Below are 54,504 nucleotides of genomic sequence, written 5' to 3' on the forward strand. Positions count from 1 at the left end.
TAGGAGCTGCTGCTTTCTTCGCCACTGGCTTTGCTGCCTTAGCTACTGGCTTCTTGGCGGCGACTGCCTTCTTCGGAGCTGCTGCCTTCTTGGCTGCAACTGGCTTCTTAGCGGCGGCCGCTGGTTTCTTTGCAGCAGGCTTCTTCGCTGCTGGTTTCTTTGCTGCTGTTGCCATTTTGTTTCTCCTTCTTCACGTGATGGAAAAAATCAAGCTTGATTTAAGAAACCCGTCTGTACCATCGCGATGATGCAGGCGGATTATTCATCGGCACAAGCAAGCTTCTGCTTGCGCTAATGAATTCGGCACCAGCTGAACTGCTGCATCCCCTCACCTATGCAGCGCTTCAGCTATCTTGGCTGGGCCTCCGCCCCGCTTGTGCAGGGGCTCGGAGCTACGGTCCGCGCCTTCGCGAACGCCACAACCAAAAAAAACGCTAGCGGATTACACGCTAGCGTCAGGAATACGATTCCCGAAAAACCTTCAGGTTTTTCAAAGGAAAAGCCGCCTGACCCGACTTGATCGAGTTAAGCGGCAATAACAGAGAAGATCGATTCGGTCTTTTACTGTTCATTAAATTTGGTGAAAGCCTTCCATTTTTGGCAGCCGGATATCTTGCAAGCTATCCGACCGCTGTGTGCCTCGCAAATCTCGCTGAAGAGCATTGACGAGATGGGCACATCATTCCCAGTTAAGCGCGCCTCCGGTTTGGTACTCGATGACTCGGGTTTCAAAGAAGTTGCGCTCCTTCTTCAAATCGATCATCTCGCTCATCCACGGAAACGGATTTTCTTCTTGCGCGAACAGCGGGTCGAGTCCGATTTGCTGTGCGCGACGATTAGCGATGAATCGTAAGTAGCCTTTGAACATCGGCGCATTCAAACCTAGCACGCCTCGCGGCATTGTATCCTCTGCGTAACGATATTCCAACTCTACTGCGCTTAAAAACAACGATTTAATTTCGTTTCTGAATTCCGGCGTCCACAAATGCGGGTTCTCCATCTTCACCGTGTTGATCAGATCGATCCCGAAATTGCAGTGCATCGATTCGTCGCGCAGGATGTACTGATACTGTTCGGCGGCGCCCATCATCTTGTTCTGACGGCCCAGCGCGAGGATCTGCGTGAAGCCGACGTAGAAGAACAGACCTTCCATGATGCAGGCGAAAACGATCAGCGACTTCAGCAGCTTCTGGTCGTTCTCGGTGGTGCCGGTCTTGAACTCGGGATCGGTCAGCGTGTTGATGAACGGGATCAGGAACTCGTCCTTGTCGCGGATCGACTTCACCTCGTGATAGGCATTGAAGATTTCGGCTTCGTCCAGGCCCAGCGACTCGACGATGTACTGGTAGGCGTGGGTGTGGATCGCCTCTTCGAATGCCTGGCGCAGCAGGTACTGGCGGCATTCCGGCGCGGTGATGTGGCGATAGGTGCCGAGCACGATATTGTTGGCGGCGAGCGAATCGGCGGTGACGAAGAAGCCGAGGTTGCGCTTGACCAGACGGCGTTCGTCTTCGGTCAGGCCGTTCGGGTTCTTCCACAGCTCGATGTCGCGCTGCATGTTGATTTCCTGCGGCATCCAGTGGTTGGCGCAGCCGGCCAGGTACTTGTCCCAGGCCCATTTGTACTTGAACGGCACCAGCTGATTGACGTCGGTGTGGCCGTTGATGATGCGCTTGTCGGCTGCGTTGACGCGACTGGTCACGTCCACCGGCGCTTCGTCTTTGGTAACCAGGGCAGGATTCAACGCGACGTCGGAGAATTGCGGACGTGCGTTCGGACGTCCATCGTTCACAGCGGCCGATTGCAATTGAGGCTGAGGCATTTGCGAGGCGTGCGGCACGGATGGTGCCGGCGTCGCCTTCACTTCATCATCCCAAGAGAGCATGTTCAATCCTTTACTTAATTTACTTTTTGACGTCCCGACGCGGCCGGGATGTGACTTATGACATTGATTCAGGCGGCGCGTTCATCTTCCGGAGAAGACTGCCGCCGGACTTGCCGGCGGCTGCTGCCTGTTTTTACTGCGTTTTGATTACTGGCAAGCTTCGCACTCTTCAAAACCGGCATCGCCCGGACGCAGATAGCATGCCGCGCCGTCGGCTTCGACTGCTGCCGCCGCCACGGTTGCCGTGCTGGCCGCAGACGCCGTCATCGATGCCGGAGCAGAAGCAGCCGCTGCGCTGTGGCCGACGCCGCCGTCCACCGCCACCGCGTTCAGGGCGCCGGTCTTGGAAGTCGACTTCTCGGTGTGGGTCGCGCCGATGGTGCGGAGGTAATACGTGGTCTTCAGACCGCGCAACCATGCCAGCTTGTAAGTCTCGTCCAGACGCTTGCCCGATGCGCCGGCCATGTAGATGTTCAGCGACTGTGCCTGATCGATCCACTTCTGACGGCGCGATGCCGCTTCCACCAGCCAGGAAGGCTCGACTTCGAAGGCGGTGGCGTAGATGTCGCGCAGGTCTTGCGGAATGCGGTCGATCTTGGCCAGGCTGCCGTCAAAATATTTCAGGTCGGAAATCATGACTTCGTCCCACAGGCCGCGCGCCTTCAGGTCGCGCACCAAGTACTCGTTGATTTCGGTGAATTCGCCGGACAGGTTCGACTTCACATACAGGTTCTGGTAAGTCGGTTCGATGCAAGCCGACACGCCGATGATGTTGGAAATCGTTGCCGTCGGGGCAATCGCCACGCAGTTCGAGTTGCGCATGCCGAACTCGGAAATGCGCGAACGCAGCGCCGGCCAGTCCAGGGTTTCCGACATGTCCGCTTCCAGGTAGCCGCCGCGTTCCTGCGCCAGCAGCTTCAGGGAGTCTTGCGGCAGGATGCCGCGATCCCACAGCGAGCCGCGGTAGGAGCTGTAACGGCCGCGCTCTTCCGCCAGTTCGGTCGATGCCCAGTAAGCGTAGTAGCAGACGGCTTCCATCGAACGATCGGCGAATTCGACGGCATCCATCGAAGCGTAAGGCACGCGCTTCATGTGCAGGCAGTCCTGGAAGCCCATGATGCCCAGGCCGACCGGACGATGGCGCAGGTTGGAATCACGCGCCTTCTTGACGGCGTAGTAGTTGATGTCGATCACGTTGTCGAGCATGCGCATGGCGGTGCGGATGGTCTTTTGCAGCTTGGCGTGGTCGATTTCGCCATTGACCAGGTGGGCCGGCATGTTGACCGAACCCAGGTTGCAGACGGCGATTTCGGACTCGTTGGTGTTCAGGGTGATCTCGGTGCACAGGTTCGAGCTGTGGACCACGCCGACGTGTTGCTGCGGCGAACGGATGTTGCATGGGTCCTTGAAGGTGATCCATGGGTGGCCGGTTTCGAACAGCATCGACAGCATCTTGCGCCACAGGTCCAGCGCTTGCACCTTCTTGAACAGCTTCAGCTCGCCGCGGGCGGCCTTGGCTTCATAGCCGGTGTAGGCTTCTTCGAAGGCCTTGCCGAACTTGTCGTGCAGGTCGGGCGCATCGGATGGCGAGAACAGTGTCCACTCGCCCTTTTCCATGACGCGCTTCATGAACAGGTCGGGAATCCAGTTGGCGGTGTTCATGTCATGCGTGCGGCGGCGATCGTCGCCGGTGTTTTTACGCAGGTCGAGGAATTCCTCGATGTCCATGTGCCAGGTTTCCAGGTAGGCGCAGACCGCGCCCTTGCGCTTGCCGCCCTGGTTGACCGCCACGGCGGTGTCGTTGACCACTTTCAGGAACGGCACCACGCCTTGCGACTTGCCATTGGTGCCCTTGATGTGCGCGCCCAGCGAACGGACCGGCGTCCAGTCGTTGCCCAGACCGCCGGCGTATTTGGCCAGCAGCGCGTTTTCCTTGATGGCTTCGTAGATGCCGTCCAGATCGTCGGCGACCGTCGTCAGGTAGCACGACGACAGCTGCGAACGCAAGGTGCCGGAGTTGAACAGGGTCGGCGTCGAGCTCATGAAGTCAAACGACGACAGCAGGTTGTAGAACTCGATGGTGCGCGCTTCGCGGTCGATTTCGTTGAGCGACAGGCCCATCGCGACGCGCATGTAGAACGCCTGCGGCATTTCGATGCGGGTGCCCTGGATGTGCAGGAAGTAGCGGTCGTACAGCGTTTGCAGGCCGAGGTAACCGAATTGCAGGTCGCGCTCAGGCTTGATGGCTTCGGCCAGCTTCTTCAGGTCGAACTGAGCCAGCTTGGAGTCCAGCAGTTCGGCTTCGATGCCCTTCTTGATGTACTTGGCGAAGTATTCCAGGTATTCGGCCGGCGCGTCGGCTTGCGCGACTTCCTTGCCGAACACTTCCTTACGGATGGTGTGCATCAGCAGACGCGCAGTGACCTGGCTGTAGGCCGGGTCTTTTTCCATCAGCGCACGGGCGGCCAGGATGGCCGACTTGTGCAACTCTTCCACCGGCACGCCGTCGTACAGGTTCTTGACGGTTTCGGCCAGGATCGCATCGGCATCAACGTGTTTTTCCAGGCCGACGCAGGCTGCGGTGATCAGGGTGCGCACTTCGCCCAGATCCAGCAGGCGGCTTTGGCCGTCTTCCACCACGTGCAGTTGCGGCGCAGCGAAATCGGTCTTGGTGCCGGCGCCTTGCTGTGCGCGTTCTTCCATGCGCTTGGCGCGGTACAGCACGTAGGCGCGGGCGACATCGTGTTCACCGGAACGCATCAGGGCCAGTTCAACCTGGTCCTGGATGTCTTCAATATGGAAAGTGCCGCCGGTCGGCTGGCGACGCACCAGGGCCGAAACGACGTTGGTGGTCAATTGCTCGACCATTTCGCGCACGCGCGCCGAAGCCGCACCCTGACCGCCGTTGACGGCGAGGAATGCCTTGGTCACGGCAATCGAAATCTTCGATGGTTCAAAACCGACCACCGCACCATTGCGGCGGATGATTCTGTATTCACCCAAACCGGAAGCAGGTCGAACCGATTGCGAAGGCGTTGCTTCGTCCTGGCTGCCTGCCGTGGGAATGACGCCAAAATCTGCCGGGGATTTAGCGGAAATTTCTTGTGTAGAGCGCACTGAGCCTCCTAAAACTGTGATTGACGGACAGCCGAGCCGTCCGCGTTGCCAATAGAACCCTTCATATATATAAGGTGCAAAAATATGAAGAGGTTCACGAATACCAGAAACAGGACGACGCCGGCACTGCCGCGATCGCGACCGCATGTAAGTACGACCTGTTCCGAACTGATTAAATAACGCCTGAAATTAAAGCCTGAAATGGGAGTGCCACCGAGACATCGTTTGAATTGTTGCTTGCCTCAAGACTCGCCGCCCTATGAATCCCAACCTGAAGCCCAACCCTGCAGAAGCTGCTCCGACTCTTGTTGAGAGCCTTGATCCGGCGTCGAAAAAGTGACCCGAGGGACCGCGAACTGCCTCTTCCAACTCAAAGAACGATCAAAGAATTACTTACCAAAAACACTACATCTAGTTCCAAAGGAATGATTGAGACTAATTCTAGTGTCTGAAATCGAGAGATGCAACCGCTATTTCTGGATATTTTTATATGTTTTACGCTTGACTTTCACCGACCCCAGAAGGGAAGCGCAATTGCGCTGATTCAACATCGCGATAGAAATCTTCCCGAAATCTCGACCAGTCAAAAAACGGCCCCGGATCGGTCTTCCTGCCCGGCGCGATGTGCTCGTGACCGGCGACATCGGCGAGCGGATAACGTCGCCGCAACGCGATCGCGAGGGTCGCCAGCACCCGATACTGGAGATCGGTGAAGGGCTCGAAGTCGGTGCCTTCCAATTCTATGCCGATGGAAAAATCGTTGCAGCGCTCGCGCCCCTTGAAGGACGACACGCCGGCGTGCCAGGCACGGTCGTTGGCCGAGACGAACTGCAGCAGCCGGCCGTCGCGCTGGATGACGAAGTGCGCCGACACCCGCAAAGGACGCAACTGGTCGAAATACGGGTGGGCGTCGCAATCGAGCTGATTGCAGAACAGATCGCCGATGAAGGGACCACCGAACTGCCCGGGCGGCAGGCTGATGTTATGGATCACCAGCAAGTCGGTCACCGTGCCTTCGGCGCGAGCGTCGAAGTTCGGCGACGGCTGCCGGTGGGCGTGATCGCACCAGCCGTCGGCGGCGATCGTCAATCGTGCTGGGATCGGGGGGACTGCGGGGGGGACTGCGGTGGCCAGCTCCGGGCTGACCATCGATGCTGCCTGCTGGTCGCTGGAATCGGCCTTCATGTCAGGAAGACGCCAGCCTCAGGTGCTCTTCGCTGCAGTAAACAATACCCGCAGCGTTCGACACCGATTCGGATGCCGGGAAATGGATGCGGCAGTGGGCGCATTGCACCATGGTCTCGGCCTCTTCCTTGCGTTTTTTACGCGCGAAGGGGTTGCGGCTGGCGCCGGCAGGACCCTGCGGCGAACCGGCGTTTGCCGCGATGGATTTCTTGGCGCGTTGGAGCCAGACCACGACCGCCAGGGCGATCACCAGCCAAATAAGATATTTCATACCAGTATCCGATGCAGCACGACTTCGAGCACGAAGCGGCTGCCGACATAGGCGAGCAGCAAAATGGCAAACCCGGTCAAGGTGAAACTGAGCGCGGTACGACCGCGCCAACCTTGCCATTTGCGTCCCGCCAATAACAAACCGAACAATCCCCAGGACAGCAGCGTGAAGATCGTCTTGTGATCCCACCTGAAGGCCTTGTCGAACAACTGCTCGGAAAACACGACGCCCGACAATACAGTCAGCGTCAACAAAACAAAACCGAAAGCGATCAGCCGGAACAGGATCTTTTCCATTGTCAGCAAGGCCGGCAAACGATCCAGCGCCATCGAGAACCAGCCGCTTTGCGCCGGGCCGGGCCGCGTATGCAGGCGCGACTCCTGCAGCACCATCAGCACGGCATGGAAAGCAGCGATGGTCAGCGTGCTATAGGCCAGGATGGAAATCGCGATATGCCACAGGAACCAGTCCGACTTGCCCGCCAGGGCCACCATGTTGCCCGGAAAGACGCTCGGCAGAATCACCGCCACCGCCGCTACCGGCAACACCAGCACGCGCAGGCTGTCGAGCGAGAAGTTGCGGTTTTCCAGCCAGTAAGCCGCGACCGACACCCACAAGGTGGCCGACAGCATCACGCCAAAACCCACGCGTACGGCGTCGGGCGCAAACATGTCCGCCATCAGGGCGCCGCCGTGCAACAGCCAGCCGGCCACCGTCCCGATCGAAATCGGCAGGCGCCGTTCGGAAGGCAGGAAGGCGCAGCCCAGGTACAGGAGCGCAGCCAGAATGAAAAAATATGTTTGCATCGACTAAGTTTACACCATGTCGCGAATTCACTGACTGCCGGAAACGTGATGAGCGCACGCTACGGGCCCGCCGAAGGGTCTTACCTGGGTCTTACCAGGAGGCAAATACGAAACCACCCTATTGCTTCGGGCCAAAGCAATAGGGTGGGGATGAAACCGCCAAAATCAATGGCGCAGCACGCTGCAATCCCATAAGGCGTCAGTCGACTGCGGCAGCACGCATCTCATCGTGATGATGGCGTTGCTGCTCTTCCATGACCAGTTGACCGAGTTCGCGCTTCAAGGCGTTGAACTCGGGATCCGCCGGGTCGCGCAGGCGCGGCAGCGTGACCGTGATATCGCGCTTGATGGTGCCGGGACGGTAAGTCATGACGACGATACGGTCGGCCAGGTAGATGGCCTCTTCGATACTGTGCGTGACGAACACGATGGTCTTCTTGAACTCGTCCCAGATGCGCAGCAGCTCGTCCTGCAGGTTGCGGCGCGTGAGCGCATCGAGCGCGCCGAACGGCTCGTCCATCAGCATGATCGGCGAATCCAGCGCCAGCACGCGGGCAATCGCCACCCGCTGACGCATGCCGCCGGACAAGTCCTTGGGAAAACGGCTGCGGAAGTCGATCAGGCCGAGCTTGTCCAGCAATTGCGTCACGCGCGCCTGGATTTCGGCCTTGCCGACGCCCTTGATTTCGAGACCGAAGGCGACGTTCTGCTCCACCGTCATCCAGGGAAACAGCGCGTATTCCTGGAACACCATGCCGCGATCCGGGCCGGGTTCGGCCACGAGCTTGCCGTTGGTGGCGATGCTGCCGCTGCTGGGCAGGGCAAAGCCGGCGATGGCGTTGAGCAGGGTCGACTTGCCGCAGCCGGATGGCCCCAGCAGGCAGACGAACTGGCCGTCGGGGATGTCGAGATTGATGTCCTTGAGCGCCACGACTTCGCGGTCGTCGCTCTTGAAAACCTTGTTGACGCCGGTCACGACGATATGGGATGCGCTCATGTCAGCTCTCCAGTCCGCGATGCCAGCGCAGCATGTAATTGTTCAGGCGGCTCATGCCGATGTCGATGGCCAGGCCCAGCAGGCCGATGGTGATCATGCCGGCGATGATCTTGTCGGACCAGAAGTACTCGCGCGCTTCCATGATGCGGAAGCCGAGGCCGTTGCTGACCGCGATCATCTCGGCCACGATCACCACGATGAAGGCGGTGCCGATGCCGATGCGCACGCCCGACAGGATGTAAGGCACCGCAGCCGGCAACATCACGCGCACGAACAGCGTGCGCTGGCTGGCGCCGAGGTTGCGCGCCGCGCGCAGGTAGATGCTGTCGACCTGGCGCACGCCGGCGATGGTATTCATCAGCACCGGGAAGAAAGCGCCAAGCGAAATCAGGAACAGCGCCGGCGGATTGCCCAGCCCGAACCACAGGATCGCCAGCGGGATATAGGCAATCGGCGGAATCGGACGGATCACCTGCACCGTCAGATTCATCAGACCGTAGACGCGTTGGCTGGATCCCATCAGCAAGCCGAGCGGCAAGGCCAGCCCGGCGCCGATCAGGAAACCGACCACCACGCGATACAGGCTGCCGATGGCGTCGATGATCAGTTCGCCCGAAAACAGCCAGGCCAGCCGGCTGCCGTCGGCGGGGTCATACGCTTTGGTGGGCGACAAGTATTCGAACCACTTGTGCACCACCGCCCACGGCGACGGCAAAACCAGCGGATTGATCCAGCCCAGCGAAGAGGCGCCCTGCCAGATGGCGATCACCACCACCGGCACCAGCAATCCCTGCAAGGCTCCTCCTATTTTTCGTTTTGCCATGTTCATGGTCCCAGCTGATTACTTAAGATTCATGCTTTTCTTGGCCTGCTCGAGCAGATCGGTCTTTACCCAATCCTTGGCGACCGGCGGCTTGGCCATCTTGCCGGTGCCGTACTTGGCCATGGTGTCGGTGGTGACCTGGATATGTTCGGCGGTGATGTCATAGGCGTAAGGCGAGTTGCCGATGGCGTCGTAGAAATCTTCCTTGGTGATCTGGTTCTTGAAGATGACTTCGCGCACGTATTTTTCGGCGGTTTCCTTGTTGTCCATGAAGGTCTTGGTGGCTTCCAGGAAGCAGCGCATGAACTTCTCGGCCAGCGGACGCTTCTCCTTATAGAACTTCTCGGTCATCACCATGGTGCGCACCGGTTCGCCGATCGGGGTGTCGTAGGGCTTCATGACCTCCACGCCGAAGCCCTTGTTGATGGCTTGCGAGGATTGCGGTTCGCTCTGCATCATGGCGTCGATGTTCTTGCCCAGCAGCGCCTGATTCAAATCGGCGAAAGCCAGGTAGACGATGGTCACGTCCTTGGAGGTCAGGCCGTTCTGGCCGAGTTCGGCGTCGAGCAGCACTTCATGGATGCCGCCGCGGGTCACGCCGACTTTCTTACCCTTCAGATCCTTGACCGACTTGATGCCGGAATCCTTGCCCGCCACCAGACGCGCGCCACCCTTGGCGAAACCGGCGACGACATAGATCGGCGCACCGTTGGCGCGGCCCGAGATGGCGGCTTCCGAAGCGGTGGTGCCGACATCGAGCTCGCCGGCGAGGATGCCTTGCATCACGTCAGGGCCTTTCGGGAAGACTTTTTCGTCGACCTTGATGCCGCATTTCGGGGCGATTTCCTTGATATAGGACACGGCGCCGTAGTGCGCGAACTTGAGGTTGCCGAGGCGCACCACTTCTTGCGCCGCCGCGTTCAGCGAAGTCCCCGCCGCTGCTACTGCCATGGCAGCCATTGCAGCCGCCGCGATGAGTTGTTTGTTCATCTCTCTCTCCTTGTCGTTATGTTTGCGCCGCCGGCGAAGTTCGCCGCGGGTGATATGCGCCTTCCTCATGGGAAGAACTGTCCATTCTATGCAACGCACTGTATACACAATTACGCCAGCGAGAACAATACCGTACTTTCCCCTACTCCTGCTGGCGCCATTGCCGAGATCGGCGCTGCCGCGCCTGCCGATCGGGTAAAATGGCGGTTTCCCTTGCAGTTTACGCCTCGGTTTTCCCGGCACGTTTACCGCCCTCTTTTCTTCAAAGTCTAACGGTTCATCATGCTCGACAATCTGACCCAACGCCTTGCCAAAGTCGTCAAAACCATGCGCGGCGAGGCGCGCCTGACCGAAACCAATACCGCCGAGATGCTGCGCGAAGTACGCCTGGCGCTGCTCGAGGCCGACGTTGCCCTGCCCGCCGTGCGCGAATTCATCGCCAAGGTCAAGGAAAAAGCCGTCGGCGAAGAAGTCATCGGCTCGCTGACTCCCGGCCAGGCGCTGGTGGGCGTGGTCCAGCGCGAACTGGCCAGCCTGATGGGCGCCGATCTCGGCCCGGAAGCATCCCAACTCAATTTCGCCACCCAGCCGCCGGCGATCATCCTGATGGCCGGTCTGCAAGGCGCCGGTAAAACCACCACCGTCGGCAAGCTCGCCAAGTACCTGCGCGAGAACACCAAGAAAAAAGTCCTGACCGTCTCCGCCGACGTCTACCGTCCGGCCGCGATCGGCCAGTTGGAAACCGTGACCGCCCAGGCCGGCGCCGACTTCTTCCCGACCAAGACCACCGACAAACCGGTCGACATCGCACTGGCCGCGCTCGACTACGCCAAGCGTCACTTCCATGACGTCCTGATCATCGACACCGCCGGCCGCCTCGGTATCGACGAGGCGATGATGCAGGAAATCAGCGCCGTGCACGCCGCCGTCAAGCCGATCGAAACCCTGTTCGTCGTGGACGCCATGCTCGGCCAAGACGCCATCAACACCGCCAAGGCCTTCAGCGACGCGCTGCCGCTGACCGGTATCGTGCTGACCAAGCTGGACGGCGACTCGCGCGGCGGCGCCGCGCTGTCGGTGCGCCACATCACCGGCAAGCCGATCAAGTTCGCCGGCGTGGCCGAAAAACTGGACGGCCTGGAAGCCTTCGATCCAAGCCGCATGGCCAACCGCATCCTCGGCATGGGCGACATCCTGGCGCTGGTCGAAGAAGCGCGCAAAGGCGTCGACGTCGCCGCGGCGCAGGATCTGGCGCAGAAGATCAAGGGCGGCGGCAAGTTCGACCTCAACGACTTCAAGGCCCAGCTCGGCCAGATGAAGAAGATGGGCGGCATGGCCGGCCTGCTCGACAAGCTGCCGGCGCAGATGCAGCAAGCCGCCGGCAAGACTAATATGGACCAGGCCGAAAAGCAGGTGCGCCGCATGGAAGGCATGATCAATTCGATGACGCTGCAGGAACGCGCCAAGCCGGAACTGATCAAGGCCACCCGCAAGCGCCGCATCGCCGCCGGCGCCGGCGTCCAGGTACAGGAAGTCAACCGCATGCTGGCGCAGTTCGAGCAAATGCAAACGATGATGAAAAAGCTCAAGGGCGGCGGCATGATGAAAATGATGCGCAGCATGAAGGGCATGATGCCGGGCATGCGTTAAGAATCGCTTTTTCAGGGTCGCGCCAGGCAGGTGCGAAAGCCGCTCCAGGCGGCTTTTTGAGAAGGTTGAAGCGGTTTTTTGAAGTTGCCGTTGCTTATACGCGTTTTCCCTCTGAAAACCGCTAAAAAACACTTGCATCGCCGGGAAAACCGCACCACTATTGTCGGTGCGTGATTTGCGCATTCAACTCTTTCCTTGCTTTGATCCCTTATTAAGGAGGCTTACAGATGGCCACAGCCAAAAAACCCGCAGCCGCAGCGAAGAAGCCCGTAGCAAAAGCAGCACCGAAAGCAGCTCCAAAGAAAGCAGTCGCAGCACCGAAAAAAGCAGCACCAAAGGCAGCCGCCAAGCCAGCAGCAAAAGCAGCCGCACCAAAGAAAGCCGCAGCACCAAAAGCAGCAGCCAAGCCGGCAGCAAAGAAACCAGCCGTCAAACGCACTCCCAACGCCGCATTCATGAAGCCGCTGACACCGTCGGCAGCACTGGCTGAAGTCGTCGGCGCCAAACCCCTGCCACGTACTGAAGTCACCAAGAAGGTGTGGGAATACATCAAGAAACACAAACTGCAAAACCCCGAAAACAAACGCAACATCGACGCAGACGACAAGTTGAAGGTTGTGTTCGGCGGCAAGAAACAGGTATCGATGTTTGAAATGACCAAGCTGATTTCCGGCCATTTGAAATAAGCAATACAGGTTTTTGCAGACTAGCTTGCAAAACAAAAACGCCCGCATCGCGCGGGCGTTTTTGTTTTCCGCCAACGATTTATAACAATACGCTCCAACACCTACATCGGACCATCATGCACGCCGACAGCGCCGTCCTACAGGGCCGTGATATCGCTGTCGCCGGATGAACTTTGCCGTTTTCGTCGCAGTCTAGACTGCACAGACGTCACCCGAAAGGACATCAGCATGACATTTCCTCGTCCACACATTGCTCACAGTACCGGGCATTTTCATCCGCATTCCTATCATCCGGCGCTACGTAAAGCCATCGCCATGTTGAGTGTCGCCGCTGTCTGCCTGCTGGTGGCGAGCACCGCTTTCGCAGCAGCAACGACAGGCAAGAACAACGCCGAACTAAATGCGCAATACCAGCGTGAAAAGGCGGCTTGCACCAGCGGCCAGTCGAACCAGGACAAGGCAACCTGCCTGCGCGAGGCCGGTGCGGCGTATCAGCAAGCCAGACAAGGCAAGCTGGACGCCAACCAGTCGCAACAATACAGCCAGAACGCGGTAGAACGCTGCAAGTCCTTGCCGACGCAAGACCAGGCCGACTGCCAGCGACGCATCGACAATCCGACCGAGATTGAAGGCAACGCACTGTCCGGCGGCATCTTGCGCAAGGAGGTGACGGTGGTGCCGGCGTCACAATAAAAGATAGTGACCGGAACGCATCATTCCACCACGGCAAGCCAACGGACTAGCGACGCCGCCGGAGGGAATCGACGCATTGCAGGAGCGCGGAGATTCCCTCTTTTTATTTGCATATTATTTCTTCGCACCACATTTGATCGTGGCCTATCGATGAGCGCAACGTGCCTCGATTCGCCATCTGCCCTAGCTGCGCGCTATTGACCTGCAGGCTCCCATCGTTTCTTCGCCTTCAAGACTGCCGTCGGATACTCCGGCAAGCCGCGGCTGCCGTTGTATTTGCCGAGCGCCATGAAGTAGTCGCCGCCTTCCTGATCGAGATACAGGCGCAGGATGGCGCAGCCGTAGCGCAGATTGCTGCGCATGTGGAACAGCTTGCGACGATCGCCGTCGCCGATGGCACGCGTCCAGAACGGCATGACTTGCATGTAGCCGGTGGCGCCGGCCGAGGAAATTGCGTATTTGCGGAATGCGGATTCGACCTGGATCAGTCCAAGCACCAGCGCTGGATCGAGTCCGGCCCGTTTGGCTTCGTACCAGGCGCTTTCGAGGAATTCGATTCTTTCCTCGCGATCAGGGAGCTTGTCGGAGAGACGCGCCGACATGTCGCCAAGCCAGTTGAGATAGGCGATACGCTGTTCGATGTCATCGAATTGCGGCTTCGGCGGACGGGCGTCCGCCACCGCTTGCGCCAGGGCCAGTTTTACGGAATCGGCCAGACGCTCTTCTTTCTGATTGCCCGCGTGGGCGGACAGGTTTCCGCACCACGCCAGAATCAGCAGCAGGCACAGCGTGCGCATGCTTTGGACACCAACCCCGTCACCTCAGGCCAGCTTGCCCTTGATGAAGGCCAGCGCATCGGCCAGCGGCACCGGCGTTGCGGCAGTGTCGCGACGGCCCTGGTATTCGATCTGCCCATCCTTCAGACCACGATCGCCGATGACGATGCGATGCGGCACGCCGATCAGTTCCCAGTCTGCGAACATCGCGCCCGGACGCTCGCCGCGATCGTCCAGAATGACGTCGACGCCCGCAGCAACCAGCGCGTCATAGAGCTTGTCGATTTCAGTCTTGACGGCTTCGCTGCGGTCGTAACCCATCGGGCACAACACCACTTCGAACGGCGCCAGCGTGGCCGGCCAGATGATGCCCTTGTCGTCGAAGTTCTGTTCGATGGCGGCGCCGAGGATACGGGTAATCCCGATGCCGTAGCAACCCATTTGCAGCGGCTGCGGCTTGCCGGCTTCGTCGAGGTAAGTGGCTTTCATCGATTCGGAATACGCCGTGCCGAGCTGGAACACGTGGCCAACTTCGATGCCGCGCTGAATCGCCAGCACGCCCTTGCCGTCCGGCGAAGCGTCGCCTTCGACGACGTTGCGGATGTCGGCGACGACAGGCTCGGGCAGATCGCGGCCCCAGTTGGCGCCGGTGTAATGAAAATCCGCTTCATTGGCGCCGCAGACGAAGTCGCTCATGTTGGCGACGGTGCGGTCGGCCACGATCTTGACCGGCTTTTTGGTGCCGATAGGACCGAGGTAGCCCGGCGGCGTGCCGAACCATTCGACGATTTCCGCTTCGTTGGCAAAACGGTAATTGGCCAGGCCGGGGATCTTGCCTGTTTTGACTTCGTTGAGTTCGTGATCGCCGCGCAGCAGCAGCAGCCAGACTTCCTTGTCTTCCGGCTTGTCTTTCTCAACGGTCAGCACGATGGACTTGATAGTGCGTTCCAGCGGCAGCTTCAGCAGCTCGGCCACGGCTTCGCACTTGGCCTTGCCCGGCGTCGCGGTCTTGGTCAGCGCTTCGGCGGCAGCGCCGCGGGTGGCGTTGACGGCCACGGCTTCGGCCGCTTCCATGTTGGCGGCGTAGTCGGAAGTCGGGCAGTACACCAGCGCGTCTTCGCCGGTGGCGGCGATGACGTGGAACTCGTGCGAACCGGAACCGCCAATGGCGCCGTTGTCGGCGGCCACGGCGCGGAACTGCAGGCCGAAGCGGGTGAAAACCCGGACATAGGCGTCATACATGATCTGGTAAGACTTTTTCAGGCCGTCGACGTCGCGGTCGAAGGAGTAGGCGTCCTTCATGGTGAATTCGCGGCCGCGCATCAGGCCGAAACGCGGACGGCGCTCGTCGCGGAATTTGGTCTGGATGTGATAGAAGTTGACCGGCAATTGCTTGTAGCTGCGCAGTTCGGTGCGGGCCACGTCGGTGACGACTTCTTCCGAAGTCGGCTGGATGGCGAAATCACGGCCATGGCGGTCCTTCACGCGCATCAGCTCGGGCCCCATCTTGTCCCAACGGCCGGTTTCCTGCCACAGCTCGGCCGGCTGGACCACCGGCATCAGCAGTTCGACGGCGCCGGAACGGTTCATTTCTTCACGCACGATCGCTTCCACCTTGCGGATCACGCGCAGGCCCATCGGCATGTAGGTATAGATGCCGGAGCCCAGCCGCTTGATCATGCCGGCCCGCATCATCAGCTTGTGGCTGACGATTTCGGCGTCCGAAGGAGCTTCTTTCAAGGTGGAAATAAAAAATCGGGAGGCGCGCATGACGATGAGTTCTTTTTAAAAGAGGAGGGTTATAATCAACGTAATTTTAAAGGATTAGCTGGCTGATGCGCCCACTCTTTGCACAATTGATCGCTGTTTCACGCACATCTCATGCGGATGTGCGGGCACCTGATGCATCCGATGCCGCACCCGATGCAGGTGAGCGCTGCCAATGATTGAACCATTGGCGGCGTAGACCGGATTGGGCAAGAGAGGAAGCCCTGCCGCAGAAAGTTTTGAGGTACCAACATGCTGGATCGAGAAGGCTTCCGCCCGAACGTCGGCATCATCCTGCTTAACGCCCAGAATGAGGTATGGTGGGGCAAGCGGGTTAAGGAACATTCGTGGCAATTTCCGCAAGGCGGAATCAAACATGGCGAAACTCCGGAACAGGCGATGTTTCGCGAACTGGAAGAAGAAATCGGCCTGAAAGCGGAACACGTCAAGATCATCGGTCGTACCCGCGACTGGCTGCGCTATGAGGTTCCCGATCATTTCATCAAGCGTGAAATCCGCGGACATTATCGCGGGCAAAAACAGATCTGGTTCCTGCTGCGCATGGTCGGTCGCGATTGCGACGTCAACCTGCGCCTGACTTCGCATCCCGAATTCGACGCCTGGCGCTGGCACGACTATTGGGTGCCGCTGGACGTCGTCATCGAATTCAAGCGCGACGTCTACCAGCAGGCGCTCAAGGAATTGTCCCGCTTTCTGGCGCGCCCGCAGACGACGCATCGTCGTCCCGATGGTCAGGGCCAGACCAAGAATGGACAACCGCCATCGGATCATCCAGGCAATGCCCAGCAGGCGGATCCTTGCGGCTCCGCCACTCCGCCCACCAACAAGTGAACTTCATGCCCCAACGCTTCTGGAATACCCTTGCTTCACGCCGGCTTGCCCGCACTCTGACCGCAGGCCTGCTGCTGTGCTCGGCCACGCTCAGCTTTGCTCAACAACTGGGCGGCTTCGACGAAGAATTCGACGATGAAGAAAAGCCATGGCAAGAAATTGCCCTGCAGCTGCCACCGAACCCATTGCCGGAAAATCTTGTTGAATTCTACGTCGGTCCAACCACGCCGTCGAAGTCCTATGTCGACCTCAAGTCGCTGACCATCGGCAGCGACAACGTCGTGCGCTACACCATGATGACCAAGACCAACGGCGGCGCAATCAATATCGTCTACGCAGGCATCCGCTGCGAGACCTACGAAGTCAAGTGGTACGCCTTCGGCCACGCCGACGGCAAATGGTCGCGTTCGCGCCAAGACAAATGGACGAGAATCAAGGACGCCGGCGCCAATCGCCAGGACGCCGCGCTGTACAAAAGCTATTTCTGCCAGAACGGCATGCTGGCCGGCGATGTGAAAAAGACCATAGCCCGCCTGCGCGAGAACCGTCCGCTGGATCCGGCGCGCGATTAAATCAGGACCAACCGCAACAATGCAAAACGGGCGCAGCTGAACACTGCGCCCGTTTTTTACCTGCGGATTTTTACGGCATCACAGCAGAACCAGGTTGTCGCGATGGATCAGCTCAGGCTCTTCCACGAATCCCAAGATGGAAAGAATCTCCGACGACGGATGCCGCACGATGCGCCGCGCATCCGAGCTGGCGTAGTTGCTGATGCCGCGCGCGATAGCCTTGCCGGCGGCATCCACGCAGGTAATAACGTCGCCGCGGCCGAACTCTCCGCCGACCTCGGTCACGCCGATCGGCAATAAGGATTTGCCTTCCGCCGTCAGCTTTTGCACGGCGCCATTATCCAGCACCACGCGGCCTGCGGTTTGCAAATGATCCACCATCCACTGCTTGCGCGCCGTCAGTTGCGCGGTCTGCGCAGTCAGCTGGGTGCCGATGGCTTCGCCGGCCGCCAGACGGCTCAGGACGCGATCTTCACGTCCCCAGGCGATCACGGTGTGCGCGCCGGACGTCGCCGCACGCTTGGCCGCCAAGATTTTGGTCAGCATGCCGCCGCGGCCGATGCCGGTGCCGGCGCCGCCTGCCATGGCTTCCAGCGACAAGTCGCCGGCCTTGGCTTCGTGGACGAACTGAGCATCCGGGTCGCGGCGCGGATCGGCCGTGTAGAGACCGCGCTGGTCGGTGAGGATGATCAGGACATCGGCCTCGATCAGGTTGGCGACCAGCGCACCGAGCGTGTCGTTGTCGCCGAACTTGATTTCGTCGGTCACGACGGTGTCGTTTTCATTGATGATGGGGACGACGCCGAATTGCAGCAGCGTGAACAGCGTCGAGCGCGCATTCAGATAGCGCTCGCGATCGGCCAGATCGGCATGCGTGAGCAAGACCTGCGCGGTGCCGAGCTGATGGGCGCGGAAACTGGTTTCGTAGATTTGCGCCAGGCCCATCTGGCCGACGGCGGCGCAGGCCTGCAATTCGTGCACGCCGGTCGGACGGCGCTCGAAGCCGAGGCGCTGCATGCCTTCGGCGATGGCGCCGGAGCTGACCAGCACCACTTCCTTGCCCAGCGTGCGCAGGTGCGCGATTTGTTCGGCCCATTTGGCGATGGCGGCGGCATCCAGGCCTTTGCCGTCATTGGTCACGAGCGATGAGCCAACTTTGATGATCAGCCGCTTGGCTTGTTGTATCACGGAATGCATGTTGTTTTCGGAAAGTCGCGCCGGGACGGCAATTCACGATGTCTGCCGCCACGCATGCGACAACAGACACCTGTCGAGAACAAGATAGTAAACGATTTACCGGCCCGCCAGACGATGACCGGCAGCGGGAAGATCAGTCGATGACCTTGAAACGCGGATCGTCCGGATCGATGGAGGAAATGCCGCGGGCTTCTTCGGTCATCTGGGTTTCTTCGGCGCGGTGTTCCTGATTGCGCTTGGTTTCCAGGTAGCCGTAGATTTCCGTGATCAGGTCTTCGCAACCATCGCGGGTCAGCGCGGAGATTTCAAATACCGGGCCCTTCCAGCCGAAACGCTTGACGAAATCCTTGACGCGTTTGGCGCGCTCTGCTTCCGGCACGACGTCGAGCTTGTTGAGTACCAGCCAGCGCGGCTTCTCGAACAGGGAGTCGTCGTACTTTTGCAGTTCCTTGACGATGGCCTTGGCTTCCTTGACCGGATCGACGGTATCTTCAAACGGTGCCAGGTCAACGATGTGCAACAGCAAACCGGTGCGCTGCAAATGGCGCAGGAACTGTACACCCAGGCCGGCGCCGTCTGCTGCGCCTTCGATCAGGCCCGGGATGTCGGCGATGACGAAGCTTTTTTCATGGCTCACGCGCACCACGCCCAGATTCGGGTGCAGGGTGGTAAACGGATAATCGGCAATCTTCGGACGCGCGTTCGAGACGGCGGAAATGAAGGTCGACTTGCCGGCGTTCGGCATGCCCAGCAGGCCGACGTCCGCCAGCACCTTCAGCTCCAGGCGCAATTCGCGGCGTTGGCCTTCCTTGCCTTCGGTCTTTTGACGCGGGGCGCGGTTGGTGGAAGTCTTGAAGTGGATGTTGCCCCAACCGCCTTCGCCGCCTTGGGCCAGCAGCACGACCTGCTCATGCTCGGTCAGGTCGGCGATGTGTTCGCCGGTGACGTTGTCGACGATCAGGGTGCCGACCGGCATGCGCAGGAAAATATCGTCGGCGCCTTTGCCGTAGCAATCGGAACCGCGACCGTTTTCGCCGTTGCGCGCTTTGTGCAGCTTGGAATAACGATAGTCGATCAGGGTGTTGACGTTACGGTCGCCCACGGCCCAGATACTGCCGCCCTTGCCGCCGTCGCCGCCGTCAGGGCCGCCGAAAGGACGGAATTTTTCACGGCAAAAACTGGCGACGCCGTTGCCGCCGTCGCCTGCGATCAGTTCGATCTTTGCTTCGTCGATAAACTTCATGATTGTTACCGCTAACTTAAAAGTAAGAAGCTCTGCTTAAATAACCTGGCAAGCGGCAAGCATCAATGAAGACCGGTCGCCGGAGACAGTGTCCGAACGGCGGAGGCGCCACAATAAGGGGCCGCCAGATCGGAACACGGGTAGCTTAGGCAGAGGTTCCTGAAGCTACAAGTACAGCCGCGTCAGCCGTGCCGCCGGTCAAAAAATGAGCTCGACGGAGGCCCTGCGCGCTGCAGGATGAATACAAAACGGACAAGCTTAAAACTAAAAAAGGCTCCACCAGAGGCAGAGCCTTAAACAACTTTTGCTAAGGCTTTCGCCTTATGTAGTCACTGATGTGCAGGACTCAAGTCGAAACCGGGTTAGCAACCCGGTTTAAAACTCAAGCAGCGACAACAGTCACGTACTGGCGCTTCGCAACGCCCTTGATCACGAACTGGACTTTACCTTCTGTCAATGCGAACAGAGTGTGGTCCTTGCCCATGCCGACGTTTTCACCAGGGTGAACCTTGGTGCCGCGTTGACGAATGATGATGCCGCCGGCATTGATTGCCTGGCCGCCGTAGACCTTGACGCCGAGTCGTTTCGACTCTGAATCACGGCCGTTGCGCGTGGTGCCGCCGCCTTTTTTATGTGCCATTTATATGACTCCTTGTATCTAGTTTGACCTACGCCGATTAAGCGTTGATCGAGACGATTTGCAGTTCGGTGTAGTTCTGGCGATGGCCTTGACGCTTCTGATAATGCTTACGACGACGCATTTTGAAGATCTTGACCTTGTCGTGGCGACCCTGCGCTATGACAGTAACCAGCACCGTTGCACCCTCGACCAACGGCGCACCGAATTTCACGGTATCGCCTGCGCCCACTGCGAGCACTTGATCCAAAGTGATTTGGGAGCCAATGTCTGCCGGTATCTGTTCTACTTTAAGTTTTTCACCAGCGGCAACTTTGTATTGTTTGCCGCCGGTTTTTATGACCGCGTACATGTGAAACCTCATCGAATGAATGAAAAAATTTTCTTTTCTCCCAAGGCGCAGCCCATGAAAAGCGGCTTTTGAATCGGGAAAACCTCCAATTATACATAGACTTAGCCTCCGCGTCAAAAGGTCTTGACATTCCTGCGCAACACCGGAAGAAAATGGCAATACGGCAATTCCGCGGGCCGAAGCTACAATCCGATACATACGCCGGCGCACTTACCTTCGCGCTTGTCATCGTATAATCACGGCAATCTTGATTTTTCACAGGTTCAGCCTTGTCCGCCGCTCTCCAATCCGCTACGCCAAATTCCTTCATTGACCCGATAGCTGCCGACATGGGCGCGGTCAATACCGTTATTCGCCAGCAACTTTATTCCGAAGTCCCGCTGGTCAATCAGGTTGCCGAATACATCATCAGCGCCGGCGGCAAGCGCATCCGGCCCGTGCTGGTGTTGCTCATCGCCAATGCCTATTCCTATCAGGGCAACGCGCATCACTCGCTGGCGGCCGTGATCGAATTCATCCATACCGCGACGCTGCTGCACGACGACGTGGTCGACGAATCCTCGTTGCGCCGCGGCAAGCAGACCGCCAACGCCCTGTTCGGCAACGCCGCTTCGGTGCTGGTGGGCGACTTCCTGTATTCGCGCGCCTTCCAGATGATGGTCACGGTCGGCAACGCCCGCGTCATGCAAATCGTGGCCGACGCCACCAATGTGATCGCCGAGGGCGAAGTGCTGCAGTTGCTGAACATGCACAACCCGGACGTCAACGAAGCCGATTACCTGCGCGTGATCCGCTCCAAGACCGCCAAGCTGTTCGAAGCCGCCGCGCAACTGGGCGCGTTGATCGCCGGCGCCGACGAAGCCGGCATCGATGCCGCCGGCGAATACGGCCGCTCGCTGGGCACCGCGTTCCAGTTGATCGACGACGTGCTGGACTATTCCGGCAACGCCGCCGAGATCGGCAAGAACGTCGGCGACGACTTGCGCGAAGGCAAACCGACGCTGCCGCTGATTTATCTGATGGAAAACGGCACGCCGGAACAACGCGAGCTGGTGCGTAGTTGCATCGAGAACGGCGACGAGCAGCATTTCGATCAGATCCTGTCCGCGATTACGAGCTCGGGCGCCCTGGATTACACGCGCCAGGAAGCGCAAAAAGCAAGCCGCCGCGCAAGCGATGCAATTGCTTCGCTACCCGATAGCAAGTACAAAGATTCTTTGCTAGAATTATCCGCTTTCGCGGTGGACCGTAATCATTAACACAATATGATGCGGGCAGTCGGGGTGTAGCTTAGCCCGGTAGAGCGCTACGTTCGGGACGTAGAGGCCGGAGGTTCGAATCCTCTCACCCCGACCAAACGAAAATCACATCAACTACCTTACGGTGACCCTTTGGATACCGTGCCCATATGGGTGCAAATTCTTGCACTGGCACTTCTGATTCTTTGCTCGGCTTTCTTTTCCATGACCGAGACCGCCTTGATGGCTGCCAACCGGCATCGCCTCAGGCATTTAGCCAAGCACGGCAACAGGCGTGCGATCACCATCCTCTGGCTGCTTGAACGCACCGACAAACTGCTGTCGCTGATCCTGATCGCTAATACGTTGATCAATGCGCTGGCGACGGCGCTGGTCACGGCGCTGGCGATTGCCGCCTTCGGCAACCACGAAAAGGTCATCACCATCGCCACCGCCTGCGTGGCCGGCCTGCTGATCATCTTCGCGGAAATCGTCCCCAAGATCATCGGCGCTACCTTTCCGGAACGCATCTCGCTGTTCACCAGCTTCATCCTCAAGCCGCTGATGGCGCTGGCCAAACCGCTGCTGTGGGTGGTCAACATCATCGTGTCGACCATCCTGCGCATCATGCACATCAAGGCCAGCGGCCGCTCCCACGACCAGCGCCTGTCGCCGGAAGAATTGCGTTCCATCGTGCTGGAAGGCGGCAACTTCATCCCGCAAAAGCACAAGAGCATCCTGCTCAACCTGTTCGACCTGGAAAAAATCTCGGTCGAAGACGTCATGACGCCGCGCGCCCAGGTTGAAGCGCTCAACCTGTCGGTCTCCATCGACGAAATTCGCCACCAGCTCGCCACCTGTTATCACAACAAGCTGCCGGTATACGAAGGCGAAATCAATCAGATCGTCGGCATCCTGCACGTGCGCAAGGTCGTCACGCTGTTCAGCCAGGACGAAGAAATTTCCAGCGAAGACATCCGCCCGCTGCTGAGCACCCCGTACTTCATCCCGCAGGACACCGACGTCTTCACCCAGTTGCAATACTTCCAGGAAAACCACGAGCGCCTGGGCATCATCGTCGACGAATACGGCGAAGTGCAGGGCCTGGTGACGCTGGAAGACATCATCGAAGAAATGATCGGCGAATTCACGACCTCCGTTCCCGGCGCGGCGCGCGCCGACAGCTTCAGCTGGAACCAGGACGGCGAATGCCTGCTGGAGGGCACCACCACCTTGCGCGACATCAACAAGCGCCTCGGCCTGAGCCTGCCGCTGGACGGTCCCAAGACGCTCAACGGCCTGCTGCTGGAATGGCTGCGCGACATCCCGGAAGCCAACGTCTCCGTCAAGATCGCCGGCTGCATCATCGAAATCATCCAGGTGCAAAACCAGGCGATCAAAGTGGTCAAACTGATCGTGCCCAAAGGCATGAAAGCGGCGAAAGCCGAACAATAACGATATACAAAATCGCGCCCCATGCGCATGATCGGACGCTTCCGCTTCTCGCCGAGAAGCCCGATGAATCCATCACATGCAACGAAGCGATCCGACATGGGCATGCCGGCCTGACGCCGGCTTCCGTCCGGAAGCGTTTCCCTCCCGGCCATGCACCAACAACCTGCCCGCTCCGCCAGCCACGCGCCTGACGACACGCCCGTCGTCCACTACCTGCAAAAAATCCTGCTCGACGCCATCAGCCTCGGCGCTTCCGACCTGCATTTCGAACCGTTCGAGCAGTTCTATCGCATCCGCTTCCGCATCGACGGCCAGCTGCGCGACGTCCTGGAGCCGCCGCTGGCAATGAAAGACCGGCTGTCTTCGCGCATCAAGATTCTCGCCAATCTCGACATCGCCGAGAAACGCGTGCCGCAGGACGGTCGCATGAAGCTGGCGCTGTCGAAGACGCGTTCCATCGACTTTCGCGTCTCGACCTTGCCCACGCTGTTCGGCGAAAAGATCGTCATGCGCATCCTCGACGCCGGCCAGACGCAAACGGGCATTGACGCGCTGGGCTACGACGCGGTGCAAAAGGAATTGCTGCTGCAAGCCATCCGTCGGCCTTACGGCATGGTGCTCATGACGGGGCCGACCGGCTCCGGCAAGACGGTGTCGCTGTATGCCTGCCTCAACATCCTGAACCAGCCCGGCACGAATATCTCCACCGTCGAAGACCCCGCCGAAATCAACCTGCCCGGCATCAACCAGGTCAACGTCAACGAACGCGCCGGACTGACGTTTCCTGTGGCGCTGCGCGCCTTCCTGCGCCAGGACCCCGACATTGTCATGGTCGGCGAGATCCGCGACCTGGAAACCGCCGACATCGCCGTCAAGGCCGCGCAGACCGGCCATCTGGTGTTTTCCACGCTGCATACCAACGACGCGCCGTCGACGCTCACCCGGCTGATGAACATGGGCGTTCCGGCCTTCAACATCGCCTCCTCGGTGATCATGATCACGGCGCAGCGACTGGTGCGCCGGCTGTGCGGCTGCAAGCAGCCGGCCAACCTGCCCGCCGACACATTGCGCGAGGCAGGTTTCGACGATGCCGACACCCAAGGCAACTGGCCGCTGTATCGCGCCGCCGGTTGCCCGCGCTGCGGCAACAGCGGCTACAAAGGGCGTGTCGGCGTTTATCAGGTCATGCCGGTCGGCGAAACGATTGAACGACTCATCCTCGCGCACGCGTCGACGCTGGAGATCGAATTGCAGGCACGCAAGGAAGGCGTTCTCAGCCTGCGCCAGGCGGGACTGAAGAAGGTCCGGGAGGGCATCACCAGCCTCGACGAAATCCTCGCCTGCACCAACCTCTGACGCGACTGCCTGCAACCGGAACGACACATCATGGCGACATCCCCGCAACGCCCGCCTGCGCGACGCCGCACAACGCTGTATGCATGGGAGGGCAAAGATCGCAACGGCAAGCTCGCGCGCGGAGAAATGCCTGCCAGCGGCACGGCCGTCGTCAGCGCCATGCTGCGCCGCCAGGGCATCCTGGCCTTGTCCATCAAACGGAAACGCGTACAGCGCGACAACAGGATCCGCGAAAAGGAGCTCGCGCTCTTCACCCGCCAGCTGGCGACCATGCTCAAGGCCGGCGTGCCGCTGCTGCAGGCCTTCGGCATCGTCGCGCGCAGCCAGACCAATCCGGCGCTGGCACGCCTGATCCTGAGTCTGTGCGCCGACGTGGAAGGCGGCACCAGCCTGAACCAGGCGTTCGCGCGCCATCCGCGCTATTTCAACACGCTGTTCTGCAACCTGATCGCCGCCGGCGAGCAAGCGGGCCTGCTGGACGAATTGCTGGACAGCCTGGCGCGCTATCAGGAAAAGACCCTGGCGCTCAAGAACAAGGTGCGGGCGGCGCTGATCTATCCCGCCGCCATCGTGACGGTCGCCATCCTCGTGACCTCCGTCATCATGATCTGGGTAGTGCCGACGTTCAAAGAGGTCTTCAGCAGTTTCGGCGCCGAACTGCCGCTGCCGACGCGCATCGTCATCGCGATTTCCGACTTCATGGCGCGCTATTGGTGGATGCTGGCTGGATTTCTGGGCGGCGCCATGGCATGGGCGCTGCGGCTATGGCGGCGCTCGGCCGCATGGCGGGCGCGCACGGACCGCCTCCTGCTCAGGCTGCCGCTGTTCGGCAAGCTCGTGCGCAAAGCGACGGTGGCGCGCTGGAGCCGCACGCTGGCCACGCTGTTCGGCGCCGGCATTCCCCTGATCGACGCCTTGCAGGCGGTGGGCGCGGCGGCCGGCAACGCCGCCTATGCCGACGCCACCGCGACCATCCGGCAACAGGTCGCCGCCGGCGCCAGCCTGACGACCGCGCTTGAACAAACCCGGATGTTTCCCGGCATGGTCGGACAGATGGTCGCCATCGGCGAGGAGTCCGGTGCGCTCGACGAGATGCTTGCCAAAGTGGCCGACTTTTATGAAATAGAGGTGACCGAAGCGGTCGCGTCCCTCTCCAACCTCATGGAACCCTTTATCATGGTGGTTCTGGGCGTCGTCATCGGCGGCCTGGTTATTGCCATGTACCTGCCTATTTTCAAACTGGGATCCGTTATCTGATGCTGGAAATGCTGATATCTACCGACATACATCGCAGCGGCAGCCCGCTGGCCGCGCTGGTTGCCGCCGGCATCGGACTGTTGATCGGCAGCTTCCTGAATGTCGTCATCCATCGCCTGCCGAAGATGATGCAGCGCGAAGCCGACAACTACCTGGCCCACGAAACCGGCAAAAGCGCACCGCACACCGACCGCTACAACCTGCTGACGCCGCGTTCGGCCTGCCCGCAGTGCGCCGCGCCGGTTCCCGGCGGGTACAACATTCCCGTGGTCGGCTACTTGCTGTTGCGCGGTCGCTGCGCCCGCTGCGAAGCGGCGATCCCGCTGCGTTATCCGCTGGTGGAAATCCTCAGCGCGCTCCTGTCGGCGTGGCTGGGCTGGCATTACGGCCTCGGAAACGCGGGCCTGGCGGCGCTGGCGTTCGCCTATTTTCTGATTGCGCTCAGCGTCATCGATGCGCAAACCCAACTCCTGCCCGACAGCCTGACGCTATCGTTACTGTGGCTGGGGCTGCTGGTCAACCTGAACGGCAGCTTCGCGCCGCTGAGCGATGCCGTGCTGGGCGCCGCGGCGGGTTATCTTGCCCTGTGGGCAATTTACTGGGTTTTCAGGCTCGCCACCGGCAAGGAGGGCATGGGTTACGGCGACTTCAAGCTGATGGCCGCGCTGGGCGCCTGGCTGGGCTGGCAGGCGTTGCCGCTGATCCTGCTGCTGGCATCCTGCCTGGGCGCCGTGATCGGCATCGCCATGGTGCTGATGAAACGCAAAGCCGCCGACCAGGCGCTGCCTTTCGGGCCATATCTGGCGATAGCGGGTATGCTGATGCTGCTGTACGGCAAATCGTTTTTGTATTTCAGCCTGTATTGATGACGGTATCGCGATGACGCCACCTTCCACGCAACAACGCGCGCCCTTCTCCATCGGCTTGACCGGCGGCATCGGCAGCGGCAAAACCACCGTCGCCAACCTGTTCGGCGAACTGGGCGCCGCCATCATCGACACCGACGCCATCGCGCATCAGTTGAGCGCCCCCGGAGGCGCCGCGATTGCGGCGATTCGCGCGGCCTTCGGCGACGACTTCATCACCGCCGAAGGCGCCATGGATCGCACCAGGATGCGCACGCATGTGTTCGCCGACAGCGACGCCCGGAAGCGGCTTGAATCCATCCTGCACCCGCTGATCCGCAGCGAAACCGCACGGGCCGCAGCCGAGGTGCGCGGCGATTATCCGATCTTCGTCGTGCCGCTGCTGGTGGAATCGCAACAATGGCGCAATCGCACCTCGCGCATCCTCGTCGTCGATTGCGCCGAAGAAGTCCAGATCAACCGCGTCATGCAGCGCAACGCCATGCCCCGCGCGCAAGTCGAGGCCATCATGGCGGCGCAGGCGACACGCGCAGAGCGCCTCGCCGCAGCCGACGACGTCATCGAAAACAATCTCGACACGGCCGCGCTGTTGCCGCAAATTGCGGCGCTGCATGCACACTATCTATCGCTGGCAAAAACAAATAGCGGCGATCATTTGTAATTTTCCGCTGCATGGGTCAGAATCACGTAAATTAAACGCGCTTTATCAATATCCGCAATATCTTCAATATCGCTCCGATATTTCAAGGCATATTCATAAAGCGCGTTGTCGAATCCGGTTCAACTTTAAAGGGACGCAGCTTTGATCGTTTACGAATACCCTTTCAACGAGCGTATTCGCACGCTGTTGCGGTTGGAGGACCTGCACGAGAAGTTCGTGTTCTTCCTGCATCAGGAAAGCCCGCTGCAACATCATGTCGCCCTCTCCACCATCTTCGAGATGCTCGAAGTAGCAGGACGCGCCGACCTCAAATCCGATCTGCTGCAAGAACTGGAACGCCAGAAGCAAATCCTGCTGGCTTATCAGTCCAATCCCAACGTCGAACCCGACATGCTCAATGCGATCCTCGGCGAAGTCGATCGCGCCTGCGTCGCCCTGGCCGCCTCACAGGGGCGTACCGGGCAGAACATCCGCGAAAACGAGTGGCTCATGAGCATCCGCGGCCGCACCATCATCCCGGGCGGCGCCTGCGAATTCGACCTGCCGTCCTATTACGCCTGGCAGCAACGCTCGCCGGAACAGCGTTTCAACGACATTTCGAACTGGTTTGCACCGCTGGCGCCGCTGTTCGACGCCGTCACCATCGTCATGCGCCTGTTGCGCGAGTCGGGCCACGCGGTCAAGATCAACGCCGACGGCGGCAGCTACCAGCAAATGCTGCAAGGGAAGATTTACCAGATGCTGCGCCTGGTGCTGGATGAAGAGTTGGGCGCGATTCCGGAGATTTCAGCGAACAAATACATGCTTTGGGTGCGCTTCACCTCGCAAGATGGCGACATGAAACCCAAGGCGTTTGAAGGTGAAGTGCCGTTTGAACTGGCGCTTTGCGGATTTTAAGGTTTTTGAGGTAGATGTAATGGCAACAATCGTCGACTGCCCCACCTGCGGCACCAAAGTGGAATGGACTGAAAAGAACAAATTCCGTCCATTCTGCTCGGAACGCTGCAAACAAATCGATCTCGGCGCCTGGGCCGAAGAGAAATACGCTATCCCCGCGGTCAACCTGCCGCAGGAGCAGGACGACGACAATTCATCGATGCAATAAGCCCATCGCCCAAACCTTAAGCAGGCGAATTTCCCCTGTCCTGTAGCTTGTCGATCCATTCAATCAGCGGTATCGTCGCCGGCAACAAGGGCTCCACCTCGACGCTGCCCTGCCAGGCAAACGCCTGTCCTTCCAGACTTTGCGGCTCGCCGCGCCATTCCCGGCTGATGTAAAAATGCAAACGCACGTGCGCGTGCGGATACACGTGCTGTACACCGCACCACGGCTCGGCCGACAGCACCTCGATACCGAGTTCTTCCAGAAATTCACGCTTGAGTGCGTCCAGAATCGACTCGCCGCCCTCGACCTTGCCGCCCGGGAATTCCCAATAGCCGGCATATGGCTTGCCTTCCGGGCGCTGGCCCAGCAAAACGTCGCCGTTCGGCTTCATCAGGATGCCGACTGCGACGTCGATAGGAGCCGGCATCGGCGCCGACGTTGTTTCGGAGGCAACAGTCATCAGGCTTTCAGCTTTCCGGCATAGTCCCTGGAGAATTGCCACGCCACGCGACCGGAGCGCGAGCTGCGTTGCAGCGCCCAGCGCAAGGCATCGCCACGTGCTTCCTCGATCTGCGCGGCATCGCAGCCGAAATGGCGCAGCCAGTGCGCGACGATGTCCAGATAATCGTCCTGCTTGAACGGGTAAAACGTCACCCACAGGCCGAAACGCTCGGACAAAGAAATCTTCTCTTCCACGGTCTCGCCCGGATGCAAGTCGCCGTCGTCGGTGTGCGTATACGTCGAATTGTCCGACATGCGCTCCGGCATCAGATGGCGACGGTTGGATGTCGCATAGATCAGCACGTTGTCCGACTGTGCCGCAATGCTGCCGTCCAGCGCCACTTTCAGCGCCTTGTAGCCGCTCTCGCCTTCTTCAAACGACAAGTCGTCGCAGAAGATGATGAAACGCTCGGGACGCGCCGACACCAGATCGACGATGTCCGGCAAATCATGCAGGTCATCCTTGTCCACCTCGATCAGGCGCAAACCGCGGTCCGCATACTGGTTCAGGCAAGCCTTGATCAGCGACGACTTGCCGGTCCCGCGCGCGCCGGTCAGCAGCACGTTGTTGGCGGGGCGGCCGTCGACGAACTGCTTCGTGTTCTGATCGATCTGCTCCTTCTGCGGCCCGATGTTATGCAAATCCGCCAGCGAAATGGCCGAGATATGTCCCACCGATTGCAGATAGCCGGCGCCGTTACCATTGCCGTTGTTCCTGCGGCGCCAGCGAAACGCCACGCCCTTGTCCCACTCCACCGACGTGGCCGACTGCGGCAGGATGGATTCGATACGCTCCAGCAAAGCCTCGGCGCGCTGCAAAAACTGATCTAATTGAGTCATGACAAATTGGCAAAGTGGATAGTTACGTCACATTGTGACGGAAACCAAACCGCCATCGCGTGAATAAAATTCGTGGAAAACCAAAGCCGTTCACCTAAAAACATCTCAGGCTCTGAATTCGCTCAGGGCCGTAGCGAGCGGGTCAAAGTCGGGATAAGAAGCGCAGCCGTACTTGAGTACGGCGAGCATCGCAGTCCCGAGATTGGCCCGCGCAGTAGGCCATGAGCGAATTCAGGAGCGGTAGTCGGCATTGATGGTGACATAGTCGTGGGAAAGGTCGCAAGTCCAGACCGATGCCTTCGCCGTCCCACGCGCCAGCTTCACGCGCACCACGATCTCGCTCTTCTTCATGACGCGCTGGCCGTCTTCTTCCTTGTAATCCGGATTGCGCCCGCCGTTCTTGGCAACCCACACCTCATCCAGATACAGATTCAGCTTCGACACGTCCAGATCGTCAACGCCAGCGTAACCGATGGCGGCCAGGATACGACCCAGATTCGGATCGGAAGCGAAGAATGCCGTCTTGACCAGCGGCGAGTGACCGATGGAGTAGGCGATCTTGCGGCACTCTTCCACGCTCTTGCCGTCTTCCACGGTGATTTCGATAAACTTGGTGGCGCCTTCGCCGTCACGGATGATCTGGTGCGCGAGGTTTTGCGACAGCGCGTTGACGGCGGCGGCCAGCTCCTTGTATTCGGCGCTGTCGGCGCTGGTGATTTCCAGTTCGCCGGCGCCGGTGGCGATCAGCATGAAGGAGTCGTTGGTCGAGGTGTCGCCGTCTATGGTGATGCAGTTGAAGGACTGATCGGCCGCGTCCTTGACCAGTTGATTGAGCAGCGCCTGCGGCACTTTGGCATCGAACGCCAGATAACCCAGCATGGTCGCCATGTTCGGTTTGATCATGCCGGCGCCCTTGCTGATGCCGGTCATGACGACTTGCTTGCCGCCGATAGTCAGCGTGCGCGACGCGGCTTTCGGTTGCGTATCGGTGGTCATGATGGACTCGGCCGCGTTGAACCAGTTGTCGGCTTTCAGGTTGCCGATGGCGGCCGGCAGGGCGGCCTTGATGCGATCGACCGGCAGCGGCTCCAGGATCACGCCGGTGGAGAACGGCAGGATCTGTTCAGGCTTGACGCCGAGCAGGCCGGCCAGTTCGGTACAGGTCTCGTTGGCGCGCGCCAGGCCTTCTTCGCCGGTGCCGGCATTGGCGTTGCCGGTGTTGATCACCAGCGCACGAATTGGCAACCCGGGCGCAGCATCGGAGACCTGGGCCAGATGCGTCTTGCAAATCTGTACAGGCGCGGCGCAGAAGCGGTTGAGCGTGAACACGCCGGCCACGGTGGCCGTCGGCGCCAGTTTCATGACCAGCAAGTCCTTGCGGTTGGCTTTGCGCACGCCGGCCTCGGCATAACCCAGCTCGATGCCGGCAACAGGTTTCAGATCAGCGGAAACGGGAAGAGGGGAATTGACGGCCATGGTTGTCTAGTCTGCGATGAAGGTGAGAAGAAACCGCGACGCGGCATAAGCGGCGTCAGCGGTCACGAAGAGCAATATTGTAAACGGAGTGCATGACAGGAATGTTTTTTAAGGCATCAGATTTTTGGCCACGACAAACCATGGCCGACGCGCCAGCGGCACCAACCGGGCATTGGCGTCGATCGGAATCAGCGACTCCGATACCGAATTGAAAACATTGCCGCCGATCACTCCCGCCCAGCCTTGTTCCGGGTGGATTTCATAGACAAGATCGCAATGCCCCGGCAAACCCGGACGGATATCGTCCAGCGTCGCCGCCTGGTTGCTGTCGCGCGGCGCGCAAATCAGATCGCCCGGCGCAATCGGCTCGGTGGCGGCAGGACGCAAGACGAACAGGGGCGCCGGCAGGCTTTGGCGCGCCTTGAGGAAACTCAGGTAGTTGAAATGCACGTCGCTGAACAGGAAGTCATCCGGAGAAACACCTGCTGTTTGCATCAGGTAAGAGATGAAAGCTGCCGACCAGGCCTGTTGCGTATCGGCGCCCGTGTAATCCTTGCCCACTGCCTGCCAATACAAGCCGATGCGCTGCACGGCTTCGCCCTCGTCTTCCAGCAAACCCAGACGCGGCGCGTTCAGCACGTCGCTGCGCATGTCGATCTGCTGGCGGTCGAAGAAATCCCATTCGGTCTTGGCGACGGCCAGCAAAGCTGCGCGGCGCGGCAACTCTTTTTGCGCCGTCGGCGAAACTGAAGAAACTGCAGCCGACGCCGTAGCAGATGGCCTCACCGGCGCACTGCCGCAAGCGGCCAGCGCCAGCAACGAGGCGATTGCCGTCAGCTTGCATAGTGCGCGTCGGATTGGTGGAAATGGGAACATGATGACGCTCTTCCTTTTCTTGTTGCAAGTCGTCGTCGCGGAAAGCAAAAAGCCGCCCTCAATCAGATTGAGAGCGGCTTTGGTCAGGCAGTCCGGTGCGGATAAAGCGGTGCTTAAGCCAGCTTGCCGTGGCACTGCTTGTACTTCTTGCCGCTGCCGCATGGGCATGGATCGTTGCGGCCGACCTTCGGCAGACCGTTGACCAAGGGCTGTTCGCTGCCGCCAACGTTGCTGTCGGGAGTCGCTGTCGGCGCCAGCAATTCTTCCGGCGCCGCATTGGCGTCGAAGTCGGCATGCTGGTAGTGCACGTTTTCGACATGCGACTGGCCAAGGTTTTCTTCGGCCGCTTCGATTTCTTCGCGGCTTTGGATGCGCACGGTCATGACGATCTTGATCACTTCGTTCTTGATCAGGTCGAGCATCTGGGCAAACAGCTCAAACGCTTCGCGCTTGTATTCCTGCTTCGGATTCTTTTGCGCATAGCCGCGCAGGTGGATGCCCTGGCGCAGATGATCCAGAGCGGCCAGATGTTCGCGCCAGTGGCTGTCGATGCTTTGCAGCATGACGCTGCGCTCGAAACCGCTGAACGCTTCCGTGCCGACCACGTCCACCTTGGCGGCGTAAGTCGTCGCCGCAGCGGTCAAAACGCGTTCCAGCAATTCTTCTTCGGTCAGGTTCGGCTCGGCCTCGAGGATTGCAGTCAGCGGTACGTCCAGTTGCCATTCGTTGCTCAGTGCGGCTTCCAGCGCCGGGATGTCCCATTGCTCTTCGACCGATTCTTCCGGCACGTGCGTGCGGAAGGCTTCGGTGAAAACGCCTTCGCGCAGCGAAGTGATCATTTCCTCCATTTCAGCGGATTCCAGCAACTCGTTGCGTTGCTGATAGATGACCTTGCGCTGATCGTTGGCGACGTCGTCGTATTCCAGCAGCTGCTTGCGAATATCGAAGTTGCGCGCCTCGACCTTGCGCTGCGCCGATTCGATCGAGCGGGTGACGATGCCTGCTTCGATCGGCTCGCCTTCCGGCATCTTCAGACGGTCCATGATGGCGCGCACGCGGTCGCCGGCGAAGATGCGCAGCAGCGCGTCGTCCAGCGACAGATAGAAGCGCGAGGAACCCGGATCGCCCTGACGACCGGAACGGCCGCGCAGCTGATTGTCGACGCGGCGGGATTCGTGACGCTCGGTGCCGATGATGTGCAGGCCGCCGGCGCCGACCACGTGGTCGTGCAGCGATTGCCATTCGTCGCGCAGCTTTTGCGCTTGCGTCTGCTTGTCGGCGTCCGGCAAGGCGGCATCGGCTTCGATGATCTGGATTTGCTTCTCGACATTGCCGCCCAACACGATGTCGGTACCGCGACCGGCCATGTTGGTGGCGATGGTGATCATCTTCGGACGGCCGGCCTGCGCGATGATTTCCGCTTCGCGCGCATGCTGCTTGGCGTTGAGGACGTTATGCGGCAGCTTGGCCTGGTTCAGGATGCCGGACAGCAACTCGGAGTTTTCGATCGAGGTGGTGCCGACCAGCACCGGCTGGCCGCGCTCGTAGCAATCCTGGATGTCCTTGAGCATCGCCATGTACTTCTCTTGCGACGTCTTGTAGACCTGGTCCTGGCGATCCTTGCGCGCGCTCGGGCGATTCGGCGGGATGACCACGGTTTCCAGGTTGTAGATTTCCTGGAATTCGTAGGCTTCGGTGTCGGCGGTACCGGTCATGCCGGACAGCTTGCCGTACATGCGGAAGTAGTTCTGGAAGGTGATCGAGGCCAGGGTCTGGTTCTCGTTCTGGATCTTGACCTTTTCCTTGGCTTCGACGGCCTGATGCAGACCATCCGACCAGCGGCGGCCCGTCATCAGACGGCCGGTGAATTCGTCGACGATCACGACTTCGCCGTTTTGCACCACGTATTGCTGATCCTTGTGATACAGCGTGTGGGCGCGCAATGCGGCGTACAGGTGATGCACCAGCGAGATGTTGGAAGCGTCGTACAGCGAAGCGCCTTCCGGCAGCAAGCCCATGCTGGTCAGGATTTCTTCGGCGTGCTCGTGACCGGCTTCGGTCAGCAGGACCTGATGGCCCTTTTCATCCTTGGTGTAATCGCCGGGGACTTCCACCTTGCCTTTGCCGTCGGGCGTTTCTTCGCCGATCTGCAGCGTCAGCAGCGGCGGCACTTCGTTGATCTTGTGGTACAGATCGGTATGGTTTTCGGCCTGGCCGGAAATGATCAGCGGGGTGCGCGCTTCGTCGATCAGGATCGAGTCGACTTCATCGACGATCGCAAAATTGAGGCCGCGCTGCACGCGATCGCCGGCGTCGAACACCATGTTGTCGCGCAGGTAGTCGAAACCGAATTCGTTGTTGGTGCCGTAGGTGATGTCGGAAGCGTAGGCGCCCTGCTTGAGGTCGTGCTCCATCTGCGACAGGTTGATGCCGGTCGTCAGACCCAGCCAGCCGTACAGCTTGCCCATCCATTCGGCGTCGCGTTGCGCCAGGTAATCGTTGACCGTCACCACGTGCACGCCCTTGCCCGACAAGGCGTTCAGGTAGGCCGGCAGGGTTGCCATCAGGGTTTTGCCTTCGCCGGTGCGCATTTCGGCGATCTTGCCGAAGTGGAGCACCATGCCGCCGATCAGCTGGACGTCGAAATGGCGCATCTTGAGCACGCGCTTGCTGGCTTCGCGGCAGACCGCGAAGGCTTCCGGCAGGATGTCGTCGAGCTTGGCGCCGTCGGCCACGCGTTGTTTGAATTCCGGCGTCTTGGCTTGCAGCTCGGCATCCGACAGTTTCTCGATGTCCGCCTCGAGCGCATTGATTTGACGGACAATTTTTTGATATTGTTTGAGCAACCGCTGATTGCGGCTACCGAAAATCTGGGTCAGTAATGACATGCTTGGATTCTAAAAAAGCGCCGAAAAATGACTCTGCGCGGCAATTTTGCCCGCACGGAACCGGAATGAGGCCAATAAACCTTGGATTTTAGCATGCAAGCGCTCCGCAACAGTGTTCCCGCCGGGGGCATGCATGAGATGGCGCCTCGCCGTCTTCGCCGACCGGCAAAAGTATTCTCCAAGGCAATAACCGAAACATCCATGCCGACTGGAATGCCGGCATTTCCGCTCAAATACTGACGATAGATTGGGCCTGGCCGCAAAGATTCAATATTGCCGCAGATTCGGCCTGGGACGGACTCAACGCCCGGCGACGAATATCGGCGCCGCTTTGGGGCCGTTGCCGGGACTGCCCAACGCGAGGAATTTGCGCGGGTCCTGCGCCACGCCGCGGATGCGCACCTCGAAATGCAGGTGCGGCCCGGTCGAGCGCCCGGTGGTGCCGATATCGGCCACGTGCTGGCCGCGCTTGACGATGTCGCCGACTTTCACGTACAGCTGCGATGCATGCGCATAGCGCGTGATGAGGTCGTTGCCGTGGTCGATCTCGAGCATGTTGCCGAACTGATAATGATATTCGGCAGCGATCACCACGCCCGCAGCGGCGGCGACGATGGGCGTGCCGGTCGAAGCGGGGAAGTCCAATCCTTCATGAAAGGCATTGTGTCCGGTAAAAGGATCGAGACGCCAGCCGAAACTCGATGAGTTATAGGCGACGTTGACCGGTGGGTTGGTCGGCAGCAGGCGCGACTTGATCTTGTCGCTCATGAGCGTGGATTCGACCGCATTCATGTAATCGGAGCGATGTCCCACGTCAACGGCCAGCGCGTCGAGCATCTTCTGCAACTCGCTCATGCCCAGCTCCTGGCCGGCGCCGCCGATGGACGACACTTCCATGCCGCCGCGGCCAGGCTTTTCCTTGAAGTTGAATTCTTCGGGACGCACGCCGGCCAGGCCCTGCACGCGTTCGCCGAGCGCATCCAGGCGCATCAGCTGCGCCTGCATTTCGCCCAGCCTGACGGCCATGACGGCGAGGTTTTCCTTGAGGTATTTATCCTTCCGATCGTCTTCCTGCTGCGTCATCGACACCAGCAGCTTATGCAGCATCGGCGAGCTTTCGCCGTCGGACGCGTTACGCAAAACGAGATAAGACAGCGCCGCCGCCGCAACGGCAATACCGATCGCCAGGAAGAACAACGCCGCCACAACATGCCTGGAAGTCAGCGTGACTGACCGTGCGCGCGTAAAGCGCGGGTGCAGCAGGATAATTTGCATCTTTACTCCTTTGACTCTCCTCGGCAAAGGAGGAGATGTGATAAGGTTTAAAGATGAAGTATCCCTCCACATTTACCCCTTATCGCCGTGGTCCTTCGGCCGCGCAGTTAAAGCGCAAGCCCCGGGACGCGACAGATTTTCTGCAGTCGGATAATGCAATGGCAAGCTTGTTGCCTGCCATTACCCGTATGTCGGCGCTGCAAAAAAGCTGCGCCGCGATTCTGCCGGCTATTTTCAAATCGTGCGACGTCATGAACTTCGAAGGCGGCCAGCTGGTGCTGAGCATGCCCAATGCGGCGCTGGCCGCAAAGCTCAAGCAACAATTGCCGAAATTGCAAGAACGTCTGCTAAAAGATGGATGGCAGGTTAATGCAATCCGGATCAAAGTACAAGTTGGCAAAAGCTATGTCGTTCCCCCGGTCGAACGCCGGGTGCTTACTTTGCCCAACCTCGCCGTGGCATCGTTTGCAGAATTGAACGACGCGCTGGAAGATTCAAAACAGAATCAGGCGCTCAAGGCTGCACTGGTGAACATGGTACGCCGCAATACCGGCATCAAATAGAAAGAGTACAAAAAGAAACCCGGCCTTGTTCTTGCTCTGACGAAAGAAGAATTCGCCGGAGTCGCCCGCCGCAGCAGATGCCGCGGAGGCGAATGTATCGGGTAAATATCGCGCTTGAGACTCCCGTTCTCAAGACTCGCTAATTCAGCGCCCACTCCTGCTTGGCCTGCATCACATAGGTCTGTGGCGCCGACTCCAAAGTGTCAAACGTGACTATCTCGTAGGCATCCGGCTGATCCAGCAAGGCGCGCAGAAGCTGGTTGTTCATGCCGTGGCCGGACTTGTGGGCGTTGTAGCTGGCCAGCAGCGGATGGCCGATCAGGTACAGGTCGCCGATGGCGTCGAGGATCTTGTGACGCACGAACTCATTGTCGTAGCGCAAACCATCCGCGTTGAGGATGCGGTATTCGTCCATGACGATCGCATTCTCGAACGAGCCGCCGCGCGCAAGACCCATGCCGCGCAAGGTTTCCACATCCTGCATGAAACCGAAGGTGCGCGCGCGCGCGATTTCCTTGACGTAGGACTCGATGGCGAAATCGACTTCCGCGGTCTGGCCGGTGCCGTCCACCGCGGGATGGTTGAATTCGATGAAAAACTTGAGCTTGAAGCCGTTGTACGGTTCCAGGCGCGCCCACTTCTCTTTGTCGCCCTGGCCCTCGCGCACTTCCACCGGCTTTTTGACGCGGATGAATTTCTTCGGCGCGTTCTGCTCCTGCAAACCCGCTTGCTGCAGCAAAAACACAAACGATGATGCCGAACCGTCCATGATGGGAATTTCTTCGGCGGTCAGGTCGATGTACAGATTGTCGATGCCGAGGCCGGCGCAAGCCGACAGCAGATGTTCAACGGTTGAGACGCGCGCACCGTCCCTGGACAGCACCGAGGCCATGCGGGTGTCGCCCACGCCGGTGGCTGAGGCTGGAAATTCCACGACGGGATCGAGATCGACACGGCGGAAGATGATGCCGGTATCGACGGCGGCCGGACGCAGGGTCAGCTCCACCTTGGTGCCGGAATGCAAACCGACGCCGACGGTCTGGACGAGATTTTTAATGGTGCGCTGTTTTAACATCCCGCCATTATAGCCAAGATGCCATCAGGCCTGCAGCGAGCTTGCGGACTGTTGCAAAAAAGTTCCCGCACTGCAAAAGAAGGTAAAAAGCGCGGAAACAGCCCTTTCGGACCGTCTCCCGCGCTTTTTTGACGGTGCTCCGTCGTGCTCCGTCGGGCTTGCTTAGCCGAGTTGGCCCAGCAGTGTTTCCGCGTTGGACACTTCAAACTTGCCCGGCGCTTCCAGGTTGAATTGCTTGACCACGCCGTCTTCGATCAGCATCGAGTAACGCTGCGAGCGCACGCCCATGCCCTTTTCGGTCAGGTCGAATTCCAGGCCCACCGCCTTGGTGAAGGCGGCGCTGCCATCGGCCAGCATGCGCACCACGCCGGTGGCTTTTTGATCGCGGCCCCATGCGCCCATCACGAACGCGTCGTTGACGGACAGGCACCAGATTTCATCGACGCCCTTGGCCTTGAACTCTGCCGCGTGCTGGATGTAGCCCGGCACGTGCTTGGCGGAACAGGTCGGGGTGAATGCGCCTGGCAGTGCAAACAGGGCGATCTTCTTGCCCTTGACCAGATCGGACACCTTGAACGTGTTCGGGCCGAGCGAGCAACCTTCGGTTTCGGTCTCGATGAATTCAGCCAGTGCGCCTTCCGGCAGGCGATCGCCAACTTTGATGGTCATGATGATTTCCTTCTTGTGAGTAATTCAATAATTCGGGAATGCACTACATAAACGGGCAAAAAAACGCCGCGCACAAAGGCGCGGCGCGCAGGCGATAGTATGCCTGTTTATGGCATCGGTTGCTGCCTGCCGAAACAGGCGAACAATCCGGGCCGATGTTACTTAGTCAGCCTGTTTGCGCAGGAAAGCCGGAATGTCATAAGTTTCCATGCCATTCTTTTCCAGCGCGCGCACGGTGTCGGAAGCCGACTCGCGGCGCCATACCGCCGGCGCCTTCATGCCGCCGAAAGTTGCGCCGGTTTGCTGGCCGCCGTTGGCGCCGTTGTTCATCGTGCCGGTGCCGGCCATCATCGGTTCGTTGTGCGTACCGGTGCGCAGCATCGGCGTCTGCACCAGTTGCACCGACTTGCGGCTACGGCCCAGGCCGGTTGCCACGACAGTCACGCGGATGTCGTCGCCCATGCCGTCGTCGTACGCGATGCCTTGCGCGATCGATGCATCTGGAGCGGCGAAAGCACGCACGGTTGCCATGACTTCCTTGATTTCCTTGCCCTTCAGATTGCGGCTGGCGGTCACGTTGACCAGCACGCCGCGCGCGCCGGACAAGTCGATGCCGTCGAGCAGAGGCGATGCCACTGCCTGCTCCGCCGCCACGCGGGCGCGGTCCACGCCGGAAGCGGTGGCCGTACCCATCATGGCCTTGCCTTGCTCGCCCATGATGGTCTTGACGTCGTTGAAGTCGACGTTGATGTGGCCCGGCACGTTGATGATTTCAGCGATACCGGCAACGGCATTGTTCAGCACGTCATCGGCATGGCCCAGCCACTCGATCATGCTGTCGTCTTCGTAGATCTCTTCCAGCTTTTCGTTGAGGATGATGATCAGGGAATCGACATGCTGCGCCAGTTCTTCCAGACCCTGGTCAGCGATGTCCATGCACTTCTGACCCTCGTACGAGAACGGCTTGGAGACCACGGCGACGGTCAGCGCGCCCAGCGACTTGGCGACTTCCGCCACCACCGGCGCGGCGCCGGTGCCGGTGCCGCCGCCCATGCCTGCGGCGATGAACACCATGTGCGCGCCGCGCAGTGCATCTTCGATGCGCGAACGGGTTTCTTCAGCCAGACGGCGACCGACTTGCGGCTGCATGCCGGCGCCCAGGCCGGTTTCACCGATCTGGATGACGTTGTCTGCCTTCGACATCTTCAATGCTTGCGCATCGGTATTTGCCGCAATGAACTCAACGCCGGACACGCCCTTGTTGATCATGTGCTGCACCGCGTTGCCGCCTGCGCCGCCCACGCCCACGACCTTGATGATCGTGCCGAGAGTGGCATTGTCGAGCATATCTATTTCCATGATGACTCCTTAAATATATGTGTGTGCAGCTTGCAGTTGATAGGCATCACGCGGTGTGACGACTAGCAACTGAGAACTGCGTGTTGCTGATCCGAAGAACTGAATAACTAAAACCAAATTGAATAACGCGACTGCTTAAAAGTTACCTAAAAACCATTCCTTCATGCGTTGCCAGATTGCCTTTACCGAACCTTCCTGTCGGGTGACGATGTACCCGCGCAGATATTGCTTTTTCGCTTCCAACAACAACCCCAAAACCGTCGAATAGCGCGGGCTGCGCACCACGTCAGCCAGTTGGCCGCTATATTCCGGCGTCCCCAGTCGGGCCGGCTTGAGGAAGATGTCCTCCGCCAGCTCAATCATTCCCGGCATCATCGCGGAGCCGCCGGTGAGAACGATGCCCGACGACAGCACCTCTTCGTAACCCGACTCGCGCACCACCTGATGCACCAATGCAAACAATTCTTCGACACGCGGTTCGATCACCGCCGCCAGCGCCTGGCGCGACAGGGTGCGCGGATTGCGATCGCCCAGCCCCGGCACTTCCAGCGTCTCGGTCGGATCCGCCAGGATCTGCTTGGCCACGCCGTAGCGCAACTTGATTTCTTCCGCTTCCAACGTCGGCGTGCGCAAGGCCATCGCGATGTCGTTGGTGATCTGGTCGCCGGCGATCGGAATCACGGCGGTGTGACGAATCGCACCTTCGGTGAACACCGCCACGTCGGTCGTGCCGCCGCCGATATCGACCAGCACCACGCCCAGTTCGCGTTCGTCCGGCGTCAGCACGGAATCGGCCGAAGCCATCGGCTGCAAAATCAGATCCGACACTTCCAGACCGCAGCGGCGCACGCACTTCACGATGTTCTGCACCGCCGATACGGCACCGGTCACGATGTGTACTTTTACCTCGAGTCGGATGCCGCTCATGCCGATTGGTTCACGCACATCTTCCTGGTTGTCGACGATGAATTCCTGCGGCACGGTATGCAGCAATTGCTGGTCGGTCGGGATGTTGACGGCCTTGGCGGTTTCGATCACGCGCGACACGTCGGCGGCGCTGACTTCCTTGTCCTTGATCGCCACCATGCCGCTCGAATTGAAGCTGCGGATATGACTGCCCGCGATGCCGGTGTAGACGTTGCGAATCTTGCAATCGGCCATCAGCTCGGCCTCTTCCAGCGCCCGCTGGATCGACTCGACCGTGGCTTCGATGTTGACCACCACGCCCTTCTTCAATCCCTTGGATTCGGACTGGCCCAGGCCGATCACTTCGTGGCGTCCGTCCTGCAATACTTCCGCCACCACGGCCACCACCTTGGAGGTGCCGATGTCGAGACCGACGATCAGGTTTTTTGCGTCTTTTGTCATATCGTTCCGCTTATTTTTTCTTTCCGTTCAATGCAGCCAGTACCAATCCATCCGCCTTCAACGCCAGGCCGTTCGGATAGCGCATGTCGACACTTTCAATTTTCTTCCCCTGCAGGCGGTCCATCAGTTGCGGATAGACGGCAACCAGCCTGGCGATTCTTTCCTTCAGCGTGGCGTCGCTTTCGGCGCGCCCCAGTTCGACCGTGATGCCGTTGTCGAGCTTGACGGTCCAGGCATAGCGGTTGGACAAGGCCACCGCTTCCGGCGCCGCCTTGATCGGCGCCAGCCAGTCGCGGAACTGGTCGAAGCGCGCCACAACTTCCTTCTCGCTGCCGTCCGGTCCTTCGAATTCCAGCAAGTCGCCGTCGTCTTCCGCTTCCGCCAGATTGGCGGTGAACACATCGCCCTTGACCGACAGCAAGCGCCCGTCATCACCCCAGGTGCCGAGCGCGCGATGTTCTTCTATCGTCACGATCAGCTTGTTCGGCCATTCGCGGCGCACCATGGCTTTACGCACCCATGGCACCGATTCGAACGCGGCGCGCACCGCATCCAGGTCGGCGGTAAAAAAATTGCCCTTGATGCGCGGCACGGCGCTGGCGCGTATCGTCAACGGATTCACGCGGCGCAACTGCTCCTGGGCCACGCCTTCGACGCGGATCGTCTTGAGCGTGAACATCGGCCGCTGCGCCAGCCACCACAGACCGGACGCCAGCAATGCCAGCAGCACCAGCGCCAGCAGGGCGTTGGTGGTTGCGTTGAGCATCTTGACGTCTTGCCACATGGTCGCGCCTTATCCCTTGTCCGACACGTTCGCATCCGTCGATGCGTGCGGCTTCCACGCGTCGGACGGCTTCAAGTCCAGCGCTGCGGATTGCAGAATCTCGCAGCACAAATCTTCATAGCTCATGCCGGCTTGCCTGGCCGACATCGGCACCAGCGAATGACCGGTCATGCCCGGCGAGGTATTGATCTCCAGCAGGAACGGCTCGTTGTCCGATGCACGCAGCATGAAATCCACGCGCGACCAGCCGCGGCAACCGAGCGCGTTATACGCCTTCACGGCGAGCTCCTGCACGCGCTGCGTCAGGGCTTCGTCGAGCGGCGCCGGACACAGATACTTGGTGTCGTCGGTGAAATACTTGTGCTGATAGTCGTAGTTGCCTTCCGGCGCGCGGATTTCGATGACCGGGTAGGCCTTGGCCTTGTTTTCTCCGCTGGTACCCTTGCCCAGCACCGGCACCGTCAGTTCGCGGCCGGTGACGAATTCCTCCGCCAGCACAACCGCGTCGTATCTGGCGCACAGGTTGAATGCGTCCTGCATGTCGGAATAACCCGCCACCTTGGCGATGCCGATGGTCGAGCCTTCATGCGGCGCCTTCAGCATCAGCGGCAGGCCGAGCACGTCCGGCACCTGGCGCAATTCTTCGCGCGGCGTCGCGGCGCTGTCGAGCACGATGAAACGCGGCGTCGGCAAGTCGTGACCAATCCAGATGCGCTTGGTCATGACCTTGTCCATCGCAATCGAAGACGCCATCACGCCGGGGCCGGTGTAGGGAATGCCGAGTTGTTCCAGCGCGCCTTGCAGCGTACCGTCTTCGCCATAGCGGCCGTGCAGCGCGATGAAGACGCGATCGAATTTCTCGGCTGCCAGTTCGGCCAGGCTGCGCTCGGCCGGATCGAAGGGATGCGCGTCGACGCCCTTGCTGCGCAGCGCTTTAAGGACGCCCGTACCGGACATCAGCGACACTTCGCGCTCGGCGGAACGGCCGCCGAACAGCACGCCGACTTTGCCGAATTGTTTGACCATGTTCGAGTCCGTCATCACGCCCCCTGCCCTTGCGCATCCACGGATTGCGCCGTCAGTTTTGCCGGTACGCCGCTGATCGAGCCGGCGCCCATGGTCATGACGACGTCGCCGTCGCGCACCACATTCAGAATCGTGGTCGGCATGTCGGCGATGTCTTCGACGAACACCGGTTCGACCTTGCCCGCCACACGCAGCGCATGCGCCAGCGCACGGCCGTCGGCGGCCACGATCGGTTGCTCGCCGGCGGAATACACCTCGGCCAGCACCAGCACGTCAGGCGTCGACAGCACCTTGACGAAGTCTTCGAACAGATCGCGTGTACGGGTGTAACGATGCGGCTGGAACGCCAGCACCAGACGGCGTCCCGGATAGGCGCCGCGCGCGGCGGAAATCGTCGCCGCGGTCTCGACCGGATGGTGACCGTAATCGTCCACCAGCGTGAACGAACCGGCCGGCTTGCCCGCTGCATCGAATAGCGGCACGTCGCCGTAACGCGTAAAGCGGCGGCCGACGCCGTTGAATTCGGTCAGCGCCTTTTGCGTGTCGGCGTCGGCCACGTCCAGTTCGCGCGCAATCGCCACGGCGGCGCAGGCGTTCTGCACGTTGTGCATGCCTGGTTGATTCAGGCTGACTTGCATCGGCGCATAGCCGTCCTGCATCACGGTGAATTCCATCTTGCCGTCGACTGCCTTGGCGTCCACCGCGCGGATGTCCGCATCTTCATGGAAGCCGTAGGTCAGGATGGGCTTGGAAATCATCGGCATGATTTCGCGCACGTGCGGATCGTCCAGGCACAGCACGGCGACACCGTAGAACGGCAGACGCTGGGTGAACTCGACGAAGGCCTGCTTGAGCTTGGCGAAATCGTGGTTGTAGGTTTCCATGTGATCGGCATCGATGTTCGTGATGACTTCGATCACCGGCGTCAGGTTCAGGAAGGACGCATCCGACTCGTCGGCTTCGGCCACGATGAAATCGCCCGAGCCGAGTTTGGCATTGGCGCCGGCGCTGGTCAGGCGACCGCCGATCACGAAGGTCGGATCGAGTCCGCCTTGCGCCAGCACACTCGCCACCAAGCTGGTCGTGGTGGTCTTGCCATGCGTGCCGGCAATCGCGATGCCCTGCTTCAGTCGCATCAGTTCGCCCAGCATCACCGCGCGCGGCACGATGGGAATATGTTTCTTGCGCGCCGCCAGCACTTCCGGATTGTCGCCCTTGACCGCGGTCGAGGTGACGATGGCGTCGGCGTTGTCGATGTTCTCGGCAGCGTGACCGTAAAGGATGCGCGCACCCAGTTGCGCCAGGCGCTGCGTCGCCGCGTTGCTGCCCAGATCCGAGCCGGACACGCCATAACCGAGATTGAGCATGACTTCGGCAATGCCGCTCATTCCAGAGCCGCCGATGCCGACGAAGTGAATATTTTTAACCCGATGTTTCATTGCTTTACCAATCTTTCCAGCACCTGCGCAATCGCCTCATTGGCGTTGCGCCTGCCTTGTTCATACGCCGCCTGCGCCATCTTCAGGCAGGCAGGCCGATCCAACGTTTGCAGCAATGCCGCCAGGCTGTCCGGCGTCAACCCGGTCTGCGGCAGATGCACCGCGGCGTTGCTTTGCGCCATCCATTTGGCGTTGTCGCGCTGATGCGATGTGGTCGACGCCACCAGCGGCACCAGCACGCTGGCAACACCGGCAGCGGTCAATTCCGATACGGTGATCGCGCCGGCGCGGCAGATCACCAGATCCGCGTCCGCATAACGGCGCGGCATGTCGTCGATGAAATCCACCACTTCCGCCTCGACGCCCGACTGCGCATACGCCGCGCGCAAGGCATCGATATGCTGCTTGCCCGACTGATGCGTCACCCGCGGGCGCCGATCCGCCGGCAATTTCGCCAGTGCTGCCGGCACGCACTCGTTCAATACTTTGGCGCCCAGGCTGCCGCCGACCACCAGAATCCGCAACGGACCGCTGTGCCCCGCATAACGCGACGCGGGTTCACCCAGGGCGATGATTTCCTTGCGCACCGGGTTGCCGGTCACTTCCGCCTTGCCGGCCGCCTTGCCGAAATCCGCCGGGAAACCGAACAGCACCTTGTCCGCCAATGGCGTCAGCGTCTTGTTCGACAACAACAGCGCCGCGTCCGCATTCACCAGCGCCAATGGCACGCCGCGCAGGCGCGCCATCGCACCGCCCGGCACCGTCACATAACCGCCCATGCCCAGCACCACATCCGGCTGCCGCCTGCCGATGATGCGGAAGCACGCACCGAAGCTGGCGATCATGCGCCACACGCCTTTGACCGTATGCGCCAATCCTTTGCCGCGCAGACCGGCGAAGACGATGGAATCCATCTCGACGCCATGCCTGGGCACCAGATCGCGCTCCATGCCGTGCGTCGTACCGAGCCAGGAAACCTGCCAGCCGCGCGCGCGCATGGTGTCGGCAATCGCCAGGCCCGGGAAAATATGCCCGCCGGTGCCTGCCGCCATGATCAGAAGGCGCTTGCCGGTCGGAGTCATAAGCGCCCTCCCCGCATCAGCACGCGATTCTCGTAATCGATGCGCAGCAAAATCGCCAGGCCGACGCAGTTGATCAGCACACCCGATCCGCCATAGCTCATCAGCGGCAAGGTCAAGCCCTTTGTCGGCAACAGGCCGAGGTTCACGCCCATGTTGATGAAGGCCTGCACGCCGATCCAGATGCCGATGCCCTTGGCGACCAGCCCGGCAAAAGTCAGATCCAGCGCAATCGCCTGACGGCCGATTTCAAACGCATGCTTGACCAGCCAGTAGAACAGCAAGACCACCACCAGCACGCCGGCGAAACCAAGTTCTTCGCCGATCACCGCCAGCAGGAAGTCGGTATGCGCTTCCGGCAGGTAGTGCAGCTTTTCCACGCTGCCGCCCAGGCCGACGCCAAACAGTTCGCCGCGACCGAAGGCGATCAGCGAGTGCGACAACTGATAAGCCTTGCCGAGTGCGTTTTCTTCCACCCACGGATTCATGTAAGCAAAAATCCGCTCGCGCCGCCAGGGCGACAAGATGATCACCAGCGAAAAAATCCCGACCAGCGTGGCGCCGATGCCGCCGAACCAGACCCCGTTGATGCCGCCCAAAAACAGAATGCCCATGGCGATACAAACGATCACGCCGAACGCGCCGAGGTCGGGTTCCAGCAGCAACAGCAAACCGACCACGCCCACCGCCAGCGTCATCGGCAAAAATCCCTTGGTCAGCTTGTGCATCACCGCCTGCTTGCGCACCGTGTAATCGGCGGCATACAAAACGATGAACAGCTTCATCAATTCGGACGGCTGCAAGTTGAACACCTTGAACGACAGCCAGCGCTTGGCGCCGTTGACGCCCTTGCCGATGCCGGGCACCAGCACCATCGCCAGCAGAATCAGCGTGACCACGAACAGGTAGGGCGCAACTTTCTGCCAGGTCTCGATCTTGATGCGGAACACCATCAGGCCGACCACCAGCGACACGCAGATGAACATCGCCTGACGGATCAGGAAATGCGACGTCTTGTAATTCGCATATTTGGGCGAGTCAGGCAGCGCGATCGACGCCGAATACACCATGACCATGCCGAACAGCATCAGCAGCAAGACTACCCACACCAGCGGCTGGTCGTACTCCATCATGCGCGAACGCTGCTCGATGCCGCTGATGCCCTTCAGGCTGCCGCTATTGCTGCTCGCGCGCGCACTGCCGCGCACGCCGGGCTCATCCTTGGCGCCGAACCAGCCGGTGATCGAGGGCAGGGTCAGTTTCATCACATCACCTCACCGCGCGACAAGGCCACTTCACGCACCGCGTCGACAAATACTTCGGCGCGATGCGCATAGTTGCGAAACATGTCGAAACTGGCGCAGGCCGGCGACAGCAACACGGCGTCGCCGCCTTGCGCCATTCCGGCGGCCTTTTCGACAGCTTCTTCCAGCGTCGCGCAATCGATCAGTTCGACGCCGCTGTCGGCAACCGCAGAGCGAATGACGCCGGCATCGCGACCGATCAGGAACACGGCGCGGCCATACTTCGACAACGGTTCCGCCAACGGCGAGAAATCCTGGCCCTTGCCGTCGCCACCGGCGATCAGCAACAGGCGATTGGGCTTGCCGCCGTGGCCGAGGCCGTTCAATGCGGCAACCGTCGCACCGACGTTGGTGCCTTTGCTGTCGTCGTAATATTCAACCTCGCGTATCGTCGTCACCAGCTCGACGCGATGCGGCTCGCCGGTGTAATCGCGCAAGCCGTGCAACAGGTTCGCCAGCGGCAGATCGGCCGCACGGCACAATGCCAGCGCCGCCAGACCGTTCGAGGCGTTGTGCAACCCCCGGATCTTCAGCGCGTCGACCGGCATCAGGCGCTTGAGCAGGAAAGGCTGCTCGACGACTTCTTTCGGATCTTTCTTGCGGCGGCGGCCTTCGGGTTTCTCTTCGTCTTCGATCGCGACGGCGGCGGCCAGCCACAGCATGCCGTTTTCATCGACTAGGCCGAAACTGCCGGCCTTCTTCGGCTCGTCCAGGCCGAAACTCGACACGGTGGCGCCGGGCACTGCCATCGCCATCACGGCGGCATCATCGCGATTGAGCACGCGCACGGTCTTCTCGCCGAAAATCCGCGCCTTGTCGGCGGCGTAGGCGTCCATGCTGCCATGCCAATCCAGATGGTCTTGCGTGATGTTCAATACGGTGGCGGCATCGGCCTGCAGGCTGTACGTCGTGTGCAGCTGGAAGCTCGACAATTCGAGCACCCAGGCTTGCGGCAGGATGCCTTCGTACACCCGCTCCGGTTCCGGCGGCGGCAGTTCGAGCTGGAGCGGTGCGCTGTCGTCTTCATCGAGAAGCGAGGTCTGTGCTGGAGCAACAACATCTTCCGTCTCCGCCGTTTCCGCGCCATGTTCAGCAACGTCGTCGGCGTTTGCTTCTTCCACACGCGGCTCGGAGGCTTGTTCTTGCGAAGCCGATGCGTCGACATGCTCTTGCGCAGCTTCGGCACTCTCTTCCGGCGCGACGACGGCGACCGTCAGACTGTCGTTCAGGCCGATGTGTGCGGCTTGCGCCGGCTGCTCATGCTCTGCTTCATCCGATGCTTCATCCGATGCTTCATCCGATGCTTCATCCGATGCTTCATCCGATGCTTCGGCCAATGGTTCAGGCAAGGTTTCTGCTGCGGTAACAGGCTCGGCTTGCTCAGTCAGCTCCAGCTGGCGCGAGGCTTCTTCTGCAGCAGCTTGTGCTGCGGCTGCTTCCTTCGCCGCTGCGGCGTCGATTTCAGCCTGCGCTTCGGCTTGTTGGGCTGCAATAGCCGCAGCAGCTTCCGCCTCGGCCCGGGCTGCCGCTTCTTCCTCGGCTCTTTGCGCAGCGACCACGATCGCGTGGGCCGCGTCTTCGATCAGTGCTTCGCGCAAGACATCCAGCGCCGCCGGGCTGATGTTGCCGGCGACCTTGGTGGTCAATCCGGCACGGCGGCACAGCATGCCGGTCAGGCTGGTGACGGTGGTCTTGCCGTTGGTGCCGGTGATCGCCAACACCTTGGGCGCGTAGGCGCGCTCTTCACGCAAGGCGGCCAGCGCCTGGGCGAACAATTCCATCTCGCCCCACAGCGGGATATTTTTCTCTGCCGCCGCAGCGGACAACACGGCCAGGTCGCGTTCCGGCGCCAGGCCCGGACTGACGGCGACGAAATCGATGCCGTCCAGCAGTTCTGCTGCAAAAACCTTGCCGCCGACGAATTCGCTCTCTGTCGATGCTGCTCGCAGCACAGCCAGACGCTCGGCTACGGCCTGCTCTTCGCGCGTGTCGGCCACACGCACGCGCGCGCCGCAGTAGACCAGCCACTGCGCCATCGCCAGACCGGATTCACCCAGTCCAAGTACCAGAGCGTGTTTATCGACGTAATTCATTCTTTAATACCTGAGTCTTTCCAATGCAATTCGCTTAGAGCGGTTAATAAAGCGTCGATGGCAAGGCGCGCCGACGAAGACAGTACGAGAGTACGGCTAGGAGAAGCAACGCCGCCAGCGGCGCTTTATTAGCCGCTCTCAACGCAACTTCAGCGTCGACAGACCGAACAGCACCAGCATCATCGTGATGATCCAGAAGCGCACCACGACTTGTGTTTCTTTCCAGCCTTTTTGTTCATAGTGATGATGCAGCGGCGCCATCAGCAGCACGCGCTTGCCCACGCCGTAGCGTTTCTTGGTGAACTTGAAATAAGCCACCTGAATCATCACCGACAGGGTTTCCACCACGAAGATGCCGCCCATGATGAACAAGACGATTTCCTGGCGCACGATCACCGCGATGGTACCGAGCGCACCGCCCAGCGCCAGTGCGCCGACGTCGCCCATGAACACCTGCGCCGGATAAGCGTTGTACCAGAGGAAAGCCAGGCCCGCGCCGGCCATCGCGCCGCAGAAAATCAGCAGTTCGCCCGCGCCCGGAATGTGCGGAATGAACAGGTATCTGGCATAGCTGGCGCTGCCGGTCAGGTAAGCAAAGATGCCCAGCGCACCGCCGACCAGCACCGTCGGCATGATCGCCAGACCGTCCAGACCGTCGGTCAGATTGACCGCGTTGCTGGTGCCGACGATGACGAAATAGGTCAGGGCAATGAAGCCCCACACGCCCAGCGGATAGCTGACGGTCTTGAAGAACGGCACGATCAGGTCGGCCTTGGGCGGCAGATCGAGGTTGAAACCCGACTGCACCCAGGCGAAAAACAGGTCCAGCACCTTCATGTTGCTGACTTCGGACACCGAGAACGCCAGATAAAACGCCGCCACCAAGCCGATCAGCGATTGCCAGAAATACTTTTCGCGCGAGCGCATGCCGTTGGGATCCTTGTAGACCACCTTGCGGTAGTCGTCGACCCAGCCGATGGCGCCGAAACCCAGCGTGACGATCAGCACGATCCAGACGAAACGGTTGCTGAGGTCCGCCCACAGCAAGGTCGAAATGCCGATGCCGATCAGGATCAGCACGCCGCCCATGGTGGGGGTGCCGGATTTGACCAGATGCGTTTGCGGGCCGTCGGTACGCACGGCCTGGCCGACCTTGAGGCGGGTCAGCATGCGAATCACCGCCGGACCGGCGACGAGGCCGATCAACAGCGCCGTCAGCGTCGCGAACACGGCGCGGAAGGTGATGAAGTTGAATACGCGCAGGAAACTGAAGTCCTGCTGAAAATTCTGAGCCAGCCAAAGCAGCATGTTAATGAGTCTCCTGGTGAAGTGGCGCGCCGGACTGCAACTGCGCCCCGACCAAATGCTGCACAACGCGCTCCATCTTCATGAAGCGCGAACCTTTTACCAACACTGTCGCCGTGGCGGATGCGACCTCTTGGGCGGCGGCGCTCACGGTGTCGATGGTGTCGAAATGCCGCGCCGGGAAAGATGCTCCCGGCACGGCGTTGTATTCGTTGATGGCGTCGCGCATGGCGTCGCCGAAACCGAGGAAATGCTCGATGCCGCGCGCACGTGCGTAGGCGCCGATCTCTTGGTGGAATTTGGGCCCTTCGTTGCCGACCTCGCCCATGTCGCCCAGCACCAGCACGCGCGGCGCGGCGGTCTGCGCCAGCACGTCGATGGCGGCGCGCACCGAATCCGGATTGGCGTTGTAAGTGTCGTCGATCACCAGCGCGCCGCTGATGGCAGCCTTGCGCTGGAGGCGGCCACTAACCGGCGCGAATGCTTCCAGTCCGCGCACCACGGCAGCGGCGTCAATGCCGGCGCCCAGTGCGCAGGCCGTCGCCGCCAGGGCATTGCGCACATTGTGCTCACCGACTGCGGCCAGATTGATCTCGAATTGTTGCAATTGTTGCGTCTGGCCATTGATGCTGGCGGTAACTTTAATCAGGCTGCCGAATTGTTGCGCCTGATATGTCGCGCTGACGTCGGCATCCGCGTTCAGGCCGAAGCTCAGCACCGGACGCTCGCCAGCCAGCTCGCGCCAGACCCAGGCGTACTCGTCCTCGGCCGGAAACACGGCGATGCCGTCCGCCGGCAAAGCGGCAAACACGGCGCCGTTCTCGCGGGCGACGGCTTCCACCGTGGCCATGAATTCCTGATGTTCGCGCTGCGCGTTATTGACCAGCGCCAGCGTCGGCCGTGCGATCTCGGCCAACACGGCGATCTCGCCCGGATGGTTCATGCCCAGTTCGACGACGGCGGCATGATGCTGCGCTTGCAGGCGGAACAAGGTCAGCGGCACGCCGATTTCGTTGTTGAAGTTGCCGCGCGTGGCCAGGCTGTGGTCTTCGCCGAATGCCGCCGACAGAATCGACGCAATCATTTCCTTGACGGTGGTCTTGCCGTTGCTGCCGGTGACGGCAATCACGGGAATCGCGAATTGCTGACGCCAGTGACGCGCGATCCGGCCCAGCGCCGCACGCGTATCCGGCACGACGATGGCCGGGATGCTCAGACCTGCCGGCACACGCTCCACCACCACGGCGGCAGCGCCCAGGCCGGCGACGGCGTCGAGGAAGTCGTGCGCGTCGAAACGCTCGCCGCGCAAGGCGACGAACAGATTGCCGGGCGCGACAGCGCGGCTGTCGGTGGTGACGCCGCGCACCGTGAAGTCGCCGCCGGCCTTATGCACGTTATGCACGGTTGCGCCATCCAGCCACTGCGTCAGTTGTTCAAGCGTCGCCTGCACTATGCGCCTCCCATCATCGTGGCGCGCGCGGCCAGGGCCAGCGCGACGTGGTCGGCATCAAGGAAGGGATATTTCTTGCCGGCGATTTCCTGATAGGTTTCGTGGCCCTTGCCGGCCAGCAGGACGACATCCTGCTTGACCGCGTGACGCACCGCCCACAGGATGGCGCCGGCGCGATCGGTCATGACGTGCGGCACGATGCGCCCCATGCCGCTCTTGATGTGCGAAATGATGACGTTGGGATCTTCGCTGCGCGGATTGTCGCTGGTGAGGATCACGTGATCGGCCAGTTCGGACACCGCGCCCATCTCCGGACGCTTGCCCGGATCGCGATCGCCGCCGCAGCCAAAGACACACCACAGCTCGCCGCCGCGTTGGCCGGCAACCTGGCGCAAGGCGGTCAAGGTTTTTTCCAGCGCATCGGGCGTGTGCGCGTAGTCGATCACGATCAGCGGCACTTCCTGGCCGCCGAACTGTTGCATCCGACCCGGCACGGCGGTCAGCGTGGCGATCACCGCCAGTGCGGCATCCCAGCCGGTGCCCTTGGCCAGCATGACGCCGAGGATGCCCAGCACGTTGCTGACATTGAACTGCCCCACCAGTTGCGTCTTGATCTGACCCGAACCAAATGGCGATTCAATATGGAAGCTGGTGCCGGTGTTGGTGCTGCGGATCGCCGATGCGCGCAGCACGGGCACGCCGTCCGCAACGATATCGCCCAGCGAATAGCCGATGACCGGAATATTCTTGGCCTGCACGTAAGGAATCAGACGCTGCCCCATCTGGTCGTCCAGATTGATGACGGCATGCTGCAGGCCCGGCGAATCGAACAACTGGATCTTGGCGGCTTCGTAGGCAATCATGTCGCCGTGATAGTCGAGATGATCGCGCGTGAAATTGGTGAACAAGGCGACGTCGACGTGCAAACCGTTCAGACGTCCCTGATCGAGCCCGATGGACGAGGCTTCAATCGCCAGCACCGCCGCCCGCGCCGTGCGCAGGTCGGCCAGCTTGCGTTGCAGCAGCACCGCGTCCGGCGTGGTGTAACCGGTGACGTCGAATGCGTGCGGCTTGCCGTCCTGGAACGTGCCCACGCCCAGCGTGCCGATCACCGCTGCCGGCGCCGACGAACCTTGCAGGCGCGACAACGCCATGCCCAGCCAGTACGAGCACGAGGTCTTGCCGTTGGTGCCGGTCACCGCGACGCTGAACATGTCCTTGTCGGGCTGCTTGTAATACATGCTGGCGGCGAAACCGGCCAGATGCTTCAGACCGGTGACGCCGAAATGCGGCAAATCTTCCTGGTCGTCCCAGGTGAATCCGGCTTCTTCGTAGACGACCGCTGCCGCGCCGCGCTCGATGGCGTCGGTGATATAGCGGCGGCCGTCGGCGCTGTCGCCAGGATAGGCAAAAAACACGTCGCCGGCCTGCACGCGGCGCGAGTCGGCTGTTAAATTCGCCGTTAAATTCGCAGTCTGACTGACGTTGGCAGCGGCAATGCCGTGCAGCCAGTCCACAATCTTTTGCGCGGAAAGCATCGTCGCAGGCATTACATGCTCTCCTCTAAGGCGTCTTTTGGAATGATGATATTGGTCACGCTGGAGTCCGGCGCGACATTGAGCGCGCGTAAAGCGTTGGCCGTTACATTGGCAAAAACCGGTCCGGCGACGGTGCCGCCGAAATGGCTGCCGGCGCTGGGTTCATCCAGCATCACGGCGATGATCAGGCGCGGGTCGGACATTGGTGCAATGCCGACGAAAGACGACACATATTTCTTCACGTACTTGCCGCCCTCGATCTTGTACGCCGTGCCGGTCTTGCCGCCGACCCGATAACCGGGAACCTGGGCTTGCGGCGCGGTGCCTCCCGGCGCCACCACGGTTTCCAGCATGCGACGCATCTGCAAGGCGGTGTTTTCGGAAATCACGCGATGGCCGATCGGCATGTCGTTGACCTTCTGGAACGACAGCGGAATTAGGTCGCCGTTGCGGGCAAAAATCGTATAGGCATGCGCCAGCTGGATCAGCGATACCGAAATGCCGTGGCCGTAGCTCATCGTCGCCTGCTCGATCGGACGCCACGATTTGTAAGGACGCACGCGACCGGCCACCGCGCCCGGGAAGCCGAACTTGGGCTGCTGGCCGAGGCCGACGCTGGTGAACATCTCCCACATTTCCTGCGGCGGCATTTCCAGCGCAATCTTGGCGGTGCCGATGTTGGACGACTTCTCGATGATCTGCGCCACCGTCAGCGGACCGTGCGCGTGCGAGTCGCCGATGGTGGCGGTGCCGATGGTCATCTTGCCGGGCGAAGTCTGGAACACCGTGCTCGGCGTGACGCGATGGGTATCGAGCGCCAGCGCGACGGTGAATGGCTTCAATGTCGAGCCCGGCTCGAAGGTGTCGGTCAGCACGCGGTTGCGCAACTGCGCGCCGGTCAGCACCGAGCGATCGTTGGGGTTGTAGGTCGGCAGGTTGGCCAGCGCCAGCACTTCGCCGGTACGCGCATCGACCACGATGATGCCGCCGGCCTTGGCCTTGTTCTTTTCAACCGCGGCCTTCAGTTGCGTGAAGGCGATGTACTGGATTTTGCTGTCGATCGACAGCGCCAGGTCCTTGCCGTCGTGCGGCTCGCGCACGGCTTCGATGTCTTCGACGATGCGGCCGAGACGGTCCTTGATGACGCGGCGGCTGCCGG

Annotated in this window: 49 protein-coding genes, 1 tRNA gene and 1 pseudogene; 16 read left to right on the plus strand and 35 right to left on the minus strand. The window is 60.5% G+C overall.

Annotation, left to right across the window (positions count from 1 at the left end; genetic code table 11):
* Positions 1 to 248, plus strand: a 248-nt coding sequence (locus PMI16_RS25775) for a hypothetical protein (protein ID WP_193365724.1), incomplete at its 5' end; no start/stop codon positions are given.
* A gap of 431 nt (positions 249 to 679) precedes the next feature.
* On the opposite strand, the gene PMI16_RS07335 is transcribed toward PMI16_RS25775, so the two are convergent.
* The 8 genes from PMI16_RS07335 to PMI16_RS07370 form a co-directional block, all read right to left on the minus strand.
* The gene (locus PMI16_RS07335; protein ID WP_007878035.1) at positions 680 to 1,885 is read right to left on the minus strand and encodes a ribonucleotide-diphosphate reductase subunit beta; all 1,206 of its coding nucleotides are present in this window, start codon (positions 1,883 to 1,885) and stop codon (positions 680 to 682) included.
* A gap of 147 nt (positions 1,886 to 2,032) precedes the next feature.
* The gene (locus PMI16_RS07340) at positions 2,033 to 5,002 is read right to left on the minus strand and encodes a ribonucleoside-diphosphate reductase subunit alpha (RefSeq protein ID WP_007878036.1); all 2,970 of its coding nucleotides are present in this window, start codon (positions 5,000 to 5,002) and stop codon (positions 2,033 to 2,035) included.
* Between the two features lie 495 nt (positions 5,003 to 5,497).
* The gene (gene ampD / locus PMI16_RS07345; RefSeq protein WP_007878037.1) at positions 5,498 to 6,151 is read right to left on the minus strand and encodes a 1,6-anhydro-N-acetylmuramyl-L-alanine amidase AmpD; all 654 of its coding nucleotides are present in this window, start codon (positions 6,149 to 6,151) and stop codon (positions 5,498 to 5,500) included.
* 37 nt (positions 6,152 to 6,188) lie between these two features.
* Positions 6,189 to 6,458 (minus strand): PP0621 family protein, encoded by a 270-nt coding sequence (locus PMI16_RS07350; protein ID WP_007878038.1) that lies wholly within the window; start codon positions 6,456 to 6,458, stop codon positions 6,189 to 6,191.
* On the minus strand, positions 6,455 to 7,264 hold the full coding sequence (locus tag PMI16_RS07355; protein ID WP_007878039.1) for a cytochrome C assembly family protein: 810 nt from the start codon (positions 7,262 to 7,264) through the stop codon (positions 6,455 to 6,457). Before PMI16_RS07355 ends, PMI16_RS07350 begins: the two co-directional genes overlap by 4 nt.
* A 199-nt stretch (positions 7,265 to 7,463) precedes the next feature.
* Positions 7,464 to 8,261 carry an ABC transporter ATP-binding protein gene (locus PMI16_RS07360; protein ID WP_007878040.1) on the minus strand — a complete coding sequence of 266 codons (798 nt, stop codon included), beginning with the start codon at positions 8,259 to 8,261 and terminating at the stop codon, positions 7,464 to 7,466.
* A 1-nt stretch (position 8,262) separates the two neighbouring features.
* The gene (locus tag PMI16_RS07365; protein WP_007878041.1) at positions 8,263 to 9,084 is read right to left on the minus strand and encodes an ABC transporter permease; all 822 of its coding nucleotides are present in this window, start codon (positions 9,082 to 9,084) and stop codon (positions 8,263 to 8,265) included.
* An 18-nt stretch (positions 9,085 to 9,102) separates the two neighbouring features.
* A complete protein-coding gene (locus PMI16_RS07370; RefSeq protein ID WP_007878046.1) occupies positions 9,103 to 10,074 on the minus strand; it encodes an ABC transporter substrate-binding protein in 972 nt (323 codons plus the stop codon).
* Positions 10,075 to 10,356: 282 nt separating this feature from the next.
* On the opposite strand from PMI16_RS07370, the gene ffh reads away from it, so the two are divergent.
* The 3 genes from ffh (at position 10,357) to PMI16_RS07390 (ending at position 13,103) form a co-directional block, all read left to right on the plus strand.
* Complete coding sequence (ffh, locus tag PMI16_RS07375) at positions 10,357 to 11,724, plus strand: signal recognition particle protein (protein WP_007878047.1); 1,368 nt, start codon at positions 10,357 to 10,359, stop codon at positions 11,722 to 11,724.
* A gap of 227 nt (positions 11,725 to 11,951) precedes the next feature.
* The gene (locus tag PMI16_RS25225) at positions 11,952 to 12,410 is read left to right on the plus strand and encodes an SWIB/MDM2 domain-containing protein (protein ID WP_007878048.1); all 459 of its coding nucleotides are present in this window, start codon (positions 11,952 to 11,954) and stop codon (positions 12,408 to 12,410) included.
* 228 nt (positions 12,411 to 12,638) lie between these two features.
* Entirely contained in the window at positions 12,639 to 13,103 is a 465-nt protein-coding gene (locus PMI16_RS07390) for a hypothetical protein (RefSeq protein WP_007878051.1), read from the plus strand.
* A 194-nt stretch (positions 13,104 to 13,297) separates the two neighbouring features.
* On the opposite strand, the gene PMI16_RS07395 is transcribed toward PMI16_RS07390, so the two are convergent.
* From PMI16_RS07395 to PMI16_RS26405, 3 genes are read right to left on the minus strand one after another with little or no spacing between them, the layout of a single operon-like run.
* Complete coding sequence (locus PMI16_RS07395; RefSeq protein ID WP_007878052.1) at positions 13,298 to 13,900, minus strand: lytic transglycosylase domain-containing protein; 603 nt, start codon at positions 13,898 to 13,900, stop codon at positions 13,298 to 13,300.
* 24 nt (positions 13,901 to 13,924) lie between these two features.
* Entirely contained in the window at positions 13,925 to 15,649 is a 1,725-nt protein-coding gene (locus PMI16_RS07400; protein WP_007878054.1) for a proline--tRNA ligase, read from the minus strand.
* 54 nt (positions 15,650 to 15,703) lie between these two features.
* Positions 15,704 to 16,024 (minus strand): hypothetical protein, encoded by a 321-nt coding sequence (locus PMI16_RS26405; RefSeq protein WP_237719812.1) that lies wholly within the window; start codon positions 16,022 to 16,024, stop codon positions 15,704 to 15,706.
* On the opposite strand from PMI16_RS26405, the gene PMI16_RS07405 reads away from it, so the two are divergent.
* Together PMI16_RS07405 and PMI16_RS07410 are read left to right on the plus strand one after the other, a co-directional pair.
* The gene (locus PMI16_RS07405) at positions 15,941 to 16,498 is read left to right on the plus strand and encodes an RNA pyrophosphohydrolase (RefSeq protein ID WP_237719808.1); all 558 of its coding nucleotides are present in this window, start codon (positions 15,941 to 15,943) and stop codon (positions 16,496 to 16,498) included. The genes PMI16_RS26405 and PMI16_RS07405 overlap by 84 nt on opposite strands.
* Positions 16,499 to 16,503: 5 nt before the next feature.
* The gene (locus tag PMI16_RS07410; protein ID WP_034379523.1) at positions 16,504 to 17,070 is read left to right on the plus strand and encodes a CNP1-like family protein; all 567 of its coding nucleotides are present in this window, start codon (positions 16,504 to 16,506) and stop codon (positions 17,068 to 17,070) included.
* Positions 17,071 to 17,148: 78 nt separating this feature from the next.
* Here PMI16_RS07410 and proB read toward each other — a convergent pair whose 3' ends face one another.
* The 4 genes from proB to rplU form a co-directional block, all read right to left on the minus strand.
* Complete coding sequence (gene proB / locus PMI16_RS07415) at positions 17,149 to 18,267, minus strand: glutamate 5-kinase (RefSeq protein WP_007878060.1); 1,119 nt, start codon at positions 18,265 to 18,267, stop codon at positions 17,149 to 17,151.
* A 133-nt stretch (positions 18,268 to 18,400) separates the two neighbouring features.
* Positions 18,401 to 19,510, minus strand: coding sequence for an Obg family GTPase CgtA (cgtA, locus tag PMI16_RS07420; RefSeq protein ID WP_007878062.1), 1,110 nt, complete (start codon positions 19,508 to 19,510; stop codon positions 18,401 to 18,403).
* 382 nt (positions 19,511 to 19,892) lie between these two features.
* Positions 19,893 to 20,150: a 50S ribosomal protein L27 gene (gene rpmA, locus PMI16_RS07425; protein ID WP_007878065.1), complete on the minus strand. Its 258-nt coding sequence runs from the start codon at positions 20,148 to 20,150 to the stop codon at positions 19,893 to 19,895.
* A gap of 37 nt (positions 20,151 to 20,187) precedes the next feature.
* Positions 20,188 to 20,499 (minus strand): 50S ribosomal protein L21, encoded by a 312-nt coding sequence (gene rplU / locus PMI16_RS07430; protein WP_007878066.1) that lies wholly within the window; start codon positions 20,497 to 20,499, stop codon positions 20,188 to 20,190.
* A gap of 269 nt (positions 20,500 to 20,768) precedes the next feature.
* Between rplU and ispB the strand changes: the two genes are divergently transcribed.
* From ispB to yacG, 9 genes and pseudogenes are all read left to right on the plus strand, one after another.
* On the plus strand, positions 20,769 to 21,758 hold the full coding sequence (gene ispB / locus PMI16_RS07435) for an octaprenyl diphosphate synthase (protein WP_034379511.1): 990 nt from the start codon (positions 20,769 to 20,771) through the stop codon (positions 21,756 to 21,758).
* A 20-nt stretch (positions 21,759 to 21,778) separates the two neighbouring features.
* Positions 21,779 to 21,855 (plus strand) — tRNA-Pro (locus PMI16_RS07440).
* A 35-nt stretch (positions 21,856 to 21,890) separates the two neighbouring features.
* The gene (locus PMI16_RS07445) at positions 21,891 to 23,192 is read left to right on the plus strand and encodes an HlyC/CorC family transporter (protein ID WP_034379513.1); all 1,302 of its coding nucleotides are present in this window, start codon (positions 21,891 to 21,893) and stop codon (positions 23,190 to 23,192) included.
* Between the two features lie 156 nt (positions 23,193 to 23,348).
* A pseudogene (locus tag PMI16_RS07450) lies at positions 23,349 to 24,548 on the plus strand (ATPase, T2SS/T4P/T4SS family); the annotation flags it as partial.
* A gap of 30 nt (positions 24,549 to 24,578) precedes the next feature.
* Entirely contained in the window at positions 24,579 to 25,805 is a 1,227-nt protein-coding gene (locus tag PMI16_RS07455; protein WP_007878074.1) for a type II secretion system F family protein, read from the plus strand.
* A complete protein-coding gene (locus tag PMI16_RS07460) occupies positions 25,805 to 26,671 on the plus strand; it encodes a prepilin peptidase (protein ID WP_007878075.1) in 867 nt (288 codons plus the stop codon). The genes PMI16_RS07455 and PMI16_RS07460 overlap by 1 nt, the downstream gene beginning before the upstream one ends.
* Before the next feature lie 13 nt (positions 26,672 to 26,684).
* Positions 26,685 to 27,332 carry a dephospho-CoA kinase gene (coaE, locus tag PMI16_RS07465; RefSeq protein ID WP_007878076.1) on the plus strand — a complete coding sequence of 216 codons (648 nt, stop codon included), beginning with the start codon at positions 26,685 to 26,687 and terminating at the stop codon, positions 27,330 to 27,332.
* 141 nt (positions 27,333 to 27,473) lie between these two features.
* Positions 27,474 to 28,229: a cell division protein ZapD gene (zapD, locus tag PMI16_RS07470; RefSeq protein WP_007878077.1), complete on the plus strand. Its 756-nt coding sequence runs from the start codon at positions 27,474 to 27,476 to the stop codon at positions 28,227 to 28,229.
* 19 nt (positions 28,230 to 28,248) lie between these two features.
* Entirely contained in the window at positions 28,249 to 28,437 is a 189-nt protein-coding gene (gene yacG / locus PMI16_RS07475; protein WP_007878086.1) for a DNA gyrase inhibitor YacG, read from the plus strand.
* 16 nt (positions 28,438 to 28,453) lie between these two features.
* Here yacG and PMI16_RS07480 read toward each other — a convergent pair whose 3' ends face one another.
* The 6 genes from PMI16_RS07480 to PMI16_RS07505 all read right to left on the minus strand — a co-directional run bounded on the left by PMI16_RS07480 (position 28,454) and on the right by PMI16_RS07505 (position 36,293).
* Positions 28,454 to 28,897: an NUDIX domain-containing protein gene (locus PMI16_RS07480; RefSeq protein WP_007878089.1), complete on the minus strand. Its 444-nt coding sequence runs from the start codon at positions 28,895 to 28,897 to the stop codon at positions 28,454 to 28,456.
* Positions 28,897 to 29,778, minus strand: coding sequence for an ATP-binding protein (locus PMI16_RS07485; RefSeq protein WP_007878091.1), 882 nt, complete (start codon positions 29,776 to 29,778; stop codon positions 28,897 to 28,899). Before PMI16_RS07485 ends, PMI16_RS07480 begins: the two co-directional genes overlap by 1 nt.
* 231 nt (positions 29,779 to 30,009) lie before the next feature.
* Complete coding sequence (argJ, locus tag PMI16_RS07490) at positions 30,010 to 31,254, minus strand: bifunctional glutamate N-acetyltransferase/amino-acid acetyltransferase ArgJ (protein ID WP_007878093.1); 1,245 nt, start codon at positions 31,252 to 31,254, stop codon at positions 30,010 to 30,012.
* 108 nt (positions 31,255 to 31,362) lie between these two features.
* Positions 31,363 to 32,130: a DUF2272 domain-containing protein gene (locus PMI16_RS07495; protein ID WP_007878095.1), complete on the minus strand. Its 768-nt coding sequence runs from the start codon at positions 32,128 to 32,130 to the stop codon at positions 31,363 to 31,365.
* Positions 32,131 to 32,243: 113 nt separating this feature from the next.
* On the minus strand, positions 32,244 to 35,018 hold the full coding sequence (secA, locus tag PMI16_RS07500) for a preprotein translocase subunit SecA (RefSeq protein WP_007878097.1): 2,775 nt from the start codon (positions 35,016 to 35,018) through the stop codon (positions 32,244 to 32,246).
* Positions 35,019 to 35,318: 300 nt separating this feature from the next.
* The gene (locus PMI16_RS07505; protein ID WP_007878099.1) at positions 35,319 to 36,293 is read right to left on the minus strand and encodes a M23 family metallopeptidase; all 975 of its coding nucleotides are present in this window, start codon (positions 36,291 to 36,293) and stop codon (positions 35,319 to 35,321) included.
* A 53-nt stretch (positions 36,294 to 36,346) separates the two neighbouring features.
* Between PMI16_RS07505 and PMI16_RS07510 the strand changes: the two genes are divergently transcribed.
* A complete protein-coding gene (locus tag PMI16_RS07510; RefSeq protein ID WP_007878101.1) occupies positions 36,347 to 36,856 on the plus strand; it encodes a DciA family protein in 510 nt (169 codons plus the stop codon).
* A gap of 139 nt (positions 36,857 to 36,995) precedes the next feature.
* Here PMI16_RS07510 and lpxC read toward each other — a convergent pair whose 3' ends face one another.
* The 14 genes from lpxC to PMI16_RS07580 all read right to left on the minus strand — a co-directional run.
* Positions 36,996 to 37,931, minus strand: coding sequence for a UDP-3-O-acyl-N-acetylglucosamine deacetylase (lpxC, locus tag PMI16_RS07515; protein WP_007878103.1), 936 nt, complete (start codon positions 37,929 to 37,931; stop codon positions 36,996 to 36,998).
* Positions 37,932 to 38,093: 162 nt separating this feature from the next.
* Complete coding sequence (locus tag PMI16_RS07520; protein ID WP_007878105.1) at positions 38,094 to 38,600, minus strand: peroxiredoxin; 507 nt, start codon at positions 38,598 to 38,600, stop codon at positions 38,094 to 38,096.
* A 162-nt stretch (positions 38,601 to 38,762) separates the two neighbouring features.
* The gene (gene ftsZ, locus PMI16_RS07525; RefSeq protein WP_007878107.1) at positions 38,763 to 39,959 is read right to left on the minus strand and encodes a cell division protein FtsZ; all 1,197 of its coding nucleotides are present in this window, start codon (positions 39,957 to 39,959) and stop codon (positions 38,763 to 38,765) included.
* Between the two features lie 135 nt (positions 39,960 to 40,094).
* Complete coding sequence (ftsA, locus tag PMI16_RS07530) at positions 40,095 to 41,327, minus strand: cell division protein FtsA (protein ID WP_007878109.1); 1,233 nt, start codon at positions 41,325 to 41,327, stop codon at positions 40,095 to 40,097.
* 10 nt (positions 41,328 to 41,337) lie between these two features.
* A complete protein-coding gene (locus PMI16_RS07535) occupies positions 41,338 to 42,111 on the minus strand; it encodes a cell division protein FtsQ/DivIB (protein ID WP_007878110.1) in 774 nt (257 codons plus the stop codon).
* A gap of 9 nt (positions 42,112 to 42,120) precedes the next feature.
* The gene (locus PMI16_RS07540) at positions 42,121 to 43,137 is read right to left on the minus strand and encodes a D-alanine--D-alanine ligase (protein ID WP_193365725.1); all 1,017 of its coding nucleotides are present in this window, start codon (positions 43,135 to 43,137) and stop codon (positions 42,121 to 42,123) included.
* Positions 43,138 to 43,151: 14 nt separating this feature from the next.
* Entirely contained in the window at positions 43,152 to 44,576 is a 1,425-nt protein-coding gene (gene murC / locus PMI16_RS07545; protein WP_007878114.1) for a UDP-N-acetylmuramate--L-alanine ligase, read from the minus strand.
* A complete protein-coding gene (murG, locus tag PMI16_RS07550) occupies positions 44,573 to 45,658 on the minus strand; it encodes an undecaprenyldiphospho-muramoylpentapeptide beta-N-acetylglucosaminyltransferase (protein ID WP_007878115.1) in 1,086 nt (361 codons plus the stop codon). The genes murC and murG overlap by 4 nt, the downstream gene beginning before the upstream one ends.
* On the minus strand, positions 45,655 to 46,920 hold the full coding sequence (gene ftsW / locus PMI16_RS07555; RefSeq protein ID WP_007878117.1) for a putative lipid II flippase FtsW: 1,266 nt from the start codon (positions 46,918 to 46,920) through the stop codon (positions 45,655 to 45,657). Before ftsW ends, murG begins: the two co-directional genes overlap by 4 nt.
* Positions 46,920 to 49,052, minus strand: coding sequence for a UDP-N-acetylmuramoyl-L-alanine--D-glutamate ligase (gene murD / locus PMI16_RS07560; RefSeq protein WP_007878119.1), 2,133 nt, complete (start codon positions 49,050 to 49,052; stop codon positions 46,920 to 46,922). The genes ftsW and murD overlap by 1 nt, the downstream gene beginning before the upstream one ends.
* A 138-nt stretch (positions 49,053 to 49,190) precedes the next feature.
* A complete protein-coding gene (gene mraY, locus PMI16_RS07565; protein ID WP_007878122.1) occupies positions 49,191 to 50,360 on the minus strand; it encodes a phospho-N-acetylmuramoyl-pentapeptide-transferase in 1,170 nt (389 codons plus the stop codon).
* 1 nt (position 50,361) lies between these two features.
* Complete coding sequence (locus PMI16_RS07570) at positions 50,362 to 51,810, minus strand: UDP-N-acetylmuramoyl-tripeptide--D-alanyl-D-alanine ligase (RefSeq protein WP_157212556.1); 1,449 nt, start codon at positions 51,808 to 51,810, stop codon at positions 50,362 to 50,364.
* Positions 51,807 to 53,357 carry a UDP-N-acetylmuramoyl-L-alanyl-D-glutamate--2,6-diaminopimelate ligase gene (locus tag PMI16_RS07575; RefSeq protein ID WP_007878125.1) on the minus strand — a complete coding sequence of 517 codons (1,551 nt, stop codon included), beginning with the start codon at positions 53,355 to 53,357 and terminating at the stop codon, positions 51,807 to 51,809. The genes PMI16_RS07570 and PMI16_RS07575 overlap by 4 nt, the downstream gene beginning before the upstream one ends.
* Positions 53,357 to 54,504: peptidoglycan D,D-transpeptidase FtsI family protein (locus PMI16_RS07580; protein ID WP_007878126.1), on the minus strand; the 1,148-nt coding region annotated here is incomplete at its 5' end. The genes PMI16_RS07580 and PMI16_RS07575, both read right to left, overlap by 1 nt.

It is taken from the genome of Herbaspirillum sp. CF444, from assembly GCF_000282135.1.
Lineage (GTDB): Bacteria > Pseudomonadota > Gammaproteobacteria > Burkholderiales > Burkholderiaceae_D > Herbaspirillum.

Coding starts and splice junctions, on each gene's coding strand:
- PMI16_RS07335 (WP_007878035.1), bottom strand. CDS start 1,885: ATGCTCTCTTGGGATGATGAAGTGAAGGCGACGCCGGCACCATCCGTG.
- ampD (WP_007878037.1), bottom strand. CDS start 6,151: ATGGTCAGCCCGGAGCTGGCCACCGCAGTCCCCCCCGCAGTCCCCCCG.
- PMI16_RS07350 (WP_007878038.1), bottom strand. CDS start 6,458: ATGAAATATCTTATTTGGCTGGTGATCGCCCTGGCGGTCGTGGTCTGG.
- PMI16_RS07355 (WP_007878039.1), bottom strand. CDS start 7,264: ATGCAAACATATTTTTTCATTCTGGCTGCGCTCCTGTACCTGGGCTGC.
- PMI16_RS07360 (WP_007878040.1), bottom strand. CDS start 8,261: ATGAGCGCATCCCATATCGTCGTGACCGGCGTCAACAAGGTTTTCAAG.
- PMI16_RS07365 (WP_007878041.1), bottom strand. CDS start 9,084: ATGGCAAAACGAAAAATAGGAGGAGCCTTGCAGGGATTGCTGGTGCCG.
- PMI16_RS07370 (WP_007878046.1), bottom strand. CDS start 10,074: ATGAACAAACAACTCATCGCGGCGGCTGCAATGGCTGCCATGGCAGTA.
- ffh (WP_007878047.1), top strand. CDS start 10,357: ATGCTCGACAATCTGACCCAACGCCTTGCCAAAGTCGTCAAAACCATG.
- PMI16_RS25225 (WP_007878048.1), top strand. CDS start 11,952: ATGGCCACAGCCAAAAAACCCGCAGCCGCAGCGAAGAAGCCCGTAGCA.
- PMI16_RS07390 (WP_007878051.1), top strand. CDS start 12,639: ATGACATTTCCTCGTCCACACATTGCTCACAGTACCGGGCATTTTCAT.
- PMI16_RS07395 (WP_007878052.1), bottom strand. CDS start 13,900: ATGCGCACGCTGTGCCTGCTGCTGATTCTGGCGTGGTGCGGAAACCTG.
- PMI16_RS07400 (WP_007878054.1), bottom strand. CDS start 15,649: ATGCGCGCCTCCCGATTTTTTATTTCCACCTTGAAAGAAGCTCCTTCG.
- PMI16_RS26405 (WP_237719812.1), bottom strand. CDS start 16,024: ATGTTTGATTCCGCCTTGCGGAAATTGCCACGAATGTTCCTTAACCCG.
- PMI16_RS07410 (WP_034379523.1), top strand. CDS start 16,504: ATGCCCCAACGCTTCTGGAATACCCTTGCTTCACGCCGGCTTGCCCGC.
- proB (WP_007878060.1), bottom strand. CDS start 18,267: ATGCATTCCGTGATACAACAAGCCAAGCGGCTGATCATCAAAGTTGGC.
- cgtA (WP_007878062.1), bottom strand. CDS start 19,510: ATGAAGTTTATCGACGAAGCAAAGATCGAACTGATCGCAGGCGACGGC.
- rpmA (WP_007878065.1), bottom strand. CDS start 20,150: ATGGCACATAAAAAAGGCGGCGGCACCACGCGCAACGGCCGTGATTCA.
- rplU (WP_007878066.1), bottom strand. CDS start 20,499: ATGTACGCGGTCATAAAAACCGGCGGCAAACAATACAAAGTTGCCGCT.
- PMI16_RS07455 (WP_007878074.1), top strand. CDS start 24,579: ATGGCGACATCCCCGCAACGCCCGCCTGCGCGACGCCGCACAACGCTG.
- PMI16_RS07460 (WP_007878075.1), top strand. CDS start 25,805: ATGCTGGAAATGCTGATATCTACCGACATACATCGCAGCGGCAGCCCG.
- coaE (WP_007878076.1), top strand. CDS start 26,685: ATGACGCCACCTTCCACGCAACAACGCGCGCCCTTCTCCATCGGCTTG.
- yacG (WP_007878086.1), top strand. CDS start 28,249: ATGGCAACAATCGTCGACTGCCCCACCTGCGGCACCAAAGTGGAATGG.
- PMI16_RS07480 (WP_007878089.1), bottom strand. CDS start 28,897: ATGACTGTTGCCTCCGAAACAACGTCGGCGCCGATGCCGGCTCCTATC.
- PMI16_RS07485 (WP_007878091.1), bottom strand. CDS start 29,778: ATGACTCAATTAGATCAGTTTTTGCAGCGCGCCGAGGCTTTGCTGGAG.
- argJ (WP_007878093.1), bottom strand. CDS start 31,254: ATGGCCGTCAATTCCCCTCTTCCCGTTTCCGCTGATCTGAAACCTGTT.
- PMI16_RS07495 (WP_007878095.1), bottom strand. CDS start 32,130: ATGTTCCCATTTCCACCAATCCGACGCGCACTATGCAAGCTGACGGCA.
- secA (WP_007878097.1), bottom strand. CDS start 35,018: ATGTCATTACTGACCCAGATTTTCGGTAGCCGCAATCAGCGGTTGCTC.
- PMI16_RS07505 (WP_007878099.1), bottom strand. CDS start 36,293: ATGCAAATTATCCTGCTGCACCCGCGCTTTACGCGCGCACGGTCAGTC.
- PMI16_RS07510 (WP_007878101.1), top strand. CDS start 36,347: ATGAAGTATCCCTCCACATTTACCCCTTATCGCCGTGGTCCTTCGGCC.
- lpxC (WP_007878103.1), bottom strand. CDS start 37,931: ATGTTAAAACAGCGCACCATTAAAAATCTCGTCCAGACCGTCGGCGTC.
- PMI16_RS07520 (WP_007878105.1), bottom strand. CDS start 38,600: ATGACCATCAAAGTTGGCGATCGCCTGCCGGAAGGCGCACTGGCTGAA.
- ftsZ (WP_007878107.1), bottom strand. CDS start 39,959: ATGGAAATAGATATGCTCGACAATGCCACTCTCGGCACGATCATCAAG.
- ftsA (WP_007878109.1), bottom strand. CDS start 41,327: ATGACAAAAGACGCAAAAAACCTGATCGTCGGTCTCGACATCGGCACC.
- PMI16_RS07535 (WP_007878110.1), bottom strand. CDS start 42,111: ATGTGGCAAGACGTCAAGATGCTCAACGCAACCACCAACGCCCTGCTG.
- PMI16_RS07540 (WP_193365725.1), bottom strand. CDS start 43,137: ATGGTCAAACAATTCGGCAAAGTCGGCGTGCTGTTCGGCGGCCGTTCC.
- murC (WP_007878114.1), bottom strand. CDS start 44,576: ATGAAACATCGGGTTAAAAATATTCACTTCGTCGGCATCGGCGGCTCT.
- murG (WP_007878115.1), bottom strand. CDS start 45,658: ATGACTCCGACCGGCAAGCGCCTTCTGATCATGGCGGCAGGCACCGGC.
- ftsW (WP_007878117.1), bottom strand. CDS start 46,920: ATGAAACTGACCCTGCCCTCGATCACCGGCTGGTTCGGCGCCAAGGAT.
- murD (WP_007878119.1), bottom strand. CDS start 49,052: ATGAATTACGTCGATAAACACGCTCTGGTACTTGGACTGGGTGAATCC.
- mraY (WP_007878122.1), bottom strand. CDS start 50,360: ATGCTGCTTTGGCTGGCTCAGAATTTTCAGCAGGACTTCAGTTTCCTG.
- PMI16_RS07575 (WP_007878125.1), bottom strand. CDS start 53,357: ATGCCTGCGACGATGCTTTCCGCGCAAAAGATTGTGGACTGGCTGCAC.